Annotated in this window: 46 protein-coding genes and 2 pseudogenes; 30 read left to right on the top strand and 18 right to left on the bottom strand. The window is 52.7% G+C overall.

Annotated features, from left to right (window positions below):
- The 3 genes and pseudogenes from VH86_RS19530 to VH86_RS19520 all read right to left on the bottom strand — a co-directional run.
- Positions 1-338, bottom strand: a pseudogene (locus tag VH86_RS19530) (xanthine dehydrogenase family protein molybdopterin-binding subunit); the annotation flags it as partial.
- Positions 335-793 carry a (2Fe-2S)-binding protein gene (locus tag VH86_RS19525; RefSeq protein ID WP_045833850.1) on the bottom strand — a complete coding sequence of 153 codons (459 nt, stop codon included), beginning with the start codon at positions 791-793 and terminating at the stop codon, positions 335-337. The pseudogene VH86_RS19530 and the gene VH86_RS19525, both read right to left, overlap by 4 nt.
- Before the next feature lie 322 nt (positions 794-1115).
- On the bottom strand, positions 1116-2009 hold the full coding sequence (locus VH86_RS19520) for a LysR family transcriptional regulator (protein ID WP_045833849.1): 894 nt from the start codon (positions 2007-2009) through the stop codon (positions 1116-1118).
- Between the two features lie 387 nt (positions 2010-2396).
- On the opposite strand from VH86_RS19520, the gene VH86_RS19515 reads away from it, so the two are divergent.
- Genes VH86_RS19515 through VH86_RS19505 form a run of 3 tightly spaced genes read left to right on the top strand, consistent with a single transcriptional unit; the run spans position 2397 to position 7072 of the window.
- On the top strand, positions 2397-2747 hold the full coding sequence (locus tag VH86_RS19515) for a helix-turn-helix domain-containing protein (RefSeq protein WP_045833848.1): 351 nt from the start codon (positions 2397-2399) through the stop codon (positions 2745-2747).
- Positions 2748-2771: 24 nt separating this feature from the next.
- Positions 2772-3941, top strand: a complete 1170-nt coding sequence (locus tag VH86_RS19510) for an efflux RND transporter periplasmic adaptor subunit (protein WP_045833847.1) — start codon at positions 2772-2774, stop codon at positions 3939-3941.
- Positions 3941-7072 (top strand): efflux RND transporter permease subunit, encoded by a 3132-nt coding sequence (locus VH86_RS19505; RefSeq protein ID WP_045833846.1) that lies wholly within the window; start codon positions 3941-3943, stop codon positions 7070-7072. Before VH86_RS19510 ends, VH86_RS19505 begins: the two co-directional genes overlap by 1 nt.
- 77 nt (positions 7073-7149) lie before the next feature.
- Here VH86_RS19505 and VH86_RS19500 read toward each other — a convergent pair.
- Positions 7150-7353, bottom strand: a pseudogene (locus VH86_RS19500) (alpha/beta hydrolase); the annotation flags it as partial.
- 109 nt (positions 7354-7462) lie between these two features.
- Here VH86_RS19500 and VH86_RS19495 point away from each other — a divergent pair.
- Positions 7463-8314, top strand: coding sequence for an aldo/keto reductase (locus VH86_RS19495; protein WP_045833845.1), 852 nt, complete (start codon positions 7463-7465; stop codon positions 8312-8314).
- A 31-nt stretch (positions 8315-8345) separates the two neighbouring features.
- Positions 8346-9335 (top strand): aldo/keto reductase, encoded by a 990-nt coding sequence (locus VH86_RS19490; protein ID WP_045833844.1) that lies wholly within the window; start codon positions 8346-8348, stop codon positions 9333-9335.
- 103 nt (positions 9336-9438) lie between these two features.
- On the opposite strand, the gene VH86_RS19485 is transcribed toward VH86_RS19490, so the two are convergent.
- Positions 9439-9732, bottom strand: coding sequence for a hypothetical protein (locus tag VH86_RS19485; RefSeq protein WP_045815478.1), 294 nt, complete (start codon positions 9730-9732; stop codon positions 9439-9441).
- 217 nt (positions 9733-9949) lie between these two features.
- Here VH86_RS19485 and VH86_RS19480 point away from each other — a divergent pair, with 217 nt between their 5' ends.
- The 8 genes from VH86_RS19480 to VH86_RS19445 are packed head-to-tail and all read left to right on the top strand — an operon-like array spanning position 9950 to position 18353.
- Entirely contained in the window at positions 9950-11572 is a 1623-nt protein-coding gene (locus tag VH86_RS19480; protein ID WP_045833843.1) for a TIGR04028 family ABC transporter substrate-binding protein, read from the top strand.
- A gap of 12 nt (positions 11573-11584) precedes the next feature.
- Positions 11585-12529, top strand: a complete 945-nt coding sequence (locus VH86_RS19475; RefSeq protein WP_197080234.1) for an ABC transporter permease — start codon at positions 11585-11587, stop codon at positions 12527-12529.
- On the top strand, positions 12526-13383 hold the full coding sequence (locus tag VH86_RS19470) for an ABC transporter permease (RefSeq protein WP_045815436.1): 858 nt from the start codon (positions 12526-12528) through the stop codon (positions 13381-13383). The genes VH86_RS19475 and VH86_RS19470 overlap by 4 nt, the downstream gene beginning before the upstream one ends.
- The gene (locus VH86_RS19465; RefSeq protein WP_045833841.1) at positions 13380-14990 is read left to right on the top strand and encodes an ABC transporter ATP-binding protein; all 1611 of its coding nucleotides are present in this window, start codon (positions 13380-13382) and stop codon (positions 14988-14990) included. Before VH86_RS19470 ends, VH86_RS19465 begins: the two co-directional genes overlap by 4 nt.
- Positions 14987-15991 (top strand): putative FMN-dependent luciferase-like monooxygenase, encoded by a 1005-nt coding sequence (locus VH86_RS19460; protein ID WP_045833840.1) that lies wholly within the window; start codon positions 14987-14989, stop codon positions 15989-15991. Before VH86_RS19465 ends, VH86_RS19460 begins: the two co-directional genes overlap by 4 nt.
- 12 nt (positions 15992-16003) lie before the next feature.
- Positions 16004-17107, top strand: a complete 1104-nt coding sequence (locus tag VH86_RS19455; RefSeq protein WP_045833839.1) for an alkylhydroperoxidase domain protein — start codon at positions 16004-16006, stop codon at positions 17105-17107.
- A gap of 2 nt (positions 17108-17109) precedes the next feature.
- Complete coding sequence (locus VH86_RS19450) at positions 17110-17481, top strand: peptidase dimerization domain-containing protein (RefSeq protein ID WP_045815440.1); 372 nt, start codon at positions 17110-17112, stop codon at positions 17479-17481.
- Between the two features lie 23 nt (positions 17482-17504).
- Positions 17505-18353 carry a VOC family protein gene (locus VH86_RS19445; RefSeq protein WP_045833838.1) on the top strand — a complete coding sequence of 283 codons (849 nt, stop codon included), beginning with the start codon at positions 17505-17507 and terminating at the stop codon, positions 18351-18353.
- Between the two features lie 36 nt (positions 18354-18389).
- Here VH86_RS19445 and fetB read toward each other — a convergent pair whose 3' ends face one another.
- The 3 genes from fetB to VH86_RS19430 are packed head-to-tail and all read right to left on the bottom strand — an operon-like array spanning position 18390 to position 20752.
- Complete coding sequence (gene fetB / locus VH86_RS19440) at positions 18390-19157, bottom strand: iron export ABC transporter permease subunit FetB (RefSeq protein ID WP_045833837.1); 768 nt, start codon at positions 19155-19157, stop codon at positions 18390-18392.
- The gene (gene fetA, locus VH86_RS19435; RefSeq protein ID WP_045833836.1) at positions 19144-19812 is read right to left on the bottom strand and encodes an iron ABC transporter ATP-binding protein FetA; all 669 of its coding nucleotides are present in this window, start codon (positions 19810-19812) and stop codon (positions 19144-19146) included. Before fetA ends, fetB begins: the two co-directional genes overlap by 14 nt.
- A 28-nt stretch (positions 19813-19840) precedes the next feature.
- Positions 19841-20752: a MurR/RpiR family transcriptional regulator gene (locus VH86_RS19430; protein ID WP_045833835.1), complete on the bottom strand. Its 912-nt coding sequence runs from the start codon at positions 20750-20752 to the stop codon at positions 19841-19843.
- Positions 20753-21263: 511 nt separating this feature from the next.
- Here VH86_RS19430 and VH86_RS19425 point away from each other — a divergent pair.
- The 3 genes from VH86_RS19425 to VH86_RS25925 all read left to right on the top strand — a co-directional run bounded on the left by VH86_RS19425 (position 21264) and on the right by VH86_RS25925 (position 25100).
- Positions 21264-23387, top strand: a complete 2124-nt coding sequence (locus VH86_RS19425) for a TonB-dependent siderophore receptor (RefSeq protein WP_082082875.1) — start codon at positions 21264-21266, stop codon at positions 23385-23387.
- A gap of 47 nt (positions 23388-23434) precedes the next feature.
- Positions 23435-24526, top strand: coding sequence for an ABC transporter substrate-binding protein (locus VH86_RS19420; protein WP_045833854.1), 1092 nt, complete (start codon positions 23435-23437; stop codon positions 24524-24526).
- Between the two features lie 334 nt (positions 24527-24860).
- Complete coding sequence (locus VH86_RS25925; protein ID WP_045833834.1) at positions 24861-25100, top strand: hypothetical protein; 240 nt, start codon at positions 24861-24863, stop codon at positions 25098-25100.
- Here the strand turns inward: VH86_RS25925 and VH86_RS26385 are convergent.
- Positions 25024-25248, bottom strand: coding sequence for a hypothetical protein (locus VH86_RS26385; protein WP_082082876.1), 225 nt, complete (start codon positions 25246-25248; stop codon positions 25024-25026). The genes VH86_RS25925 and VH86_RS26385 overlap by 77 nt on opposite strands.
- A 327-nt stretch (positions 25249-25575) precedes the next feature.
- Between VH86_RS26385 and VH86_RS19410 the strand changes: the two genes are divergently transcribed.
- From VH86_RS19410 to VH86_RS19400, 3 genes are all read left to right on the top strand, one after another.
- The gene (locus VH86_RS19410; RefSeq protein ID WP_045833833.1) at positions 25576-26664 is read left to right on the top strand and encodes an ABC transporter substrate-binding protein; all 1089 of its coding nucleotides are present in this window, start codon (positions 25576-25578) and stop codon (positions 26662-26664) included.
- Positions 26665-26736: 72 nt separating this feature from the next.
- Positions 26737-28506 carry an iron ABC transporter permease gene (locus VH86_RS19405; RefSeq protein WP_045833832.1) on the top strand — a complete coding sequence of 590 codons (1770 nt, stop codon included), beginning with the start codon at positions 26737-26739 and terminating at the stop codon, positions 28504-28506.
- On the top strand, positions 28499-29569 hold the full coding sequence (locus tag VH86_RS19400) for an ABC transporter ATP-binding protein (protein ID WP_045815458.1): 1071 nt from the start codon (positions 28499-28501) through the stop codon (positions 29567-29569). The genes VH86_RS19405 and VH86_RS19400 overlap by 8 nt, the downstream gene beginning before the upstream one ends.
- A gap of 34 nt (positions 29570-29603) precedes the next feature.
- On the opposite strand, the gene VH86_RS19395 is transcribed toward VH86_RS19400, so the two are convergent.
- The 3 genes from VH86_RS19395 to VH86_RS19385 are packed head-to-tail and all read right to left on the bottom strand — an operon-like array spanning position 29604 to position 32190.
- Complete coding sequence (locus VH86_RS19395) at positions 29604-30704, bottom strand: NADH:flavin oxidoreductase/NADH oxidase (protein ID WP_045833831.1); 1101 nt, start codon at positions 30702-30704, stop codon at positions 29604-29606.
- 18 nt (positions 30705-30722) lie between these two features.
- A complete protein-coding gene (locus tag VH86_RS19390; RefSeq protein ID WP_045833830.1) occupies positions 30723-31697 on the bottom strand; it encodes a zinc-binding dehydrogenase in 975 nt (324 codons plus the stop codon).
- The gene (locus VH86_RS19385; protein ID WP_045833829.1) at positions 31690-32190 is read right to left on the bottom strand and encodes a lactoylglutathione lyase family protein; all 501 of its coding nucleotides are present in this window, start codon (positions 32188-32190) and stop codon (positions 31690-31692) included. Before VH86_RS19385 ends, VH86_RS19390 begins: the two co-directional genes overlap by 8 nt.
- A gap of 93 nt (positions 32191-32283) precedes the next feature.
- On the opposite strand from VH86_RS19385, the gene VH86_RS19380 reads away from it, so the two are divergent.
- Positions 32284-33150: a LysR family transcriptional regulator gene (locus VH86_RS19380; protein ID WP_045833828.1), complete on the top strand. Its 867-nt coding sequence runs from the start codon at positions 32284-32286 to the stop codon at positions 33148-33150.
- A 3-nt stretch (positions 33151-33153) separates the two neighbouring features.
- Here the strand turns inward: VH86_RS19380 and VH86_RS19375 are convergent, their stop codons facing one another.
- Complete coding sequence (locus tag VH86_RS19375; protein WP_045833853.1) at positions 33154-33666, bottom strand: polyketide cyclase; 513 nt, start codon at positions 33664-33666, stop codon at positions 33154-33156.
- A 271-nt stretch (positions 33667-33937) separates the two neighbouring features.
- Between VH86_RS19375 and VH86_RS19370 the strand changes: the two genes are divergently transcribed.
- Complete coding sequence (locus VH86_RS19370) at positions 33938-34633, top strand: type 1 glutamine amidotransferase domain-containing protein (RefSeq protein WP_045815463.1); 696 nt, start codon at positions 33938-33940, stop codon at positions 34631-34633.
- A gap of 54 nt (positions 34634-34687) precedes the next feature.
- Complete coding sequence (locus VH86_RS19365) at positions 34688-35587, top strand: LysR family transcriptional regulator (protein ID WP_045833827.1); 900 nt, start codon at positions 34688-34690, stop codon at positions 35585-35587.
- On the opposite strand, the gene VH86_RS19360 is transcribed toward VH86_RS19365, so the two are convergent.
- The 3 genes from VH86_RS19360 to VH86_RS19350 form a co-directional block, all read right to left on the bottom strand.
- Positions 35584-36300 (bottom strand): IclR family transcriptional regulator, encoded by a 717-nt coding sequence (locus VH86_RS19360; RefSeq protein WP_197080232.1) that lies wholly within the window; start codon positions 36298-36300, stop codon positions 35584-35586. The genes VH86_RS19365 and VH86_RS19360 overlap by 4 nt on opposite strands.
- A 55-nt stretch (positions 36301-36355) precedes the next feature.
- On the bottom strand, positions 36356-37081 hold the full coding sequence (locus VH86_RS19355) for an SDR family NAD(P)-dependent oxidoreductase (RefSeq protein WP_045833825.1): 726 nt from the start codon (positions 37079-37081) through the stop codon (positions 36356-36358).
- A 121-nt stretch (positions 37082-37202) separates the two neighbouring features.
- Positions 37203-37742, bottom strand: a complete 540-nt coding sequence (locus tag VH86_RS19350) for a 2,4'-dihydroxyacetophenone dioxygenase family protein (protein WP_045833824.1) — start codon at positions 37740-37742, stop codon at positions 37203-37205.
- Positions 37743-38107: 365 nt separating this feature from the next.
- Here VH86_RS19350 and VH86_RS19345 point away from each other — a divergent pair, with 365 nt between their 5' ends.
- Positions 38108-39448 (top strand): MFS transporter, encoded by a 1341-nt coding sequence (locus tag VH86_RS19345; RefSeq protein ID WP_045833823.1) that lies wholly within the window; start codon positions 38108-38110, stop codon positions 39446-39448.
- Between the two features lie 41 nt (positions 39449-39489).
- On the opposite strand, the gene VH86_RS19340 is transcribed toward VH86_RS19345, so the two are convergent.
- Positions 39490-40725 carry an L-dopachrome tautomerase-related protein gene (locus tag VH86_RS19340; protein ID WP_045833822.1) on the bottom strand — a complete coding sequence of 412 codons (1236 nt, stop codon included), beginning with the start codon at positions 40723-40725 and terminating at the stop codon, positions 39490-39492.
- A gap of 743 nt (positions 40726-41468) precedes the next feature.
- Between VH86_RS19340 and VH86_RS19335 the strand changes: the two genes are divergently transcribed.
- The 6 genes from VH86_RS19335 (at position 41469) to VH86_RS19315 (ending at position 46332) form a co-directional block, all read left to right on the top strand.
- Positions 41469-42410 carry an MFS transporter gene (locus VH86_RS19335; RefSeq protein ID WP_231647313.1) on the top strand — a complete coding sequence of 314 codons (942 nt, stop codon included), beginning with the start codon at positions 41469-41471 and terminating at the stop codon, positions 42408-42410.
- A gap of 30 nt (positions 42411-42440) precedes the next feature.
- Positions 42441-42809 carry a hypothetical protein gene (locus VH86_RS26170; RefSeq protein ID WP_231647311.1) on the top strand — a complete coding sequence of 123 codons (369 nt, stop codon included), beginning with the start codon at positions 42441-42443 and terminating at the stop codon, positions 42807-42809.
- Positions 42810-42926: 117 nt separating this feature from the next.
- Complete coding sequence (locus VH86_RS19330) at positions 42927-43886, top strand: C-terminal binding protein (protein ID WP_045833821.1); 960 nt, start codon at positions 42927-42929, stop codon at positions 43884-43886.
- Positions 43887-43911: 25 nt separating this feature from the next.
- The gene (locus tag VH86_RS19325; protein ID WP_045833820.1) at positions 43912-44568 is read left to right on the top strand and encodes an RraA family protein; all 657 of its coding nucleotides are present in this window, start codon (positions 43912-43914) and stop codon (positions 44566-44568) included.
- A 59-nt stretch (positions 44569-44627) separates the two neighbouring features.
- Entirely contained in the window at positions 44628-45560 is a 933-nt protein-coding gene (locus VH86_RS19320; protein WP_045833819.1) for a sugar kinase, read from the top strand.
- Positions 45561-45696: 136 nt separating this feature from the next.
- Positions 45697-46332 carry a GntR family transcriptional regulator gene (locus tag VH86_RS19315; protein ID WP_045833818.1) on the top strand — a complete coding sequence of 212 codons (636 nt, stop codon included), beginning with the start codon at positions 45697-45699 and terminating at the stop codon, positions 46330-46332.
- 36 nt (positions 46333-46368) lie between these two features.
- Here the strand turns inward: VH86_RS19315 and VH86_RS19310 are convergent, their stop codons facing one another.
- Complete coding sequence (locus VH86_RS19310; protein ID WP_052696631.1) at positions 46369-47514, bottom strand: L-dopachrome tautomerase-related protein; 1146 nt, start codon at positions 47512-47514, stop codon at positions 46369-46371.
- A gap of 211 nt (positions 47515-47725) precedes the next feature.
- On the opposite strand from VH86_RS19310, the gene VH86_RS19305 reads away from it, so the two are divergent.
- Positions 47726-48262: nickel/cobalt transporter (locus VH86_RS19305; protein WP_045833817.1), on the top strand; the 537-nt coding region annotated here is incomplete at its 3' end.

The following is a 48262-nucleotide window of genomic DNA, read 5'->3' as shown; positions in this document are numbered from 1 at the left end:
GAACCGGCGGGCGCATTCTCAACCACAAAAGTGGCGGGATCGGCATCCAGTTCCTCCCCGACGATTTGCGCCATGGCGGTAAAAATCCCCTGTCCACCTTCGACAAAAGGCGAAAGGAATTTGATTGAGCTATTGGGGCGAATTTCCAGGAAAGCTGGCACACGCGTGCCAGGAGGCAGCACAACGTCGGCAGATTGCGCCCGTCCTTCGCCAATGGGTAAACCCACACCCAGCACAAAAGCACCGGCCAGGCTGCTGCTGGCCAGCAAAAAGCGGCGGCGCGAGAGATTAGCGGGCTGTTCGCCCAATATTTCGGCAGTGTCTTCAAAGCGAATCATGCCTTCGCCTCCATGCCAGCAACTTCATGAATCGCCGCACGGATGGCGTTATAGGTTCCGCAACGGCACAGGTTGACCATTGCAGCGGCAATCTCTTGCTCGGAAGGCTGCGCATTAGATTGCAACAGTGCCCTTGCCGCCATCACCTGGCCCGACTGGCAATAGCCACATTGAGGTACCTGATATTTGATCCACGCTTCCACCAGTCGCTTGCCTAAGTCATCACTTTCGATAGCTTCGATAGTGGTGATCTGTTTACCCACGGCTTTCTCCACTGGCGTAACGCAGGAACGAACAACCTGTCCGTCGATCATCACTGAACATGCGCCGCATTGCGCCAGGCCGCAGCCATACTTGGTGCCTGTCATGGCCAAATCGTCCCGGATCACCCACAGTAATGGGGTATCCGCGTCAGCATCTGTTTGGTAGGTCTTATTGTTGATATGCAGTTCCATCGGTATGGGCTCCCATTGGTCATGCTCCGCTCACAAAAGGCGATTTGAAGGGGGAATTTTTTATCCTTACAAATAATAGTGAAAAGCAGAATACCCGCCAGCTGAATGCCTCTATGAGTTAAATTCACCAATGAGTGAGCGTCACGGGTTACGCGGAACCAGGAAGCCTGGCCCTCATGCGTGGTTGCGGATGCAGCGGACAGTAAAGGAAATAAAGCGAATCGAAAGGCGACTCTTTTTTGTCAAAAAGTCGCCTCAATAAGGAGTAGGAATGATTTGATGCCATGGTCAATATTTAAACAAAGCGTTGGCCTGTAAACACTCAACCCTGATAGCGCACCGCTTCAATCAATTTAGAGAACGCCGCCGTGTGCTGTTTGCGGCTGGGATAATATAAATAGTAACCACTAAAGGGTTCGCACCAGTCAATCAGTACACACTGCAACAACCCTTCGTCAATATATTTCCGCACGGAATCCTCAGGCGCATACACAATCCCCATTCCGCTAAGTGCTGCTTCAATACGCGAACTGAGGTTATTGAAAATAAGCTGCCCTTCAACTTTTACGCGAATCTCTTTTTTATCTTTGGTGAACTCCCAGCTATATAATCCACCCAATGTTGGCAAGCGCATATTGATACAGTTGTGATGCTGCAACTCGTAGGGTGTTTCAGGAATGCCGTGATTTTTGAAATATTCGGGGGTGGCAACCACCAGCATTCTCCAGTCCGGGCCGATACGCACCGCCACCATATCTTTTTCCACCTGTTCGCCTAATCTCACCCCTGCATCAAAACGGCCGCTAACAATGTCAGTCAGCGTGTTATCCACTGAGAGTTCAATGTTCACTTCAGGGTATTCCTGAAGATACGGCTTAATTAAAGGCCAAAGCGTAGAGTGCAGCGCATGTTCACCGGCGGTAATCCGGATATTCCCCGAGGTGCGTGTCTGATGCTCAGTCAATGCCACCAGCGCTTTTTCAATATCGGACATTAAGGGCGCGATATTTTGGATGAGTTGTTCACCGGCTTCGGTGGGTGCCACGCTGCGGGTGGTGCGCGTCAACAGACGCGTCTGAAGCCGCTCTTCCAGACCGCGCATCGCATGGCTTAGTGCGGATTGAGAGACACCCAATTTGGCTGCGGCACGGGTAAAGCTGCGTTCACGTGCGACCATGACCAGATATACCAGATCGCTGAAATTTTCTCTTAGCATCGCCTACTCACATCTCTGTCCGGGTCTATTGAAACTATCACAAACAAACTGAAACATATGTGGCTATCTCACAAATGGCTTCTCACTGAAGGCTTTCACTTTGAAGTCGATCACTCTATAGCATCCAGACAACCGACTTATTCACTCTATGAGGCATTATTCATGAACAACGATCATAAAGCCTATCTGATTCCCTATGCTAATAATCTGTATCTTGTAATGTTACTCTTCATTCAGCCGCAAAAGATGTCGTTCACCGGCGAGATAGATTCGAAAGCACAACATAACGTTTTATAGCTTATCCGCTCCATTAATCAGAGCGCCGGGCATTCTATTGCTTTCAATTTTTTCGCCATCAGTCTGCTTTAACATTGAACGGGTGAAATTATGGATCGTTATGAAAAAATTGTTTACGAACTGGCCGACTGGATTAAAGATAACATTCACGCTCCGTTAAAAATAGAACAGGTTGCGGAGCGCGCCGGTTACTCAAAATGGCATCTGCAAAGGATGTTTCATCGTATTATGCACGTCAGTCTTGGAAACTATATTCGTGATCGAAAGCTGGAATCTGCGGCCGAAGATTTGCTACGTAGCCACGAGCCAGTGATCGATATTTCAGTGAAATATGGTTATGACTCACAGCAATCATTTACCCGATCATTTGTGCGCAAGTATAACCTGCCACCCGCCAGATTTCGTCGATTAAATACGCAACACCTCACTATACCAATATAATTTCACTTACAAGGGATCTCAGTAATGCCGATTAAATGGGCGCTAAAACCCAGTGCGCTATTCTGTTCATTTATTGCATTGACGCTTTCAGGTTGTGATAACTCGACTGGCAGTGAAACGCCGGTGAAAAATGCGCCCCAGGTTAATGTGGTGACGCTACATACCCAATCCCTGCCGGTTACCACCGAACTTCCCGGTCGCACTTCAGCCTTTCGCGTGGCAGAAGTGCGTCCGCAGGTTTCAGGTTTGGTATTACAACGTACCTTTATTGAAGGGAGTGACGTTGCCGCCGGACAAAAACTTTATCAAATCGATCCCGCTCCTTTTCAGGCGGCGTATGACAATGCACATGCCGCACTAGCGGAATCCGAAGCCAATGCCCGTATGGCACAAGCCACATTGCTGCGTTATCGCCCCTTAGCCGGTACGCAATATATCAGCCGTCAGGATCTGGATAAGGCGGAAGCCACCGCCGCTCAGACGCGCGCCAATGTGGAGTCGGCAAAGGCCGCGCTCAACAGTGCACGCATCAACCTCAACTGGAGCAGCATTACGGCTCCCATTGCAGGGCGCGTTGGCCGCTCTTCCGTTACCGAAGGTGCACTGGTGCAAAATGGCCAGACAGATGCACTGGCCACCATACAGCAACTCGATCCTTTGTACGTTGATGTCACTCAATCCAGCCAGGATTATCTCCGTCTGCAACAGGAGCTGGCTTCAGGACAGTTACAGCAAAACAACGGCAAAGCGCGGGTGCAGGTGATTCTGACCGATGGCTCCGTCTATCCACAACAGGGCAGCCTGGCCTTCTCTGATGTCACCGTGGATCAAACCACGGGCTCAATCACCCTGCGCGCCATCGTACCCAATCCGCAGCACGCCTTACTGCCGGGCATGTTTGTACGCGCCCGACTCGACGAGGGCACCAATCCGCAGGCCATTCTGATCCCACAACAGGCTGTGACACGCACGCCACGAGGCGATGCCACCACCATGGTGGTAAGCACTGACAATAAAGTGGAGGTTCGCACGTTGTCTGTCTCACAAACCGAGGGCGATCAATGGCTGGTGACGGGCGGCGTTCAGTCTGGGGAACGCGTGATTGTCTCGGGTATTCAGCGCGCTCAGCCCGGCCAAAGTGTCGTACCGGTCGATATCACTGCCAACGCGACGGCTCAAGGAACGGCTAACTGATGTCCAAATTCTTTATCAATCGCCCAATTTTTGCCTGTGTGCTGGCGATTATTGTCATGCTGGCTGGGGCTAATTCCATCATGCGACTGTCAGTGGAGCAATACCCTGATGTCGCTCCGACCGCTATTCAGATTCGCGTGACTTATCCCGGTGCCGATGCCACCACACTGCAAAATACCGTCACCCAGGTGATTGAGCAGAATATGAGTGGACTGGATGGGCTGATGTATATGTCCTCAACCAGCGATTCATCCGGCACGCTGGAACTGAAACTCTCGTTTGAAAATGGCACCGATGCGGACATCGCCCAGGTACAGGTGCAGAACAAACTGCAGCTGGCGACACCGCTACTGCCGCAAGAGGTCCAGCAGCAGGGGATTACCGTCCGTAAATCCTCCAGCACCTTTTTCCTGGTGCCGGCATTTGTCGACGAAACCGGCAAAATGAGCATGGAAGACATCGCCGATTACGTCGGCTCGAATATCAAAGATCCCCTCAGCCGTATCAGCGGTGTCGGTGATTCCACGCTCTTCGGCTCGCAATACGCGATGCGCATCTGGCTCGATCCCAATAAGCTGAATAACTACCAGCTGACGCCGGTGGATGTGATGAGCATGATCGAATCACAAAACGCGCAGATTGCCGCCGGACAGTTAGGTGGCGCGCCGCCGGTAAAAGGCCAGCAGCTGAATGCCTCGATCATCGCGCAGACACGACTCACCTCACCGGAAGAGTTCGGTAACATCCTGTTGAAGGTGAATGCGGATGGATCGCAGGTGCGGCTACATGATGTGGCGCGTATTGAGCGTGGCGGCGAAAACTATAATTTTGTGGTGAAAGTGAACGGCAAACCGGCCTCTGCGCTGGGGATTCAGCTGGCCACCGGCGCCAACGCGCTGGACACCGCCAAAGCTATTCGAGCCAAAATCGCGCAGCTTCAACCCTACTTCCCTCAGGGCATGAAGGTGGTGTATCCGTACGACACCACGCCGTTTATCAACATCTCGATTCATGAAGTCGTGAAGACACTCGCCGAAGCCATCATCCTGGTGTTCCTGGTGATGTATCTGTTCCTGCAAAGTTTCCGCGCTACGCTGATCCCATCCATTGCTGTACCGGTGGTGTTACTGGGCACCTTTGGCATTCTCAGCATGTTTGGCTATTCGATTAACACGCTGACCATGTTCGGCATGGTGCTGGCAATCGGGCTCTTGGTCGATGATGCCATCGTGGTGGTGGAAAACGTTGAGCGCGTGATGGCGGAGGAAGGTCTGAAGCCTAAGGCAGCCACACGTAAATCGATGGAGCAGATTCAGGGTGCGCTGGTCGGCATTGCGCTGGTGCTCTCCGCCGTGTTTGTCCCGATGGCCTTTTTCGGCGGCAGTACTGGCGTTATCTATCGCCAGTTCTCGGTCACCATTGTTTCTGCCATGGCGCTCTCGGTGCTGGTGGCATTAATTCTCACTCCGGCGTTATGCGTCACCATCCTTAAGCCGGTTAAACCGGGTCAACACGGCCATCAGCGTGGATTTTTCGGCTGGTTCAACCGAAAGTTTGATCAAAGTGCGGAACATTACACCTCTTCCGTGGGCCGCATGGTGCATAAGTCAGGTCGCTATCTGCTGATTTACGGCGTGATTGTGGTGGGAATGGCGGTGCTGTTTATGCGCCTGCCAACTTCATTTTTACCGGCTGAAGATCAGGGCGTTTTCGCCACGCAGGCCATTCTGCCCGCGGGTGCGACGCAGGAACGCACACAAAAGGTACTCGACCAGATCAATGACTATTACCTGACACAAGAAAAAGCCAACGTTGAAAACGTGCTTACCGTGAACGGTTTCGGCTTTGCCGGACGCGGCCAGAATGTCGGCATTGCGTTTATCGGCCTGAAGGACTGGGAACAACGCGCCGGTGCGGAAAATAAAGTTGATGCCATTGTCAGCCGCGCCACGCAGGCTTTCTCCAGCATCGTCGATGGCACGGTAGTCGCGTTCAACCTGCCGCCGATTATTGCGCTGGGTAATGCCACAGGTTTTGATTTTGAACTGATTGACCAGGCTAACCTCGGCCATGACAAACTGATTGAAGCCCGCAATAAGCTGCTGGATCTGGCGCGTCAGCATCCTGATGTACTGACCGCCGTGCGCCCGAACGGCATGGAAGATAATCCCCAGTACAAAATCAATATCGATCAGGAAAAAGCCACTGCGCTTGGTGTGACGCTGGACGATATTAACACCACGCTGAGTGCCGCATGGGGTGGCAGCTACGTGAATGATTTTATCGATCACGGCAGGGTGAAAAAAGTCTACGTGATGAGCGATGCACCCTATCGCATGATGCCGAAAGACATGGGCGATTGGTATGTGCGCGCCAGCAACGGGAAAATGGTGCCCTTCTCCAGCTTCTCCACTGCGCAATGGGTTTACGGTTCACCGCGCCTGGAGCGTTACAACGGTTTATCGTCGGTAGAAATCCTCGGGCAGCCCGCGCCGGGCCGCAGCTCCGGTGAAGCCATGGCGCTGATGGAGCAACTCGCTGCTCAATTGCCAGACGGCATCGGCTATGACTGGACAGGCATGTCTTATCAGGAGCGTCTCTCTGGCGATCAGGCTCCGGCACTGTATGCGTTGTCATTGATCGTCGTTTTCCTTTGTCTGGCCGCGCTGTATGAGAGTTGGTCGATTCCTTTCTCGGTGATGCTGGTGGTGCCGCTGGGCGTAGTCGGTGCGCTGGCGGCAACGACGCTCAGAGGATTAAGCAATGATGTCTACTTTGTCGTTGGCCTGCTTACCACCATCGGTCTGGCGGCAAAGAACGCCATTCTTATCGTGGAATTCGCCAAGGACCTGACGGAGAAAGAGGGTAAAGGCATCATCGAAGCCACCCTTGAAGCCTCACGCATGCGCTTACGCCCGATTTTAATGACGTCGCTGGCCTTTATCCTCGGCGTGATGCCGCTGGCGATCAGCACCGGCGCGGGTTCGGGTGCGCAAAACGCGGTGGGCACCGGGGTCATTGGCGGCATGGTCGCCGCAACGTTGCTGGCGATCTACTTTGTGCCGGTGTTCTTTGTGGTGGTGCGCAGCCGTTTTGCGGGTAAGCGAGATGACGAGGAAGATGAAGCGTAATCCTACAGCCGAAGGTTAAATTCTACCCGGTTGATTGATTCCCGTGGCAGTCTGACCGCCACGGGAAAGCGCTCCAACTAAATATTCTTATCGAAGAACGGATCCAGTTGGCTCATCGCCTGATCGACATAACGCGGCACCCAATAGGTTTCGATATGCGTGGCGCCCTCAATCAGATAAAGCCTTTTGTTGGTGGTTCCCGTTGCTTTGCTAAAGGCACTTTGCGTCATATACAGCGAATCTGCTTTGCTCCCGGCCATCATTGACAATGGTTGATTAATCTGAGGGGTTTATTAATGAATTGAACTAATAAACCCTAGCTGATTATGGGCTCTAATCAGTTCAATCTTCTCACGTTATGCTTTCATAAATTCACAAAAGGGTAATCTCATGCAAACAGTAAAACTTAACAACGGTCTCGATATGCCTCTGCTGGGCTTTGGTGTATTTCAGATGTCGGATGCCGCCGAATGTGAACGCGCAGTGATTGATGCCATCGAAACCGGTTATCGCCTGATCGACACTGCGGCCTCTTATCAAAACGAAACGCAGGTTGAGAATGCGATAAAGCAAAGCGGTATCGCGCGCGATGCGCTGTTTGTAACCACCAAATTGTGGCTACAAGATACTCATTATGAAGGCGCAAAAGCACAGTTCGAGCGCTCATTAAACCGGCTGCAGATGGACTACGTCGATCTTTATCTGATCCACCAGCCTTACGGCGATGTACATGGCGCGTGGCGTGCGATGGAAGAACTTTACGAAGCGGGCAAGATCAAAGCCATTGGTGTCAGCAACTTCCAGCCCGATCGTTTGGCCGACCTCATCGCATTTAATAAAGTTGTGCCCGCCGTGAATCAGATTGAAGTCAATCCCTTCCATCAGCAGCTTCATGCAGTGCCATGGATGAAGAGCCGAAACATCCAGCCAGAAGCATGGGCACCTTTCGCCGAAGGTAAAAACGGTTTGTTCCAGCATCCGGTTCTGACAGCAATAGGCGAAAAACATGGCAAAAGTGTGGGTCAGGTGGTGTTGCGTTGGATCTTCCAGCGTGGCGTAGTCTCTCTCGCGAAAACAGTGCGTAAGGCGCGCATGGAAGAAAATATTAACGTGCTCGATTTCGAGTTAAGCAGCGATGAAATGAACCGTATTACCTCGCTGGATACCGCAACCAGCGCCTTCTTCTCGCATCGCGATCCGGCCATGGTGGAGTGGCTGACTGGCCGTAAGCTCGATGTTTAAACGCTTGCTTCCACACTTAAAGGAGTGACCAATGCAAACACGTTACCTTGGAAAAACTAAGCTTGAAGTCTCAGCGATTGGCCTGGGTTGTATGGGCCTGAGTCATGGCTACGGCCCTGCACTCAGTAAACAGCATGCCATTGAACTGATTCGTAGCGCCTACGAAAAGGGCGTAACCTTTTTTGATACTGCGGAAGTGTATGGACCTTATCTCAATGAAGAGGTGGTAGGTGAAGCGTTAGCGCCGTTTCGCGATAAGGTCGTGATTGCCACCAAGTTTGGCTTCACCTTTGGCGATGATAATAAGCAGCAGATTTTAAACAGCCGGCCAGACCATATTCGCCAGGCAATTGAAGGCTCGCTAAAGCGCCTGAGAACCGATGTGATTGACCTCTATTATCAGCATCGCGTTGATCCTGAGGTGCCGATTGAAGACGTCGCGGGAACGATTAAAGATCTGATTGCGGAAGGGAAAGTTAAACATTTCGGCCTTTCTGAAGCCGGTCCCGAGACCATTAAGCGTGCGCACGCCGTACAACCGGTGACCGCGCTGCAAAGTGAATATTCAATGTGGTGGCGTGAGCCTGAAGAAAAAATCATTCCTCTTCTTGAAGAATTAGGCATTGGTTTTGTGCCCTTCTCTCCACTTGGTAAAGGTTTCCTGACCGGCACCATCGATGCACAGATGACGTTCGGCGACGATGACTTCCGCAGCAAAGTGCCACGATTTGCGGCCGAGGCCAGGGAAGCCAACCAGCAATTAGTCACGCTGGTACAAAGTATCGCAACTGAAAATGGCGTAACGCCTGCGCAGATTGCGCTGGCCTGGTTACTGGCACAGAAACCCTGGATCGTTCCTATTCCTGGTACAACGAAATTGCATCGGTTGGAAGAAAATTTAGGTGCGTCGCAAATAGCGTTAAACACCCATGAAATACAAAAAATCACCACAGCTATTCAGGCTATAGATGTGGTTGGCGAGCGTTATCCAGAATCCCTGAGGGCGCGGGTCGGTAGATAAATGACGGGGGTGAACCAGGTTTCACCCCGTCATGTTTTCAACTTGAGATCAGGTTAGGCTTGGTAAACAGCATGGCTATACCAGACATCAACCTCTCCTGCCCTCAACTTTTACTCAACGTATAAGTAAACACCCTTCCGTTTTTAGTTTGCACGGTAAGGGTCTTGCCTGCGGTGGTATCCAGCGTGCGAGCTTCGCTGTACTTCCACATCATAAGACGTTGCCCCTCAGGGTAAGGGGATTCAGAGTCAGGCGGCCCAAACATATTAATCAACTCGGCTCTGGTGGTTTTACCGGTCTGTATTTTCTGAATGCTCGCCGTATCGAAATTATGCCCGACGGAACTTGAGCAGGCTGAAAGCATAAACATGATGGCCGGGATAAAATATGCTCTCATTGAATTGCCCTTAAGATGCGTACTGTAAATATAAAACCTCTGCATTATAGAGAGTTAAATCCTTTTTGGAGCGGCGAAGAATCTTAATTATTTCCCACAAGTCCATTCATTTTATTTTTTTCGCAAAAGCTTAGTGCAATTCCTTGGTTCAACTCACGCGTGCGGCATTTGATGATGAAATCCGCCCGCCGGGCTATTGAATCATAAGGAATTCACCATGAGTAAGCATTTTCACTTGCAGGCATTGAGCTTAGCCCTGCTGACAGGGATATTTAGTGCACACGCGGCGGACACTCCGGTCAAGGGTGGCACGCTGGTGTATCTTGAACAGCAACCCCATACCAATCTCTATCCACCCGCCGGTGGTTTCTATCCCAACGGCGGCATTCTCAATCAGATCACCGATAAACTGACGTGGCAAAATCCGAAAACGTTGCAGGTCGAGCCCTGGGGGGCCGAAAGCTGGAGCAGTAACGCCGATAAAACTGAATACACCTTTAAAATTCGACCGGGCGTCACGTTCTCCGATGGCACCCCGTTAGATGCCAACGCGGTAGCCAAAAACTTTGATACTTACGGCCTCGGCAATAAAGCCCTGCGCCTGCCGGTTTCGGAAGTGATTAATAATTACGACCACAGCGAAGTTATCGATCCCCTGACGGTGAAATTCTATTTCAGGAAACCTTCGCCGGGATTTTTGCAGGGCACCGCGACCATCGGTTCCGGTTTAGTTTCACTCAGTACCTTGCAACGCAGCTTCGATCAACTGGGTGACGCGCGCCATATTATTGGCTCAGGTCCGTTTGTGGTCAGTGATGAGAAGCTCGGGCGAGAAGTCGACCTTACCGCGCGTAAAGATTATCAGTGGGGCCCAAAAAATATCGCTCAGCAAGGCCCGGCCAATCTCGATGGCATCAAAATTATCGTCACGCCGGAAGACAGCGTGCGCATCGGCGCATTGCTGGCGGGGCAGGCAGACTTTATCCGCCAGGTGCAGGCCTATGATGAGAAACAAGCACAACAGCAAAACTTCCCGATTTACGCCGCACCGACGCGTGGAATCAATGACAGCATTAGCTTCCGCCCCGATAACCCGCTGGTAAGCGATGTGAACGTGCGGCAGGCTCTGCTGCATGCGACAAACGCCCAACAGGTGGTACAAACGCTGTTCTCACCCAACTATCCGCAAGCCACCTCTGTCATTGCCAATTCAGCCGCAGGTTATGTCAACCTCGCCGACAAGCTGAAATACGATCCCTTGCTGGCAAAACAACTGCTGGATAAAGCGGGCTGGAAGGTCGGCAGTGACGGTATCCGTGAGAAAGACGGCAAGAAGCTTGCCCTGACAATCTACGAATCACTGCCACAGCCGCAAAACAAAGAAGTGCTGCAGTTGGTGGCACAGCAATGGCGTCAGGTTGGTGTGGCGCTGACGGTTAAAGCCGGTGATGCGGGCAGCCGCACGCTGGACAATCTCGATCCATTAAAAACGCCATTGACCGTATCGGAAGTGGGTCGTGCCGATCCGGATGTGGTGAAAAGCCAGTTCTACCCCACTAACCGTGATGCGCTGCTGCAAAAAGGCGGCTCCAGCGACAAGGTGCAAAACTTCCGCGACGACAAGCTCAATGCGCTGCTGGTGGATATCTCTGCGGAAGTCGATCCCGCCAAGCGCCTGGCTCTGACCGGTGATGCCCAACGCTATCTGCTCGATCAGGCTTACGTGATCCCTATCTTCGAAGAGCCGCAGGTGTTCGCGGGGGCCCCCTGGTTCAAAGGCGTCAGCTTTGAAGCGGTAGGGCGTCCTTCGTTCTACGGTGCGTGGCTGGAAAAACACTAAGGCAGGCTGATGATGCAACGTTCTCTGCTGCGAAGAGTGGGTCAAAGCGTGCTGGTATTGTGGGCCGCGTTTACCCTGTCGTTCTTGCTGCTGCAGGTGCTACCGGGCGATGCGGTGCTGATTAAATTTCAGAACCCGGATCTGGGCTTAAGCCCGGATCAAATCGCTGAAATGCGACTGGCCTATGGCGCGGATAACCCCCTGTGGCAGCAATATTTTCATACGCTGCTGGCGATGCTGCACGGTGATTTTGGCTATTCGGTGCAGGCCGGCGTGTTAGTGAGCGATCTGTTGATCAGCAACCTGCCCGCCACCTTGCAGCTGGCCGTGCTGGGTTTTGCGCTCGCCACGCTGCTGGCCTTTACGCTGGCGGCGCTGTCTCGGCTACCCGCGCTGCGCATGCTGCGTTCGTTGCTGCAATCCGTTCCTGCCCTGTTTATCTCGCTGCCGACCTTCTGGCTCGGCATCGCGTTGATTCAGCTGTTCTCCTTCCAGCTGCGCTGGATACCGGTGATCAACCCGTCGCCGCTGCAGGGTTTAATCCTGCCAGTGATCACCGTGGCGATCCCGATATCCGCGCCGCTGGCACAAATTCTGTTGCGCAGCATTGATCAAATCTCGACGCAGCCGTTTGTGGCGGTGGCGCGAGCTAAAGGCGCCAGCGCCAGTCGCGTGCTGTGGCGACACGTGATGCGTAATGCGCTGCTGCCGGTGCTCAACGTGGCGGGTCTGCTGTTGGGTGAGTTGATCGCTGGCGCGCTGATCACCGAAACCGTATTTGGTCTTAGCGGTATCGGCCAGCTGACGCAGCAAGCGGTCAATAATCAGGATGTCGCCGTGCTGCAAGCGGTGGTGATGATCTCTGCGCTGGCCTTCGTACTGATCAATCTGCTTGTCGATGTCCTGATGCCACTGTTCGACCCCCGTCTGCAACCTATCGCCGGAGGAAACCGATGAGCCTCGTCGATTACGCCACCGCCCGCCAGCGCGGCGCTACCCCACGCACGCAACGCAGCTGGCAGATTCAGCCCGGACTCTGGCTGGCCTGGGCAGTCATGCTGCTGGCGTTGCTGGCTGCGTTCGCGCCAGGATTATTGACCCATTACCACCCGACGCAAGGCTTGCCCGGCGCGCAACGTTTAGCGCCGCAGGCCGCTTACTGGCTCGGGACCGATCAACTCGGCCGCGATCTGTTTACCCGTATTGTCTACGGTGCGTCACAGTCACTGGCCGCTGCCTTTGCCGCCGTGGCGATGGGTCTGATTGGCGGCACAACACTTGGCGTATTGGCAGGCGCGGTAGGCGGGCGTACGGAAAACACCCTGATGCGCCTGGTTGACGTGCTGCTGTCGATCCCTTCATTACTGCTTTCGCTCAGCGTACTTATTCTGCTGGGGTTTGGCACGGTGCATGCCGCGCTGGCCGTGGGGATTGCCTCTATCGCTAGTTTTGCTCGCCTGGCGCGTGGCGAAGTGGTACGCGTGCGGCGCAGCGAATATGTTGAAGCGGCCTACGGCAGCGGCGGCAGTTTTTGGTCGGTGCTGTGGCGACACATCTTGCCCAACTCGCTGACGGCGGTGATCGCCTTTGCCGCGCTACAGTTTGGTCAGGCGATTCTGGCGCTTTCCACGCTAAGTTTCCTCGGCTACGGCACGCCGCCTCCCACACCAGAATGGGGTTTACTGATCGCCGAGGGGCGCAACTATCTGGCTACGGCCTGGTGGCTGACCACTTTCCCCGGCATCGTGGTGGTGGCAGTGGTGCTGGCCGCGAATCGCATTAGCCAGCAGATCGCCGGAGGTGGCGCATGAGTGCATTACTCGCAATAGAAAATCTTTCCCTCAGCTATCAACAGCGCGGGCAGTGGCGTGAAGTGGTCCACAACGTGAGCTTCAGCTTGCAGGCAGGGGAAATGGTGGCCTTAGTGGGCGAGTCCGGCTCCGGTAAAACCACGACTGCACAGGCGATCATTGGCTTGCTGGCGGAAAATGGTCGCCGCGACAGCGGAAAAATCGTGTTAAACGGCACCGACATTGCCGACTGGTCGGCCAAACGCCTGGACAGCCTGCGCGGCGTCAGTATTAGTCTGGTGCCGCAGGATCCCGGCAACTCACTGAACCCGGTGAAAACCATCGGCGATCAGGTGGGTGAGATGCTGCAACTGCATCAGAAAATCAGCCAGTCTGAGCGCCAGCAGCGCGTACTGGAACTGCTGGAAAAGGTTGGCCTGAGCCATCCACAACAGCGACTGGCGCAGTATCCGCATCAGCTTTCTGGCGGCATGAAACAACGCGTGTTGATTGCCATCGCCCTCGCCTTGCGCCCGCAAATTATCATCGCGGATGAGCCCACCAGCGCACTGGATGTCACAGTGCAGAAGCGCATTCTGGATCTGCTGGATGTACTGCGGCGTGAATCCGGCACCGCTGTGCTGTTCGTCACGCACGATCTGGCGCTGGCGGCAGAACGCGCCGACCGATTGCTGGTCTTCCGTCACGGCGAGATTCAGGAACAGGGGCCAGCCGCTCAGGTGTTTAATGCGCCACACCATCCTTACACGCGTCAGCTGCTGCAAGATGCTGCGCCTGGCCACAGCGCGCTGACGATTCCTGCTGAAGCAAAATTTTCAACACCCGCGATCCAGCTTTCCGCCATCAACAAGCAATTTTCGCTCGGCAAACAGCAGCAGTTAACGGTCGCCAAACAGGTTAGCCTGACGGTGGCACGCGGCACCACGCACGCGCTGGTCGGTGAATCCGGCTCGGGTAAAACCACGCTGGCGCGCATTCTGCTGGGGTTTGAACAGGCCGACAGCGGACGTGTCGTCATCGACGGTATTGATGCCAGTGCGCTGCGCGGCGAAGCGCTTCGCCAGCTCAGACGCAAAATCCAGTTCGTTTACCAGAATCCGTTTGCATCCTTAGACCCGCGCCAGACGCTGTTTGCCATTATTGAAGAGCCGCTGCGCAATTTTGAAAAGCTCAGTGCCGACGTGCGCCGCCAGCGTGTTGAAGCCGTGGCTCAGCGAGTGGCACTGCCACTGGAATTGCTGACACGGAAACCGCGCGAACTTTCCGGTGGTCAACGCCAGCGCGTGGCAATTGCCCGAGCACTGATCCTGCAACCGGCAATACTGGTGCTGGATGAAGCCACTTCGGCACTGGATGTCACCGTACAGGCGCAGATCCTGCAGTTGTTGCAACAGCTGCAACAGGAGCTGGGCTTGACCTATCTGTTTATCACCCACGATCTCGCCACGGTGCGCCGCATCGCGCACAGCGTGACGGTGCTGCGTGCGGGGGAAGTGGTCGAGCAAGGTGACACCGTCACCCTATTTAACGCGCCCCAGCATACTTATACCCGTTCACTGATTGACGCTATCCCCGCTATCCGTCCGCTGATTAAGGAGTCTGCATGACGCGTAAACGCATTGGCTTTTTCACCCGCCTGCTGGATGAGGTCTCGGCGCAAGAGCGCTATCGCCTCGCCACAGAACAGATCCAGCACGCCGAGCGTTTGGGTTTCGATAGCGCCTGGATCGCTCAGCATCATTTTCATGAGAAGGAAGGCGGCCTGCCTGCACCGCTGGTTTTCCTCGCACACGTGGCCGCGCACACCCACTGGATTCGGCTTGGCACCGGCATTATTACGCTAGCGATGGAGAACGCGCTGCGCGTGGCGGAGGATGCCGCCGTACTGGATCTGCTCAGCAACCAGCGGCTGGAAATCGGATTAGGATCGGGCGGCACCAAAACCTCTTTCCTGCCCTTTGGCTTAACCATCGATCAGCGGGCCAGCGTGTTTGCCGACCAACTGCATACACTGCTCAGCGCCTGGCGCGGCGATACGCTGGCACATCCGGATAATCATCTTTATCCGCCCGCCCCAACGCTGGCACAGCGCGTGTGGATTGCCACTTTCTCGGTTGAAGGTGCCGCACGAGCCGGCGCCGCTGGCCATGGATTGATGTTGTCGCGCACGCAACTCCGTCCACCAGGACAGCCTGACTTGCCGCTGGAAGCGATACAAAATCCGATGATCGATGCCTATCTTGCCGCGCTACCGGCCGATATTGCCCCGCGCATTCTCGCCTCGCGCACCGCATTCGTTGCGGATTCGAATGCGTATGCGCGCCGCCTGGCGGAACCGGGATTGCAGCGCCAGGCTGAGCAATTTCAGGCTGCAGGCCACGTCATCACTGGGCATACGCTGGAAAGCCATGCGCGCCAGCTTGATGCGCACTTTGGCGATGCGCCTACCGTTTTGGCGTCTTTGCGCGCGGACTCCACCTTGCAACGTGTCACCGATATCACCTTCCAGGTGCACTCGATCGATCCGCCACACGCCGACATTCTGCGTTCCATTGAATTAATCGCTGACCATATCGCCCCGGCGCTACGCGCTCTGGAACAGGCTTAACAGGAGAAGATGATGTCTCAATCCATTGATTTACTGGCCGCCTTAGCGGATATCGACCCCGCTTCGGAACTCGCATTAGCACGTCGCGAGCGCCACGCTGCCACTCAGCACACGCAAGGGAGTTACGATGTACTGTTTGGTGAAGATGATGCGGATCTCCCGCTGCCATGGCGGTTTGCCTTAGCCGCACAGGTCGCCGACTGGCACGGTGCTACCCGCTTACAGGCGCATTATCAGCAGCAAGTGACGAATAAGGCACATGACGCGCGTTTCGCGGCCGGTCACGCCTTTGCCGAACTGCTCAGCCTGCACCCAGTGGATGCAGCACCCAAACACATTCAAAACCTGCAAAGCGCTGGCTGGTCGCCGCGTGGCATCGTCACCCTCGCACAATTAATTGCCTTTGTGAGCTTTCAGAGTCGTTTACTGACCGGCTTACGCCTGCTCAATGGCGAACAGAGTGACACGCAAGCACACGCCGTAGCAGGCAAGTGGCACGATGCGCCGTTAACGTTAAGCGGCCAAACTGCCCTCACCGCCTTTACCCAGCAAGAATTAGGCTGGGAACCCTGGCTGGCAGCCAAACCACTCAACGAATTTACCGCCGATGAACAGGCTACGCTGAAGAAAAACGGCCACAGCGACTCCGACTATTTCCGCCTGCTGGCACGTAATCTGCCGCTGCTGGAACAGCGCACGCTGACCGACAAAGGCATCTTTTACACCGCTGGCGGATTGCCGCGCGCTGAACGTGAACTGGCAGCAACGGTGGTGAGTAAAGTGAATGGCTGCATCTTTTGCGCTTCTGTCCATGCGCGTAAAGCCAGTCAATTGTCAAAAGATGATGCGGCAGTGCAAAAGCTGCTGAATGTGGCACCGGGCGCAGAACTGGCTCACGGCCAGTCACCACGCTGGGCCGCGATCATTGACCTGGTCGCCACACTATCAATCACGCCTGCTGCCGCTAGCCTCGAACAGGTTCAGACGTTACGCGGTCACGGCGTCACCACGCTGGAACTGCTTGACGTGATCCAGTCCGCTGCTTTTTTTGCCTGGGCAAACCGTTTGATGTTGACGCTGGGCGAGCCTTTTTTACCTGCACAAGCACAAGGATGACCATGACCGGGCAAACCCATTCAACGCAGCGTTTTCACATCACCCTGACCGGCAAAGGCGCCCATGCCGCGCGCCCGCATGAAGGCATTGATGTGATTGTGATCGGCAGTCATATCGTTTCAGCGCTGTATGCGCTCCCCAATCGTCATCGCCAATGGACGCTTGGCATTACACGCTTAACGGCCGGTAATAGCTGGAATGTGCTGCCTCAGACGGCAGAAATCGAAGGCATCGTTCGCAGTCATGATAAGTACACCGATACACACATCACCACCCTGATTGCCGGCATTGCCGCCGGTTTTGGTGCGGAGACGCACGTCAACTGGCAGCCACTGTCAGCATCCGAACCGGACGCGCTAGCATGGGCGCAGTGACAATGAGAGCAAGGAGGAAAGCGATGGCAATTTCAGTACCGATTCCCTGTCTTGATCATGTGGTCATCAACGTGGCCGATCGGTTAGATGAGGCGAGTGCGCTGTTTCGCCGATTAGGGTTTCAGCTCACAGAACGCGGCCATCATTCGCTCGGATCCAGTAACCATCTGGCCGTATTTGGTGATAACTATCTTGAGCTGCTTGGCTTTGAGGCCGGACGTGCCAGTTTACGCCAGGACGTGTGGCAGTCGCCGATTGGCCTGAGTGGTTTAGTGTGGAAGACCGACGATGCCGATGCGGTATGGCGTTATCTTGAGAGCCAGGACATTGATGGCAATCAACCTGCCCGCTTCTTCCGTCCGGTGCAGTTACCGGATTGCAACGAAGAACAAGCTCGTTTCCGCACGGTGCCATTACGGCCTGCGCTGGTGCCGAATGGCCGCAGTTTCTTTTGCCAGCACGAGACCCCGCACGCGGTGTGGCAGGAAGCATGGCGTCAGCATCCCAACGGCGTGACCGATATTGTCGAATTTGTGGTGGTGGCGCAGGATCCAGCGGCGGCGGCACAACCCTACAGTCGGCTGTTTGGGGCTAATGCGCTCACCGCCTGCCAGGAAGGCGCATTCGTATTGAAAGCCGGCGTGGCAACGATACGCTTCGCTGCTGCTGGCTATGTCACGCAACGCTTCGCCGGATTACCACTCGATTACAACGGCAGTGCACGCATGGCGGCGTTAAGCTTGCGCAGTACGGATCTGCGCAAGGTGAAAGCCAGCTTGTTACTGGGCGATATCCCGTTCCTGGAAGAGGAGTCAGCGCTTATCGTCAGCGCTGAGCATGCCTTTGGCGTGGCACTGCGGTTTCAGCAGTGAGCTTAACCCTCGTGCATGGCCCTGCCGCCGTGCCTGTTAAACACTGTTCTTGAGCTGTGCACGCGGGGTGTAAAAACGACGATACGATAAATACGCGGCGATAATGGTCGAGAGGCTGGCGGTGCCGATGAGCATAAAGGTCACCATAATCTGGTATTTAATCGCTTTCACCGGATCGATCCCGGCAAAAATCAATCCTGACATCATGCCAGGAAGACTCACCAGTCCCACGGTTTTTGCGGCATCGACCGTCGGGATCATTGCCGCACGGATGCTGTCGTGAATTAGCCGCCCCGAGGCGAGCTTCACTGAAGCGCCTAAACTCAGCATCTCCAGAATCTTCTGCCGATTATCGCTAAACCTTTGATTGAGGTTGGTGTAACACAAACCCACTGCCACCATCGCGTTGCCCGCGATCATGCCGGAAATCGGGATCACCTGCATCGGAATAAACTCAATGGCGCCGCTCAATAACAAAATAGTGAGGGTAAGCGAAGTGCCGGTGGTGATCGCCACAAATGAGATCGCTAGCGCATGGTCGATGTTGCGGCTACGTTTGCGTGCATTCAGCGCCGCATTCACGCAGATGAATAGCACCATTAAGATGGTCAGCCAGCGGTTGTTAAGGTCAAAAATCGACTTCAACACATAGCCCACAATCACCAACTGCACGATGGCGCGGCACACGCTCCAGAGGATGTCCTTACCCATGCCGAGCTTCTCTTTCTGACTGATCAGCAGTGCGATCACCACCAGCATCAGTGAAAGCAGCAGCGAGCTGTCGGTAATATTATGCTGGCTCATGTACGGCTCCATTCTCCGGTGTTTCCAGTCGCAATACTTTTTCGGCGTGCTGGATTTCATTGACATCATGGCTAATCCACACCACAGCCAGGCGTTGCTGATCCACCCGCTGGCGAATCATTGCCTGTATCGCGGTTTTATTTTCCTCATCCAGCGCGCTGGTCACTTCATCCAGCAGCAGCACCTGCGGCAGAAATTGCAGATTACGCAGCAGTCCAACGCGTTGTTTTTCGCCTCCGGAGAGTTGCTCCACCGGCTTATCCAACATATCTGCATTAAGGTGCACGCTCTCCAGCGAGGCGATTAGCTTTTCACGCACCGGTTTTTGCTGACGAATCAGCCAGGGCAACGCCAGGTTGTCGTAGACCGTCTCACCAAACAACTGTGGCGTCTGGAAACAGTAGGAGACCTGCTGGCGATAGTGCTCGGGTTTGCATTGACCGATATCGCGATTCTCAAAGCGAATCACGCCGGCTGTCGGGGCCAGCAACGAGGCTAAAATTTTCAACAGCGTGCTTTTACCGCTGCCTGAGGGGCCGGTCAGCAGCAGAAAATCACCCGCATGAAGTTGCAGTGAAACAGGTGCCAGCAGCGTTCGGCCTTGCATGGCATAGGTGATCCCTTGCACATCAAGCAGGGGAATTTCGTTGGTCATGATCGCTTCCAGATGTCAGTGAGGATTTTCAGGGCTTATGACTTCTCCGCGCCCCAGGACGGGTCAACGCGTTGCTGATTTCATACAACTTGCTCATGCTATTCATGGTGGCGACCGGCGTCGTGGCGGCCAGCCCTAACACCAGGATCTCCAGACAGATCATCGGCGTAGCATGCACCGGCATTTTATCCGCCTCACGGCTGCGCGGGATCTCAATCGTCACATCGGATCGCTGAGCAAAATGACTGTCGGTGGCGCCTGTCAGGACAATGATTTTCATCCCCAGTCGTTGTGCTTCGGCCATTGTCACCAATCCTTCCGGATGCGCACTGCTCTGCACCAGCATAATCAGGACATCAGCATGGCGCATCTCCGCAATCTGTTCGCTGAGTGCAATGCCGGTGCGATTAAGCACATAGCATGCGGTACCGTTACGTTTAAAGAGTCGTGCAGTGTAATCGGCAAGAATGGCTGAAGCACCGATGCCAAAGATCGCCACCCGTTCTGCATGCTGCAACAGATCGATGGCTTGCTGAATCGCCTTTCTGTTCGCCGTGGACGACAGCTTATCGCAACTGATGCGATAGCTATCCAGCACGAAATCCACACTCCCTTTGGCATCCTGCGACAAGGCATTGACTGTCGAGGCCACACGTGCCGGCGATCGTTGTGTGACGCCCAGATACTCTGCCATCACAATTTTTAGATCGCGATAGCCGGAGAAACCCAACGCCTGAATGGCACGGATCACTGTGGCATCCGAGGTCTGGGTATCAATAGCGATACCCAGCGCGGTTTTATCCAGTACCACACTGCGATGCTGATGAATGTAATTCGCCACTTTGAACAGGCGTGGCGTGAGCTGATGTTTACAGGCGTGAAAGCGTTCGCCGTAGAGATCGTAAGGGCGTTTACTGGTTTTCGGTGCGGAATCGCTCACGGGAAGAAACACCTTTTAAATGAGTAGGTTGGATGATGCTTCGCGACGTTATCGCGATAAAGTTCTGCGAGAATAATCCAGAATTTGAACGGAATCAAAGCCACGCCATCCCTTCTCACCGCTATATTTCCTTAATGGCAAAGGTATTATTAGAATGAAAATTAAGAATACCTTAATTTAAATAAATAAATCACCATCCGTTTATCGAAGGATCGTTAGGGTTAACGTCGCCGTCGCCTGGCTAAAATGTAGTGGATGATGAATATACACCATGAAACTACAACACCTACTACATATATGCAATAAATCCATATAAAACAATGGATTTAAAAACTACACTTAATCTCAACGTTGCATTGAATAGTGGTTTTGTGCCAACTCACTTTCCAGTGAAATAGAAAATAAATAGCCTGAATTGATAACGATACAACAATATTTTGTTGTAAATGGAAATCAATCTCATTACCATCCGCTCTTCTGAATATTTCCTTTTTGATGCGGATTTAACTTAATGAAGTATCTTTGCTTATTTTCACCAGCGGTAAAATATACGCTCTCTGGCTCTCAGGTATTACTGGCTTCCACCCTCTTGTGCAGTTATTCGGCCAGCGGTGCGGATCAAACTTTGACCGTTACAGCCGCCCCGGAGACCACTTCCAGCAGCTATAACCAGGACGATGCCGCGGCGACACTGCGCACCTCAACGCCGCGCAACGAAACACCGCAGTCGATCAGCGTGGTGACGCCACAAGTGATGAAGGATTATCAGGTCACTAGCCTGAATGATGCGGTGAAGTTCGTCAGTGGCGTGACTCAAGGCAATACTTTGGGCGGTACTGAAGATGGCTTTGTAAAACGCGGCTTCGGCTCCAACACCGACGGTTCAATCTTCATCGACGGCGTGCGCAGCAACCAGGGATTGACCATGGATGCCAGTATCGATCATGTCGAGGTGCTGAAAGGATCCTCATCGCTGCTGTACGGCATTCTGAATCCTGGCGGCATCATCAATCTGGTGAGTAAAAAGCCGCAATACGAGTGGAACACCCATATCAGCGGTGAATCCAGCAGTTACGGCGGTGGCACTGGCATGGTCGATATCACCGGTCCGCTCGGTAACGGCTTTGCTTTCCGCATGGTGGCTGAACGTCAGCGCGAGGATTACTGGCGTAATTTTGGTGTTAACGAACATACCCTGCTGGCGCCTTCATTAAGCTGGTACGGCGATCGCGCGTCCTTCAACATCAGCTACGTCGAGTATAAATACGATGTGCCCTACGACCGTGGTACGGCGTTTATTGGCGGGAAACCCGTCGATATTCCTTACAACCGTCGTCTCGACGACAACGCCAACCATGCCTGGGGCAAAAACAAGCGCCTGAACGTCTCATACGGTTACAACCTCAATGATGTCTGGGATACGCACCTTAACTATGGCTGGATGCAGCGCCGTTATGACAGTAACGAAGTGCGCGCCACCGCCATCAACACCACGACCGGCATCGTTTCGCGCCGCGCTGACGCTAACCGTGGCTTCAACCATCAGACGGAATATGTCTCCTGGGACATCAGCGGTTCTCCCACTATCGCGGGCATGCAGCACGACTTGTTGGTGGGTGTCGATTATGAGCAGAACGAAACCTATAAAGCGCGATCTTATCGCGGCACTGTTTCACGCACCTTTAACATGTACAACCCGGTGTACGGCAAAGAGCCGATCGTCAGCGACAGCACCTATAACGATGCGCTGAGCAATCTGCGCACCAATCTTTATAGCCGCTCAGTGTTTGCCAAAGACAGCATTCATCTGACGGACAAATGGATCGCAGTATTGGGTGGCCGTTTCCAGCGCTACACCCAAACCTCCAGCAACGGCTTTATCGATCCTGAAACCACACTCAACGATCGCGGCAACGCTTTCCTGCCGCAATTGGGGGTGGTGTACAAAGTCTTGCCGGACGTCTCACTGTACGGCAGCTACAGCAAATCATTTACGCCATCAACCCAAACCGACGATGACGGCAATGTGGCCTCCACCGAAAAAGGCACCACCTGGGAAGTGGGTTCTAAGTGGCAAGTGGCACCCAATCTGGCCGCCACGCTGGCGTTGTACCGCATTGATGAAGAGGACATGTCGATTTTCATTAACGGCGTGACGCGCAACATTCCCAAAGCACGCTCGACCGGTGCGGAGCTGGAGGTCAACGGCGAGTTTGCGCCTGACTGGAACCTGATCGCTAACTACAGCTACGACAAAACCGAGATTGTTTCCGACAACGTTAATCCTGACAACGTCGGTAACCGCCTGGTGAATGCACCGACCAATATGGGCAGCCTGTATCTGAGCCACACTCTGCGCTTCTCGTGGTTGCCAGGTGAACTGCGACTCGGCGGCGGTGGACGCTATGTTGGCACCCGTGCAGGCGATCCAGAAAACAGCTTCGTGATGCCCGCTTACACCGTGGCCGATGCGTTTATTGCCTGGGACAGCCAGTTGATCGGCAAACACACCCAGTTGAAGCTTAACGTGAAGAACCTGTTCAACCGCGAATACTACGAATCCAGCGCAGGAAACCTGCGCGTGATTGAAGGTGAACCCCGCGTGATGTATTTGCAGGCTGCCGTCGACTTCTAATCTGCTGCGCTCCGCCTTACAGGGCGGAGCCTACAGTGAGCAACGCGATGAAAAAAGTGCTACTGACATTGCTTCTGCTATTGCCGCTGGCTTCGCAGAGCAAAACCCTGACTGATAGCCTGCAGCGTCAGGTAAATGTCCCGGACAATCCGCAGCGGATTGTGATTGGCGAAAGCCGGATGATCTACACCCTCGCGCTGGTGGAGGATGGCAACCCAGCGAAACGGGTGGTCGGCTGGCCAGCGGATCTGCGCAATCTCGATAAGCAAACCTGGGATCGCTACGTCAAAGCCTTCCCGGCAATCGGCAACATTACCCAGATTGGCAACTCCAACTTCTCGCAGCTTAATGTAGAGAAAATTATCGCGCTGCAGCCGGATTTGGTGATCCTGCCGGTGTATGCCCGTACTCCGCCCAATAACTCGCTGTTTATGCAGCAGCTACAGGCCGCGAATATCCCGGTGCTGTTTCTTGATTTCCGCGTCGATCCGCTGGCCAATACCGTTGCCAGTCTGCGTACGCTGGGCGCGGCACTCAATGATGAGGCGAAAAGCGAGCGCTTCATTGCCTTCTATCAGCAGCATATGCAGCGTATTCGCGATCGTTTAGCTTACTGGCACGGCACGCGTCCGAAAGTGATGCTGCAATTACATCTGGGTAAGAAAGCCGAATGCTGTACCACGGTGGCGCATGGCAATCTGGCGGATTTGATCGCCTTCGCCGGGGGCGACAACATTGCCGCCGGGCGTTTTCCCGCCGTATTTGGTCAACTCAATCCGGAAGCGGTGATAGCCGCTAATCCCGATATCTATATCGCCACCGGCTCTTCGGGCCCGGAAGAAACCACCGCACTGCAACTCGGCCCATTGGTCAAAACGGAGCAAGCCAAAACCACCTTTCTCCGGGCGTTAGCCCAGGACAGCACGGTCTCGGCCCTGCCCGCCGTGCAGCAGCAGCGCGCCGCCGCCTTCTGGCAAAATTTCTACATGAGCCCATGGCACCTGCTGGCCGCCGAATTTTTTGCCAAAACCTTCCATCCACAGCTGTTCCACGATCTGTCACCCGATGACACGCTGCGGGAGATGAACCAGCAATTCCTGCCGATCCCGGAAACCGGCACTTACTGGACGCACAATTGATTTTTCACGGTAACTGACGCACAGGGTTTAGCCCTAAGGTTGCGTTAATCTTGGTTCGCGAAAATAGCCTCATGACCACGAGGATATTTTTATGAAATCGATGTTTGTTCGTCCCGCCAGCGAGTATCTGGCGATTGCAGTGAGCCTGTTCGCCGTCGTGAGTTTTCTGACTCTCTGGTTCACCCGCTAAAACGCCACGCTGTGGCGTTTACTTTTTGTAACCCACTGAAGAATCTGTGCATCTGAAGATGACAAATTTGTCATCTGCCTCTTTCCATTCTGTTCGGTGGCCTTCGATAAACTTGTGAAAAATGACAACGCTCGTCGAGGCACCATGGCTTTTCAATCTAAACACTCCCTTCTGCTGATGGTCGGTTTGATCGTCGGCGGGAGCGGCTGGTATTTCTGGCCGAAACAACAGGCCGATGCGGCCGTGAAACCCGCCCACACTACGGTGCTGGTGAGCACGGTCAGTGCCTCAGTGAAACCGCTGCCGATTACCCTGGCAACGCAAGGCCATGTGGTGCGCGCAGTTGAAATAGTAATACGCACAAGAAAAACAACGCAGAGATAACCGATGTATTAGTCAGGCCGAATCCTAATCCAAAGTTGATCCAGTCAGCGCCGGTTTCACCTACCGTCGTTGATATCATTTTTAGCACCCAAAATAACAAAGTGGCTTGCGGTACTTTCGCTTTTAATTCTGAGAAGGTGTCAGTCATGATCGGTGTCCCCGTCAACATATTGCGCTCATGATGACCGGGTAAACTTAATCTCCCTTAAAAGAAAAATAGTTTTCAGCTTGTCATTATCTTTTTTCTGAAAAATGAATAAATGAATCTTTCTCTTAATGTTCAATTAAGGAGTCCATGCCCGCATCACTGCAAAATGAGTTATTAATCCAATATTCAGTGTGAAATAATTTATCGAAGAAATGAATAACTTAACTAAGCTCACAAAAGCTGTAAAAACTTTACAGGGTGGATTGCATCGGGGTCGCAATGGGTTACTGTTAAATTCTTGTAACAAATGTAACCAAAAGGATCTGTATGAAAACCTCACTGCGTTTTTTAACAACCTCTGTTATGGCTGGGCTCTCCTTCTCTGCGATCGCCGCTGTGCCTGCTGGTTATCCCGCTGATTATCAGAAAGTCATTGATGCGGCGACAAAAGAGGGAAAAGTGGTGGTGTATTCAACCACTGACACTAAGGCTGCTGGCCCGTTAATTAAAGGCTTTGAGTCGCTCTATCCGGGCATCAAAGTTGAATATAACGACATGAACAGCACCGAACTCTACAACCGTTACATCAGTGAACAGGCCTCCGGCAGCGGCAGCGGGGATGTGGTGTGGAGCTCATCCATGGATACCGCGTTGAAGCTGGCCACCGACTACGCTGCGGAATATGCCTCGCCTGAGCAGAGTAAAATTCCAAAGTGGGCGGTGTGGCAAAATAAAGCCTACGGCACGACCTACGAACCGGTGGTGTTTATTTACAACAACAAACTCATCCCGAAAGACACCGCGCCTGATTCTCACACCGCGCTGGCAAAAATGATTGCAGCCGATCCGGCTAAATTTAAAAACAAAGTGACCACCTACGATATTGAAAAATCGGGATTAGGTTTCATGTTGACGGTTCAGGACAGCAAAGTAGATCCGCAATATAAAGAAAATCTGGCAGGTATGGCGAAAGGTGGCCTGACCGTACAGTCTTCTACTGGCACCATGATGGAGCGCGTATCATCGGGTGAAAACCTGATTGGTTATAACATTCTCGGTTCCTATGCCGAAGACCGGGCTAAGAACGATCCGGCGTTAGGCATCGCCTATCCAAAAGATTACATTCTGGTGTTATCACGCGTCTCGTTTATCACTGAAGACGGTGAGCATGAGAACGCGGCCAAATTGTGGCTGGACTACGTGTTGTCAGAGAAAGGGCAAAGCATCCTGGCGAATCAGGCGGACATCCCTTCACTGCGTAATGATATCGAAGGTAAAAACGATATCGATGGTATGACCAAAATGCTGGGTGATGCCCTGAAGCCGATTCCGGTAGACGAATCATTGCTGGAATATCTGGAACCGGCGAAGCGCCTGGAATTTATTAAGCAGTGGCGCACCGCTGCAGGGAAATAACGATCCCGATGCTATGCGTCAGCAATGGCGCATAGCTTTCCTCTCGCCTCTGGTGTTTGACAGGGTTGGCATATGACCAGGTTACTGAAAAAGTGGCAAAGTTTGCCACGTGCATTGATTGTTCTGATCACCGCATTGGTTATTTATGTGCCGCTGATGTTTATTGTGGTACAGAGTTTTCTTTCGGCGCCCTTCTTTGCCAAAAAGAAAGCGCTGACGTTCGGTTCATTTGAGTTTATTTTCTCGGATCCTGATTTTTATAAGGCGCTGGAGTCTGGCTTTATTCTGGCGTTTGGTCTGGTGATCATTGCCATTCCGCTCGGCGGTATTCTGGCTTTCCTGATGGTCAGAACCAACCTGCCAGGGCGCCGCCTGATTGAGCCATTGATTCTGGTCCCGATATTTGTTTCACCGATGGTGCTGGCCTTTGGCTATGTGGTTGCCGCCGGGCCAGTGGGTTTCTTGTCTCAGTGGGCGAATCAGCTGTTTGGCGTGGTGCCGTGGAACATCTATTCGATGACCAGCATTGTGGTGATCGCGGGACTGACACATGTGCCGCATGCCTATCTCTATATTTCATCGGCACTGCGCAGCGTGAGCTCAGATGTGGAAGAAGCGGCGCGAACCGTGGGTGCCTCACCCTTGCAGGTGATGACTTCGGTCAGCCTGCCGATGGTGCGCCCTTCGATTCTGTATGCCTGCGTGCTGCTGTTCTTTCTGGGACTGGAAGTATTCGGCCTGATGCTGGTGTTGGGCGATCCGGAAGGCAACATGGTGCTCGCCACCTACCTGTATAAGCTGACCAACAAGCTCGGCACCCCGTCTTACCACCTGATGGCCGCTGTCGCCGTGGTGCTGATCTGCTTCACCGTGCCGCTGGTGATGCTACAGCGCTGGCTGATGCGCACCGCCAACCGTTTTGTCACCATGAAAGGCAAAGCCTCACAAGCCCGCGCCCTCCCGTTGGGTAAATGGCGCTGGATTGCCGGTGCGGTGGTGTTGACATGGCTCACCGTCACCATCGGCGTGCCGCTTCTGGGTGTGGTGATGCGCGCATTCATCTCTCACTGGGGTGTCGGCGTCTCACTGTGGGATGAAATATCCATCGCGACCTTCCGCAGTATCTGGGATCAACCCAATCTGTTGCGTGCCATCGTCAACTCGATGCTGATTGGCGTCATTGGTGGCGCGATTGCGGTGATCTGTTATCTGTTTGTAGGTATCGCGATGCACCGTAAACAGGATCAGGTTACGCGCTTCCTGGATTACAGCGTGCTGGTACCACGCGCCGTACCGGGGCTGTTAGCCGGTCTGGCTTTTCTCTGGGTATTCCTGTTCATCCCGATGTGGCTGGATCAATCACTGAAAAATGGTTGGCTCTCCAGCCTGCCGGTTGCCGACTGGCTGCGCGAGAACTTTATCGTTTGGCTCCGTTCGTTGCGTCAAACCATCTTTAGCGTCTGGCTGGCCTACACCGTGGTGTGGATGGCTTACGGCTTACGTCTGATTTCATCAACGCTGTTGCAGGTCGGCCCGGAACTGGAAGAGGCCGCGCGCAGTGTGGGCGCCACCCCGGGACAGACCACGCGCCATGTGACCGTGCCGCTATCACGTCATGGCCTGATAGGCTCGTGGCTGCTGATGTTCCTGATATTTGAGCGCGAATATTCAACGGGCGTTTATCTGCTGTCACCCGGCACCGAAACCATCGGTTCAATGCTGGTTTCACTGTGGTCTGCGGGTGCCATTGATATCGTGGCTGCGCTCTCCCTGATTAATATCGTGCTGGTGGTGGTCGGCCTCGGCATCGCTTTACGCTTTGGAGTGAAATTACATGATTGAATTATCGGTAGATAACTTGCATCTGATGTACGGCGATAATCCGGTGTTGAAAGGCGTATCAATGCAGTTGAAAAAAGGCGAGGTGGTTTCACTGTTGGGACCGTCAGGCAGCGGCAAAACCACTTTATTGCGCGCCGTGGCGGGTCTGGAAAAACCGTCACAGGGGCGTATCACTATCGGCAAAAATGTGGTGTTTGACGGCACGCCGAAAAGTGAAATCCCAGCTGAAGAGCGTAATCTCGGCCTGGTTTTTCAGTCCTACGCGCTGTGGCCGCACAAAACCGTGTTTGAGAACGTGGCCTACCCGCTCAAGTTGCGCAAAGTAGCCACAGCAGAGATTAATCAACGCGTTCAGGCGGTGTTGGATCAACTGGGTCTCGGGCATCTTGGCAAACGCCATCCGCATCAGCTTTCCGGCGGTCAGCAGCAGCGCGTGGCGATTGGTCGTGCGCTGGTCTATAACCCGCCCGTGATTTTGCTGGATGAGCCGCTCTCCAACCTGGATGCCAAATTGCGTGAAGAGGCACGCGTATTCTTACGCGAGTTGATTATCCGACTCGGATTATCTGCCTTGATGGTGACGCACGACCAAAATGAAGCCATGGCGATCTCTGACCGCATTCTGCTGCTCAATAATGGCGTGATTGAACAGCAAGGCACACCGCAGGAGATGTACAGCCAGCCTTCTACACTGTTTGCCGCAGAGTTTATGGGTAGCAACAATCGTCTGCACGGCAAAATCACCCATGTTGAAGGCGGGCGGGCACGTATTGCCGGAGCGAAATGGGCGCTATGGGGTAAACCGAGCGGCGAGGTGCGTGTTGGGCAGGAAGGCACAGCGGTGATACGTGTCGAGCGAATGAATGTGGCTGACACCACGGATGACAACGCGCTCGAACTGCCCCTGCTCACCAGCATGTATTTAGGTGACCGCTGGGAATACCTGTTCCGTACCGAAGGGGATGATTTTGCGCTGCGCGCGTATGGCAAGGAGTTCCGCGGCAATCAGCGCTTCCGCGTCTCATTGCCCAAAGAGGATCTGTGGATTTTCGCAAAAAGCTAAGAATAGACCTGCCGCAACTGGCAGGTCTGGTCACTCAATCCCCACTGACCCGATAGCGTTCCAGCCAATGTGCGTAAGGCGCAGGCAGCACCCAGGAAGGTTCGGTCTTGTCCAGTACCAGCGCGGCCTGATAACTCCAGTGCGGGTTTTTCAGGTGCGCGCGTCCCACCATTACCAGATCCAATTGGCCTTTTTCAATGGTCTCATTCGCGATGGCAGGCGCATCAATACCCCAAGCTGACGTCACCGGAATGTTCGCTTCGCGGCGCACACGTTCGGCAATGGGTGCCAGGAATGCCGTGCCCCACGGGATGTTGGCATCCGGGGTTGAGAAGCCCATGCTCACGCTCAGCAAATCGAGGCCATTATCACGCCACTGCCTGGTGAGCGTAATCGCTTCCTGCAACGTCTCTTCATCCCGCCCATCAAACTCCAGCACGCCAAAACGTGCGGTCAACGGCAGATTTTCTGGCCACACTTCACGCACCGCATCAAAGGTTTCGCGCAGGAAACGGCTGCGCCCAGCGGCGTCACCGCCGTATTCATCAGTACGCTGGTTGGCGTGGACCGAGAAGAAACTCTGCGCCAGATAACCGTGAGCAAAATGCAATTCCAGCCACTCGAATCCGGCATCGCGGGCGCGCTGCGCAGCACGCACAAAATCTTCGCGTACACGTTTGATATCATCAAGCGTCATGGCCTTCGGCAAACGCGGCAAATTGGCACCAAAAGCCACGGCAGAAGGAGAGAGAGTTTCCCAGGCTGCCGTATCACCCGCAGGAATATGGTCATCACCTTCCCAAGGTTTATTTGCGCTGGCTTTGCGCCCAGCGTGTCCAATTTGAATGCCCGGCACTGCACCACTGGCTTTGATTTCGCGCGCAATCTGTCCGAGTTTTTCCGCCTGAGCGTCATTCCAGATGCCGAGACAAGCCGGTGTAATGCGCCCTTCTGGTGACACCGCTGTTGCTTCGACAATCACCAGCCCCGCACCGCCGCGAGCCAGACTGTTGTAATGCACACGGTGCCATTCGTTACTGACACCGTCCACGGCACTGTACTGGCACATCGGCGGAACCGCGATGCGATTGCGCAGCGTGATGTCTTTCAGGCTAAAAGGTGAAAACAGTCCCATGACAACCCCTTAATGTAATTAAAGCAAAATGACCTGCTTGCCACTGAAATTACGATGCTGTAATGCTCGTAACTGTGCAGGCAGTTGATCGTAAGGAAAATGCAGCAGTAGCTCGCTTTGCAAACTCCCGGAGGCAATCTGCGCCAGCATGCGCTCTCCTTGTTGCGTGAGTGCGCGCCACTGCTGAGCATTACCCGTTTGATGCAGAGCACCCAGCGCCACTTCGTGCAGTGAGAGCGCGCGACCAAATGCGGCACATGGCCACTCCGCGACACGCCCCTGAATGCAGACTAAGTGCCCATTAGCCAGCAGAGTATCTGCCAGCTGTGTGGCATGTTCTGGCCCCACCGCATCAATCACGGCGAAATAACGACGAGGTGCCGCTTCTGTCGTGAGTTGGCTATCGTTCAGGCATCGTTTTGCACCCAGTGCATGCAAGCGCGACCAGTGGCGTTCACTACTCAAGGTTGTGATATCAAAACCCCGCGCCTGTGCCAGTTGCACCAGATAATGACCAACAGAACCCCCCGCACCAGCAATCAACAGCGGCGCGCCGGGCTGGACCGGAATTTTTTCAATGGCTTGCCACGCCGTTAATGCTGGGCACGGGAAGGCAGCAGCGGTCGCAAAATCAATATCGTCGGGGATCCGCATGACAACCTGTGCAGCCAGCACGGTGTACTCAGCAAAGCTGCCGTTACGCTGTAAGTTTTGGTGATAAGCCACACGTCTGCCGAGCAGGCTTTTCTCCACCTCTGGCCCTATCGCCACCACCGTCCCCGCACCATCAACACCCGGCACTTGTTCGAGTTGCGTGCTGAGCACTTTCCAGTCGACCGGATTAAGTCCAATCGCCGCGTTCTGCACCAGAATTTCTCCCGCCTGCGGTGGCGTGGCGCTGAGATAACGTTCCTGTAGATCCAGCGGCGAATGACCTCCGTGCCAGACCCAACCACGCCAGTCAGCAGGAATGGAGAACGCCGGATCAGACATAGGCACCTGCCGAATACGTCAATTCATAACTGTGGCTGTAAATCTCAATGATGTTGCCAAACGGATCTTCCATATACACCATGCGATACGGCTTTTCGCCAGGGAAGTATTCACGTACAGGCATACGCTGCTTTCCGCCAGCGGCCACGATTTTCTCGGCTAACCCTTCAACATCGGGATCCTGCACGCAGAAGTGGAAGACACCGGTTTTCCAGTATTCAAAGTTATTTTCTGGCTTCTCAGCGGCTTTAAACTCAAAAATTTCGACACCTACACGATCGCCCGTTGAGAGGTGGGCTATGCGGAATTTTTCCCAGCCGCCGCCAAATACATCACTGCACATCACACCGATGGCGGATTCATCTTCCTGAATTTCAGTCGGTGGCATAATCAGGTACCAACCCATGACTTCAGTATAAAATTTTACAGCGGCATCAAGATCGGTCACTGACAGACCAATATGGGAAAACGTACGTGGATAGGGAGTACTCATCGCTCATCTCCTCTGATGAAAAGATCCACAGGCTACGATGCTATAGGTATAATGAAAACAATGATTCGGTTATGGAAATTATAAAATTTCATTATGCTAAATCCACAATGGCTAAAATCTTTTGCCACACTGGCGGAAGTGAGCAGCTTCACGGCCACCGCTGAACGGCTGGGCATCACACAAGCGGCCGTCAGCCAACATATTCGCCATCTTGAGCATCAACTCGGCCCGCTGATCCTGCGCAGTAAGCGTCCGTTAGAACTGACACCCGCCGGTCGGGCCCTGCTGGATTATTGCCAGCAGGTAGATCGTGCCCAGCGTCACCTGGCACTGCGACTCAGTGAAGGCGACGTGACCTGTGGGGAAGTCAGTCTTATCTCCCCCGGCAGTATCGGGTTGCGTCTTTATCCCCTGCTCCTTGCTTTGCAGCAACACCATCCTGATTTAACCATCCGTCACCGTTTTGCACCGGATAGCGAAGTGATGGATGCCGTGCTGCATAACCGGTTTGAGATGGGCTTAATGACGCAAAAGCCCGATGACAAACGTCTGGTGGCACAGAAATTTACAGAAGAACCACTTGAGCTGATTGTGCCAGTAGGCGCAGCCGCGACAACATGGGAAGATCTTGAAGCCCTGGGCTTTATCGATCATCCAGATGGTCAGGCAATGGCGACGCGTCTGCTGAGCCGACGCTTTCCCGGTAATCCAGGCTTGCGCAACCTGCCACAGCGCGGCTTCAGTAATCAGATCAGCTTGATTCTCGAACCTGTCGCGCGAGGATTGGGATTTACCGTATTGCCGCGTTTTGCCCGTCTGGCGTTTCACCTTCAGGATAGTATTCAGGTGATCGAGGCAGGTAACGCCTTAGTGGATTCCATCTGGCTGATTCACCGCGCGGAATGGCCTCTTTCTGCGCGGGCACAACAGGCACTACGTTGGTTGGAAGCCCAGATGTAACCTTTACTGACGGGCTTTAGCCGCAGCGACTAGCCCATCCAGCCAATCCTGGTGACCGTTAATCATTGGATTAGGTTTGGCATTCGCCAACTCCACAGCAGGCTTACCGTTTTGCGTCTCTTGAGTCAGGATGCGCACGCGGTTATCAGGAAGATCTTCAATAAGCCAGGCATGTAATACGTCCAGGCGTTCATCGCTGCCGATTTCGCCCGCCCATCCGTGCCAGGAAACACGGGCCGCTTCACCTGCAACAGGCGCGACATATTCTGTGACCTGAGCTTCAACGGGGAAGCCAAACGTTTCAAAGTAGAAACGCACGCCCTGTTCCAGTTCTGGGCCTTTATTGTCATAGAAACGGGCGTTAGCCGAGTTCTGATAATAAGTCGGCCACAGTGAGGGAGTATTCAGCAACGGCCAGATATCTTGGGTGCTTAAGCCTGCAACAATGACTTCGTTGGAACAGTAGTTATCGGCAAATCCCGGCACAAAGCCTTCCGGCCAGTTAATCGCGTTCATTTTCATTGGTTATTTCTCAAAAGTGATAAGGGACAGATGAAGTATCTGTCTGCTGGAGAAATAACACCAATCGCCTTTCATTATTTTTGATATTAAAATTATTGATATCTGAAATATGATAGCTCACGCTGGCTATAACGATAATTTATCACCTTCATAAGTGAACGCATGTTTTCATTATAGGTACATCCGCTAATCTGATGGGGCGCGGAACCCGTCAAAAATTGAGCAATGGCGCATAACTTCATTTTTTAAATCTTAAGGATATGAAATGGCAAATAGCCAGACCCCATTGATTAAACCGGTGCTAATGGTACTTACCAGCTATCGCGGCATTGTGAACGGACATGAAATTTCAGGTTTTTACTTGCCGGAATTAACGCATCCCCTCCATGTGCTGACTCAGGCAGGCGTGCCGGTCGCCTTTGCTTCCATTAAAGGCGGAAAACCACCTGTCTATGGCATCGGGGATGATGAAATTAATCAACGATACTGGCAGGATGGCAATTTCCAGCAGCAACTCAATCACACCTTATCGCTGGCCGCAGCCAAAAGTGATGATTACAGTGCTGTACTGTTTGTCGGTGGGCATGGAACTATGTGGGACTTCCCGGATGATGCTGCGGTTAAAACACTGATCCGTGACATGTTTGCGTGCAATAAGCCCATCGCTGCCGTTTGTCATGGTCCCGCCGCACTGGTCAACGTGAAACTCAGCAATGGGCAGTATCTGGTGAAAGGTAAACGTGTTGCGGCTTTTACCGACACAGAAGAAATGGAAGTAGGTTTGGCGGAAGCTGTCCCTTTTATGTTGGAAACTACGCTAAAAGCACGCGGGGCACGACATCAAGCGGCTGAAAACTGGCAATGCAACGTGGTAACCGATGGCGTACTGATTACTGGTCAGAACCCGCAGTCAGCTTCCGAGGTTGGTAAAGCGCTTTGCCAGTTGCTGCTGGAGGGATAACACGCAACGCCGTTTTCAGCATAAATTCACTTTTGCCTGTCACTACCGGGGCTTATGAAAACCGATATACGTAATCTGGATCTTAATTTGCTGAAGGCACTCGACGCCCTGCTGGATGAACGCAGTGTGACGCGCGCGGCTGAGCGACTGTCACTCACGCAACCAGCCGTCAGCGGGATGCTGACGCGCCTGCGCGAGTGTTTCGATGATCCTCTTTTTACACGCACTCAGCGCGGCATCATTCCAACATTGCGGGCGTTAGAACTGGCGCAGCCAGTGAAATCCATTCTGGCTGAAGTCAGTGAATTATTGCAGCCCAAGGCATTTGAACCCGCTGTCGCTGAGATGACGGTGAAGATTGCCGCCACGGATTATGCCTTGCGTGCCGTCATAGTGCCGTTTATGGCCGCTTTGCGATTACAGGCACCCGGTATTCGCGTGGCAGTGTTACCGGTGAATAACGAACAGCTTAGCGCGCAGTTTGAGCGTGGCGATGTTGATTTTGCGCTGATAACGCCAGAGACCGCCCCGCCAGACCTGCATGCCAGAGCGCTTTATGATGAAGAGTATGTGTGTTTACTGCGGGCAGACCACCCACTCACTCAGCCGGAGGGGTTAACGCTGGATACCTTCTGTGAGCACGACCACGCGCTGGTGTCTTATGTGGGAGGCAACTTTAGCGGTGTCACCGATGAGGCACTGGCTTCACTCGGTCGAACACGACGCGTCACGCTCTCTGTTTGCAGCTTCCTGGTGCTGCCAGAGATTTTGCGGGTGAGTGATTTGATCAGTGTGGTGCCAAAAAGGTTGACCCATGACCTGCCCGGTCTCAGTGTGTTACCGCCCCCCCTGGATATTAAGGGCTTTAGCAAAATTGTGGTCTGGCATGAGCGTACGCACCGCGATGCTGGACACCGCTGGTTACGTGATCTGCTCTTTTCAACCGCCTTTTAAATCAGACGCTGCTGTATCTGACTGACACAATTTTGAATCAGAGCCAGCGTGGCGACTTGATCTTTCTCCACAAAACGATAGGTCGGCATACTGACGCTGATGCACCCTGCCACGGCACCACGTGGATCGAGGATTGCGCTGCCGTAACAGCAGATATCTAACTCGTTCTCCTGATCGTCTATTGCGTAACCGCGCTGGCGAGTGACGTCGATCTCCGTATGGATAGCATCTCGGGTGATGCGTGTGTGCTGAGTAAAAGGTTTCAATTCCAGTTGCTCAAGCCAGCCATCCAAGGCGTCTGCAGGTTGTGCGGCAAGCCAGGCTTTCCCTACAGAACTGGAATACAGACTTACCCTCGTACCCACGCGGGAAGCCATACGAACCGTGCGATGCGCTTCCAGTTTGTCGATGTAGACCATTTCCAGTCCATTGCGTACCGCCAGATGCACCGTCTCATCTAGAGCGTCACGCAATTGGGTTAACCAGGGTTGCGCCACCGCACGGATATCACTGGTTTCCAGCGACCGCCACGCCAGTGCCACAAAGCGCGACCCCAATCCGAGGCGATCCAAATGATCACTCACCAGCATACCCTCTGCCAATAGCGCCTCGACAATGCGGTGTGTCGTCGGACGTGGCAGCGCCAGCGTTTTCGCCAGCGTGCCGATAGTCAGTTGATGAGGCTGGTCGGAAACGACCTGAAGCGCTCGCATAAATTTCTGAAAAGCGGCGGTCCCCGGAACTGCAGCGTTTTTTTCCATTAATCCGTTATGCCGTTAAGTAACCTCCGTCAACCGGCAAAATTGTGCCGGTAATGAACGAGGCTGCAGGGCTGCACAGAAAGACCACGGCCTTCGCTACATCTGCTGGCGTTCCCCAGCGTTTGAGCGGTGTGCGGGACAAAATAGGTTCCGCACGCAATGGATCGTCTTGCAGCGCCTGCGTTAATGTAGTCGCAATCCAGCCAGGGGCTACCGCATTCACACGGATACCCTCTGCGGCATAAGCAATCGCGAGGGACTTTGTGAGCTGCATAATGCCACCTTTACTGGCGCTGTATCCCGGCACCAGGCCTCCGCCAAAAAAGCTTAACATTGAAGCCGTATTGACGATGCATCCCTTACTTTGCGCCAGTTTTTTGCGTGCAGCTGAGCAGCAACGTAGCGTGCCGGTGAGGTTAATATCAATGACGTTTTCAAACACGTCAACCTGATGCTCTTTTTCCCGGCTAATAATACCTGCACAGTTAATCAGTAGATCCAACTGTGGCAGCGCATTGATAACGTTAAGGATCGCGGTATTATCTCGCACATCTAACTCCTGAACAGCGATGTGATGCGCCGCAGGCAGTTGGTGGGTTTCACTCTGCACGCCTGCTGCAATGACGTTAGCCCCCAACTCTGCGAGGGTGCTGGCAATGCCAGCACCGATGCCCGTCGTCCCACCCGTTACCAGGGCCGTTTTTCCGGCAAATAAATCAGCGCGAAACGTCATAGTGCGTTCTCTCTTTATCAGTTTGAAGGGAATAATCGGCGTCTTCAGGGAGCGGTTTTTTCACTAACAGGAAGTAGACCAATGCCGCAATCACCGCGATAAGGGCTCACATTGCCGGGGTTCAGCGGATAAACTGATCGACGAAATCCGCCCCGAGGCCAACGGATTCGTAGTGTTTGCGACACATATCGATTTTGGTAAAGACGTCCTCAAACCCGATATGATTCCCCCAGGGATCGACGTAGTACATGCAGCCATGTACCTGGAACATCGTGATCATCTCTTCAACATCATCATCAACCACCAGGGTGTGTGTCTCACCAGGGGGTTCAAAGACGTACCCTCCTTCCACGGCCTCCCAGTCATGCTCTAAATAACGCCAGCGCCCTTTGATGACATAGGCGTGGACTGGTGCCGGATGACGATGGCGGCTAAGCACACCGGATTTCCTGACCCGTAAAAGATTCATCCAATATCCGGCAGATCGATTCAGACAGAGAGGACGAAACCAGACGTTCTCAGCTTGCGGCACCCAAATGCGTTCATCAATGGGAACGGCATTTGGCACCACTAAATCTGGCACCATGTCTCCAGGCTGATCAAATTGATAGGGCATGCGACGCAGAGTCTCTGCATCCAAATGTGTTTTTGACTCGCTCATATTGACCTCGTTAGATTATCCATAATGTGGACATACGATCCATAATATGAATGCATTAACGCCAGGATTTAACAACCTGGCAATAAGTTATGCAGTGATTTGATAGGGGGATCACTAAATAGACTGTGTAATCGTAAGGAGATTGCGTTCAGAGGTGTTGAAAAACACGCCCAATCTGACATGTCATATAAATATGAAAATCGTTGCCTAAACTTTCTTCCCCATCCAAAAATAAAGCTAAATCTGCTTTGAAATCGATGTTTGTGATCAAAATCTAAACCACTGAAGAAATCCCTTTAGCGTAAGCCTTAACTGGTGATAGTAATTCTGACATGTCAGATGACATACTTAAACAGGATACTATAATGAAACCTCTTAATACCTCCCCACCCTCACATCGCGGCAACAAACGCTGGGGTGTCGCTTTCATTTTGCTCGTCGGTGGCTTTATTAACTACCTTGACCGAGCCAGCCTCGGTGTAGCCGCCCCTTCGATGATGAGCGATCTTCATCTTACCAATACCGATATTGGTTTAATGGGCTCGGTGTTTTCACTTTGCTTCGCCTTCAGCCAACTGCCCGCGGGTTGGTTGGCCGATCGTTTTGGTCCTCGTAAGGTGTATGCCTCTGCGGCGACGCTATGGGGGTTATCCACCATGCTGACAGGCCTGTGCAGCACGCTGCCCGCGCTGCTGGCCGCCCGTGGTTTGCTGGGCATGACTGAAGCCCCTGGTTGGCCAACCTCGGCCAAGATCACCTCTATCTGGTTCCCACGGAAGGAGCGCGCGCTGGCCAGTTCGATATGGGATGCATCATCACGTTGGGGTTTAGCTTTCGCGCCACCGTTGTTGGTGTTTATGAGCATTCACTTTGGTTGGGGAGCTCTGTTTTATCTTGCAGGCAGCCTGGGGGTTATTTTTGGTGTGGTGTTCTTTTTCATCTATCGTCACCCAGAAAATCATCCGAGCATGACGCAGGCCGAACGCGACTATATCCTCGCGGATGGCGGAGGCAGTTTGCCGCAACAGCCCGCCGGGACTCGGGTGAAATGGGCTGAACTTTTCCGCTACAAATCGATGTGGGGCATGATGTTGGGCTGGTTTTGCTACATCTGGCTATTCAATATTTTTGTCACCTTCCTGCCGCTTTACCTGATGAAAACACAGAATATGACGCTAAGCAGTATGGGCGTTTACGCCAGCATCCCCTATCTGGCAGGTATTGTTGGCGCTGCGCTGGGAGGATTCGCGGTCAAATGGCTGATTGATGGCCGACGCGTCGCTGAACCGCTTAAGGCCAAGAAAATCGTCATTATGGTAGCGGCCTTGATCAGTGGTGCCACCACGGTCGCGGTTCCCTTCTGCGATTCACTGGTGGCAGCGCTGGCGATGATGACCATAGCAATGTTCTTTTTGTCCGCAGTTTCCTGTACCTGCTGGGCCATTCCCGGTGATGTAGCATCGAATGATATCGTAGGGACCGTTTGCGGTATTCAGAACTTTGGCGGCTTTTTTGCAGGTGCGTTATCACCTTTGGTGACCGGTTACATCGCCGACGCCACCGGCTCATATGCAATGGCGTTTATCAGCGGCGGCGTGATCGCAGCACTGAGCGGCTTGTGTTACTGGTTACTGGTGAAGAAACCCATTGTACGTGAAGGTGAATGCTTAGCTGGAGCGGGTCAGCCCCTGCAGAGTCAACTGTAACAAGCGTAAAAAAGGCAGGTTATCCTGCCTTTTGTTGTTAATTACTTTGCCGTATACGCTTGTCCACCGACATGTACTTTATAGATACGGAAGTTTGGCACTGCCGGGTTATCAAAATTCATGTCACCCCCCACCCATGAGTTCAGATGGTTGCTGACGAAAAAGAGATCGCCTTTACCGCCCCAGCCAATGGTATCCGGCCACGCAATGGCTTCATCTGTCACGTAAGGTGTAACCTTGCCGGTTTTCGCATCACGTTTCATCAGTCCATTCAGCGTGAGTGCCGTCATGTAAAGGTTACCCGCACGATCTGCCGTCATACCATCCGTGTTTGAAGGCAGGGTATTGACGACTTTAATACCCTTTTCAATCTGCGCTTCGCTGTTGGAGAAATCGCGTAGCAGTGAGGTTGGCACGCTCATCAGGCGGTTGCCGGTCAGATTGGTCCAGTAAAGGGTTTTCTTATCACCCGATAACGCAATGCCATCGGCGCCCGTCAGCATTGGATTAGCTTTACCCTCTTTATCTTTCAGGACTTTCTCGCCATGAATGCTGAAGGTGAAGCCAGGCTGATCGTTGACCCACTCCGGGTTCGTCAGCACTTTTTTGGCCTGTCCGCTTTTCATGTTATAGACCAGCAGCGAGCCTTTCAGTGGATGGCACATGATGCCGGAATCGGTGATGTATACCACGCCACGATCGTTATCGACCGCCACATCATTCAGGAATGAGCAGGTGAAATCGACCTGGTCATTGGTGAAGGCATAACGAGCAACCTCCTTGTTACTGTTTAAATCCCAGGCGATGAGTTTCTCATCACCCGATTTGTTTGGTGCCCCTGCAATGTGTCCCTGGTCCAGAATCCACATCACATTGTTGCGATCGATTTCAAAGCCAAGTACGGCCTTCAATCCCAATGGATTCTTGACGTCATTCATCTCAACGCTGGGGAAAGGCTGTAACAGCCACTTGCCCTCTTTCTTCACTAAGCGCGATAAAGTAGCCGGTACTTCTGGGCCACCCCAGCGCGCGGTGCTGACATAGATATTACCTTTAGCATCCACCTTGACGCCGAGCAGCATCGCTTTGGTGTCGTTCTTTTGCCACGCGGCTTCTGCATCCGCATTGCCCAAGTCATAAGGCAGACGATTCCATTCTGCGACCACTTCAAGTTTGGGTTGCGTGGCACTCATTGCCATCGACGGCATGGCGGAGACCACACCCGCCACCAACATGGGTAAAAGTGCAAAGCGCGCTGAAAAGTTCTTATTAACCATTGTATGTTCCCCCTGTCTTAAGTCAGACCGTTCTGACATGTCAGAATTTAGCATCGCGGACTTTATTCTTTCGATAGACAATTTTAGAAAACGCTCAGCGCTTCACAGAAAATATCCTTAATGAAATCAACTCCCCTTCTACATGAGCGTTAATATCCGGAATGAAAGAGGCCCACAATCTGGAAATTTAATTTATCGATATGATTTTTAATGATTTAAATATTAATGACATGATGATTTTTAGTGGTGAAACTTAATATCACAAAAATTTATTGTGGATATAATGATAATTTATATCACGTGAAATTTTTATATCAGGTAATTTTTCTTCAGTTTAACCCGCCAAAGGATACTTTTCACAGCCCATATCCCCTCTCCACCATGACTCTCAATCATGGCCAAAGTCTTATTAATCAATTGATAAATATCATTTAAACCCTCAGAGCAGCTAACATGTCACGTGGAAATAATGATTTCGCTTTTAGGCGTTAGCAATTTGTACGCCAGATATCCACCTAATTGAGATATTGATCACATAAACACTCAAATTCAATGTGTTGTTGTGATCATTATTACAATAAAACAACAATCACCATGCGTAACCTTATCGCGATGATAGATTATCTAACATGTCAGATTGATTTATGGCTTTTTAAAAGACATCCAGAAGCACCTCTGGAGCGGCGGCTCAGTACATCCCTTCCTCTGAGCTCTCAAACAACATAAGAAACAGGGTTTACGCCATGAGTTCACTTACACACCCATCAGCGCCTGACAGCGTTGATGAAATCGAAAAATCGACGATACGTAAAACCATCATGATGCTGGTTCCACTGATGCTGGCAATGTACGTGGTGGCCTACATCGATCGACAAAATATCAGCTTTGCGAAATTGCAAATGGTGAGCAGTCTGGGCTGGAGCGAATCCGCATTTGGCTTGGGTGCTTCACTGTTTTTCATTGGCTACCTGCTTTTTAGCGTGCCAGGGAATTTAATTCTTTCCAGGGTGGGAGCAAAACGCTGGTTCGCCCTCAGTCTCTGCGCCTGGGGCATCATTACTATTGCATTAGCCTTTACGCAAAGCCTGACCATGTTCTATTCACTGCGTTTCATACTGGGCCTTGCAGAAGCCAGTTTCTATCCCGGACTGATTTTCTACTCTACTCAGTGGTTCCCGACCAAGTATCGTCCACGCATTGTCGGCTTCCTGGTCACCGCCAGCATGTTTGCCAACATGATTGGCGCGCCACTTAACGGTTCGCTGCTCAGCATGCACGGCATCATGGGTTATGAAGGCTGGCAGTGGTTGTTCCTGGTCACTGGCCTGCTGGCGCTGATTTTAGTAGTCCCGGTTCTCGCCTTTTTCCCGGGTACACCTGAGCAATCAAATTTCCTGTCTGCAGAACAGAAAAAATGGTTAATCAGCCGTCTAGAATCAGAACGCCGTGAGCAGGCGGATAAGTCCGTCGATACGCTGTTTAAGTCGCTGACGGATAAACGCGTGTTAGCACTGGCACTGGTTTACGGCTTCATCTGCTTTGGTGCTTACGGCATCAGCTACTGGATGCCCACTATCGTCAAATCCTTTGGGGTATCCGATATGGCCAACGGCTTCCTTAATATGATCCCGTGGGCATTGGTAATGATGCTGCTGCGTTGGCTAACGAAAAACCCGGACCGTTAGAATAATCCATTTATTAACGTTGCAATGCCGATGTTTACCTCCGCGTTGTGTCTGGTCGGATCGGTCTATTTCTTTTCACAACCCGCTATCAGTTTTGCCTTTATCTGTGGCGTGGTGCTGTCAGTGTTTGCGATTCAACCCTGTTTCTGGAACATGGCGAAATTTCTCTCTGGTGCCTCTGCTGCCGCTGGTCTCGCCGCGATTAACTCACTGGCAAACCTGGGCGGATTCTTCGCGCAAAACACCATCCCACTGGTGCGCGATCAAATGCAAAGTGCATCCGCACCGATGATCTATCTGGCCATTGTGATGCTGGTTGGCGGCCTTTGCACTGTCATGATCATTAAGTGGTTGCAACGCAAAGACGCGCCATCCACGATCACAACAGCAACAAACTAACATTTCAGATAAAGCAAAATAACGTGACGCAAATCACCATTCAAGGTAATTAAACTTGTTACCTCAACATAAATTCGTCACTCTAAATTAAAACTAACATGTCAGATTGAGATAATCATGAAAAAGATTGTGGTACTCGAACCGGGTTATGAGCATTACCAGGAAGAGATTAAGGTACTCGCTGCATTCAATCCTGAATTCATCGTGGTGCCCAATAGTGCTTCTCAGGAAGAGCGTGCAAAAGCCCTGTTACAGGCTGATGCCTTGATGATTCGTGAGGCTCCGCTGCCGCTGGAATACATCGCCTTACTGGATAAATGCCAGGCGATTGTGCGCTATGGCGTAGGTGTCGATAACGTGGATTTAGCCGCGGCGAAAGAGAAAGGTATTTATGTTGCCAATGTGCCGGACTACGGCTCGGAAGACGTGGCAGAACACGCGCTGGCTCTGCTGTTAGCGACCACCCGACGTCTTACCTCGCGCAATACGCAGGTCCATGCAGGCCAGTGGAACATTGGCCAGGCAGAGCCGATGTATCGTCTGAGTGGCAAAGTTTTGGGAATTGTCGGTTTTGGCCGCATTGCACGTTGCCTGGCTGCCAAAGCCAGCGGCATCGGGTTTAGCCGCATGTTGGTTAGCGATCCCCTGTTAAATGATGCCGATGCCATGGCTGCAGGTGTTGAGAAAGTCACGCTTGAGCAGTTGTGTCAGCAAGCTGATCTCATTTCGCTGCATGTCCCACTGTCAGAGAAAACCCGACACCTAATTGGCACAGAACAACTGGCCCTAATGAAACCGACAACCATCGTGGTGAATACTTCGCGCGGGGGATTGATTGATGAGACCGCCCTTTATCAGGCGCTGATTGAAAATCGCTTATTCGCCGCGGGTCTGGACGTGTTCGAACAGGAACCCGTGCGCCAGGACCACCCTCTACTCACATTACCGAACGTTATTTGCACCGACCACACTGCCTGGTTCACGGAAGAATCCGTTACCGAACTACAGCGGAAAGCCGCTCAGGAAGTTCTGCGTATTTTCGAAGGTAATAAACCTCTGAACTGGGTTAACCCGTAAATTTCCGATCTCTAAGGAGTAAACAATGTACAGCAAAGAAATCATTGACGGTTATCGCGCCATTTATTCAACCGCATCCATTGCCGATGCTTGCGACCAAATCGTGGGCAAAACCATGTTTCTGCCGTTCGAAGTAAAGAACCGCATCAACGATAAGAAAATCGTTGGTCCAGCCGTCACTATTCTTGAAGACGTCACTGAAGAGAAAGTTCCGCCACAGCATGCGCTTGATGCGATTGATGAATCTGAAGCGGGTTCAGTCATTGTAATTGGCGGTGCAACTGCGCTGGAAACCGTTGCGGTCTGGGGCGGGTTAATGACAGCGGGTGCGGTAGCGAATAAACATGAAGGTGCAGTGCTGATGGGTGGCGTGCGCGATCTGATTGAAATCCGCCGTGATTACGACTTCCCGGTATTTGCCAAAACGGTGACACCAGGCACGACACTGGGTCGGTTCAAAACGCTGGCCTCCAACAAGCCTGTGCAGATGGGTGATGTCACCGTGCATCCTGGCGACTTAATCATTGGCGACGTGGACGGTGTAGTCTGTGTACCGCAAGAACATGTTGAAGCCGTACTGGCGCTTTCTGTTTCCATTGATAGCCGTGAACTGGAACAGGCCAAATTGATCATTGCGTCTGGCTCACTGCGTGAAGGCCTGGCGAAGTACGGTCGTATTTAATACCCCCTGCCTTTATACGCCCTGAAAATCTTCAGGGCGTACTCCACAGGATCTCTGTTATGAAAACCATTGATATTCTCTCCTTCGGCGAGCCGCTCTATGAATTCAGCGAGCTGCCTCAGGGTGAAATCCCCACCAAGTATCTCAGCGGTTTTGGTGGTGACGCCTCGAATTTTGCGGTCAGTGCTGCCAGACAAGGCGCGAAAGTCGCCATGCTGACGCAACTGGGAAAAGATGTTTTTGGCGATAAGTTTGTCGCCTTGTGGCAGCAGGAAGGCGTTAATACTGACTTCGTGCTCCGCCACAACGATGCGCCAACCGGGATTTATTTTATTACTCATGACGAAGAGGGGCATCATTTTACGTTTTATCGTAAAGGGTCCGCCGCTTCGCTCATTCGCCCCAGTGAGTTGCCGCAGACCGCCATTCAGCAGGCGCGCTTGTTGCATACTTCAGCGATTACGCTCGCTATCAGTGATACTGCCTGTGACAGTGTGTTTGCTGCTATCGACCTGGCGCGTCAGTCTGACACACAGATCTCATTTGACACCAATCTGCGCCTGAAACTGTGGCCAATCGCGCGCGCGCGCGCCGTGATTCATGAAGTGGCGCGTCTGGTCGATATCTGCCTGCCGAGCCTTGATGAAGCCAGGCTTCTCACCGGGCTTGAAGATGCGGATGCCATTGCTGATTTCTATCTTGGTCTGGGTATTAAACATCTGGTACTGAAGATGGGAAGTGAAAGGGCGATGTATGCCAGCCCGCAGCAGCGATTGCGCGTGGCGGGTCATCGTGTGGCGACCGTTGATGCCACCGGCGCGGGAGACTGCTTCTCAGGCGCCTTCCTCACTCAGTTCCTGGCTGGAAACGCACCTGCTGAGGCGCTGCGTTATGCGAATGCGGCGGCGGCGCTCACCACCACGGGCTTCGGCGCGGTGGCACCTATCCCTATCCGTGCCAGTGTTGAGGCATTTGTAGATTATCTCAACTGAGATTCGTTTTGTTGATCACGCGCATCCCGATGGGTGCGCAATACCCTTTCAGTGCATGTCCGACCATGCGGTTATCTGGTATAAAGACAGCTTCTGCCATTTTGGCAATCCGCAGGTAATGGAGAAGTAACAGAGCATGGCGCAGGACCTTCTGAAAGATGTGGTGTATAGGCGAATCAAGGACATGATTATTAATGGTTCGCTGCCAATGGGCGGCAAACTATCAGAATCTGCGTTGGCGACCCGGCTCGCAGCCAGTAAAGCGCCAGTGCGCGATGCGTTGCGTCGTCTGCAAAGTGAAGGCCTGGTACAGATCAAACCCAAAAGTGGCACTTTTGTGTTCAGCCTGAATGATGTCGAATTCAAGGATCTGCTGGAGTTTCGTTTCTATGTCGAAGCAAAAGCTATGTCGCTATCGCTGAAAAAGAATCCCAAGCAGCTGGTCCAGGAGATCTCTGCCATTCTCGATAACATGGATTACTGCATCAGTAACGGATCAACAGTCGAATATATTCGGCTCGATAATCTGTTCCATGAGGCGCTGTTTAACTGGTGCCAAAACCCCTACCTGACCCAGGCTTACATACTGATCTCTTCACGGATGGCCACCATTCGCCACTATATGGGCAGCAATGATGAGCACATGAATCGCTCTTACCAGCAGCATGTCACCATCGTCAAAGCATTGCGTGAAAATGATTACGACACCGCATTAGATGCCTTACAAGGCCATATTTTGCCTGAGTATGGTGCTTATTGGGGTCTGTTGTAGTCGATCGATTCCACCTCCTTATTAAGCAGCGGCGGTTTAAACACCAGTGACAGCCTGACCTAACGGTATGCCATCAATGCTCTTTGGAAGGTCTACGAGATAAATGTGGAACACCTGCTCAGTTTTAGCAGTCGACCCTTTACTTTTAACCGGCTGTTTCACCGGTATATAAAGCTTCCGCTGTTGTGAAATAAACGAGCCGTCTGGTCGCACCAAACGCGGATCACTCACTAGCACTGCTATTTGACCCGTCGGCGACCATACAGTGATGTTATGGGTGACCGTTTCGGAGAAATAAACATTCCCCTCGGAATCCATTGAACACCCACCTGAAAAATTATTGTCGTAGACAGCTTCAACATGAGTAGCCACTTCGGCATCTGAACGCGTTGTATCGAGTAAATATTGGGTTTCAACTCGATACAGCGGCCCTGTTGGCGCGGCCCAGTAAAGCCATTTTCCATCGGCAGTTATCTCAATCATGTCGCTGTTAGGCGGATGGAAGGTTTTTCCGCCTTTGACATGTGCCAGCATCGTCGGGGGGGTTTTATTACTGGCTTTTACCACCGCGAGTCCCGACAAGCGCCTTACTGTTTTTCCGCTCTGTAGATCATGAATAATAATGCCTCCCAGCCCGGAATCGGAGATGTACATCAGCGATCCATGGAAACGCAGATCGTTCATTTGGGCTCCCGTCGGCAAAATGTGATCATCAAACCGCAGAATCCGCAGAATCTCACCGCTGTTTGCATCAAGTTGCACAATTTTCTGCACGCCTGGCGCAGGTATACTGTACTGCTCGCCAAACACACCAGCACTTAATGAGCCTTGGTCAACACACCAAACAGTCTCATCATCAAATACATGCACGGAGTTAAGGTAGACAAATGCTTCTCTTCCATCATCACCTGGCTTCCACGTATTCCAGCTATTACCTGGAAAAGGTTCTACGCTGCCATCTTCCGCCTGACGAGCCAAGGAAGGGGTAGCATATTCGGCAGAATAACGAGGTAAGCCCAAAAAAAGTCGGTTATGGCGGGTGATAGCGACCTGATTCGCCATCCAAGGCGATGTCAGCGCGAGCTTGAGTGCAGTTTGTGCGCCTGCGGCGCGCACCATCGCTACTTTAGCCATAGTCATGGCGGTAAAGGCTTTAAGAAAAATACGGCGTGAGATAGCCAATCCTGGATTCCCCTTATTTCAAAAATAACATCCAGGCATATTACGAATTTTATCACATGCACGTTTAACGTCGTGGTGACATGTTCTAAGCGAAATTATCACGCCCAGGCAGCTTATTGGATTTATTTCGCTTCACTTATATATACATCCTACAAAATCACCAAAAAATCCCGCATGCTAATGGCTTTCAGGGCCACGATAATTCAGTGCTATGACTGCCACCAAAACCGGATTTACCCTTGCAGCGCTGGCGATCGTCGCTGCGCTGGCCGTGCTGTTTTCCCACTGGACGGCGTTTCTCGCCTGGTCACTACAAACACAAATCCAACTCCATCGCTTACTGGTCACGCATCTGCTACAAATTAATAGCGGGCAATACAGCGCAGGGTTGTGGTTGATCGGCGTGACCTTCATCTATGGCATCTTGCACGCGGTTGGCCCCGGACATGGCAAATTTATCGTCACCACCTGGCTTACTACCCATCAACCACCGCGCGGTGTCGCGCTGAGCGTGCCGTTTCTCGGTAGCCTGGTGCAGGGTCTCAGCGCCATCGCGTTTGTCTTCATTCTGGCAATTGGCTTTAACCTGACCACGGGCGATCTCAGCACCAGCCGCTGGTATCTTGAGAAAGCCAGCGCGCTGTTTATCGCCGCGTTGGGCGTGATGATGATGGTGCAAGCCTGGCGAGGTCGCAGTCAGCATCGGCATCAGCATCAGCATGAACCTAAGCATGAGCATGAGCATGAG

It is taken from the genome of Pantoea sp. BL1 (genome assembly GCF_000963985.1).
Taxonomy (GTDB): Bacteria; Pseudomonadota; Gammaproteobacteria; order Enterobacterales; family Enterobacteriaceae; genus Pantoea; species Pantoea rwandensis_B.
This window is presented reverse-complemented; position numbering and strand designations above follow the sequence as displayed.

Excerpts from the sequence above, each read along its gene's own strand:
- VH86_RS19525 (WP_045833850.1), bottom strand. The coding sequence starts at position 793 with ATGGAACTGCATATCAACAATAAGACCTACCAAACAGATGCTGACGCG.
- VH86_RS19520 (WP_045833849.1), bottom strand. The coding sequence starts at position 2,009 with ATGCTAAGAGAAAATTTCAGCGATCTGGTATATCTGGTCATGGTCGCA.
- VH86_RS19515 (WP_045833848.1), top strand. The coding sequence starts at position 2,397 with ATGGATCGTTATGAAAAAATTGTTTACGAACTGGCCGACTGGATTAAA.
- VH86_RS19510 (WP_045833847.1), top strand. The coding sequence starts at position 2,772 with ATGCCGATTAAATGGGCGCTAAAACCCAGTGCGCTATTCTGTTCATTT.
- VH86_RS19505 (WP_045833846.1), top strand. The coding sequence starts at position 3,941 with ATGTCCAAATTCTTTATCAATCGCCCAATTTTTGCCTGTGTGCTGGCG.
- VH86_RS19495 (WP_045833845.1), top strand. The coding sequence starts at position 7,463 with ATGCAAACAGTAAAACTTAACAACGGTCTCGATATGCCTCTGCTGGGC.
- VH86_RS19490 (WP_045833844.1), top strand. The coding sequence starts at position 8,346 with ATGCAAACACGTTACCTTGGAAAAACTAAGCTTGAAGTCTCAGCGATT.
- VH86_RS19485 (WP_045815478.1), bottom strand. The coding sequence starts at position 9,732 with ATGAGAGCATATTTTATCCCGGCCATCATGTTTATGCTTTCAGCCTGC.
- VH86_RS19480 (WP_045833843.1), top strand. The coding sequence starts at position 9,950 with ATGAGTAAGCATTTTCACTTGCAGGCATTGAGCTTAGCCCTGCTGACA.
- VH86_RS19475 (WP_197080234.1), top strand. The coding sequence starts at position 11,585 with ATGCAACGTTCTCTGCTGCGAAGAGTGGGTCAAAGCGTGCTGGTATTG.
- VH86_RS19470 (WP_045815436.1), top strand. The coding sequence starts at position 12,526 with ATGAGCCTCGTCGATTACGCCACCGCCCGCCAGCGCGGCGCTACCCCA.
- VH86_RS19465 (WP_045833841.1), top strand. The coding sequence starts at position 13,380 with ATGAGTGCATTACTCGCAATAGAAAATCTTTCCCTCAGCTATCAACAG.
- VH86_RS19460 (WP_045833840.1), top strand. The coding sequence starts at position 14,987 with ATGACGCGTAAACGCATTGGCTTTTTCACCCGCCTGCTGGATGAGGTC.
- VH86_RS19455 (WP_045833839.1), top strand. The coding sequence starts at position 16,004 with ATGTCTCAATCCATTGATTTACTGGCCGCCTTAGCGGATATCGACCCC.
- VH86_RS19450 (WP_045815440.1), top strand. The coding sequence starts at position 17,110 with ATGACCGGGCAAACCCATTCAACGCAGCGTTTTCACATCACCCTGACC.
- VH86_RS19445 (WP_045833838.1), top strand. The coding sequence starts at position 17,505 with ATGGCAATTTCAGTACCGATTCCCTGTCTTGATCATGTGGTCATCAAC.
- fetB (WP_045833837.1), bottom strand. The coding sequence starts at position 19,157 with ATGAGCCAGCATAATATTACCGACAGCTCGCTGCTGCTTTCACTGATG.
- fetA (WP_045833836.1), bottom strand. The coding sequence starts at position 19,812 with ATGACCAACGAAATTCCCCTGCTTGATGTGCAAGGGATCACCTATGCC.
- VH86_RS19425 (WP_082082875.1), top strand. The coding sequence starts at position 21,264 with ATGAAGTATCTTTGCTTATTTTCACCAGCGGTAAAATATACGCTCTCT.
- VH86_RS19420 (WP_045833854.1), top strand. The coding sequence starts at position 23,435 with ATGAAAAAAGTGCTACTGACATTGCTTCTGCTATTGCCGCTGGCTTCG.
- VH86_RS25925 (WP_045833834.1), top strand. The coding sequence starts at position 24,861 with ATGGCTTTTCAATCTAAACACTCCCTTCTGCTGATGGTCGGTTTGATC.
- VH86_RS26385 (WP_082082876.1), bottom strand. The coding sequence starts at position 25,248 with ATGACTGACACCTTCTCAGAATTAAAAGCGAAAGTACCGCAAGCCACT.
- VH86_RS19410 (WP_045833833.1), top strand. The coding sequence starts at position 25,576 with ATGAAAACCTCACTGCGTTTTTTAACAACCTCTGTTATGGCTGGGCTC.
- VH86_RS19405 (WP_045833832.1), top strand. The coding sequence starts at position 26,737 with ATGACCAGGTTACTGAAAAAGTGGCAAAGTTTGCCACGTGCATTGATT.
- VH86_RS19400 (WP_045815458.1), top strand. The coding sequence starts at position 28,499 with ATGATTGAATTATCGGTAGATAACTTGCATCTGATGTACGGCGATAAT.
- VH86_RS19395 (WP_045833831.1), bottom strand. The coding sequence starts at position 30,704 with ATGGGACTGTTTTCACCTTTTAGCCTGAAAGACATCACGCTGCGCAAT.
- VH86_RS19390 (WP_045833830.1), bottom strand. The coding sequence starts at position 31,697 with ATGTCTGATCCGGCGTTCTCCATTCCTGCTGACTGGCGTGGTTGGGTC.
- VH86_RS19385 (WP_045833829.1), bottom strand. The coding sequence starts at position 32,190 with ATGAGTACTCCCTATCCACGTACGTTTTCCCATATTGGTCTGTCAGTG.
- VH86_RS19380 (WP_045833828.1), top strand. The coding sequence starts at position 32,284 with ATGCTAAATCCACAATGGCTAAAATCTTTTGCCACACTGGCGGAAGTG.
- VH86_RS19375 (WP_045833853.1), bottom strand. The coding sequence starts at position 33,666 with ATGAACGCGATTAACTGGCCGGAAGGCTTTGTGCCGGGATTTGCCGAT.
- VH86_RS19370 (WP_045815463.1), top strand. The coding sequence starts at position 33,938 with ATGGCAAATAGCCAGACCCCATTGATTAAACCGGTGCTAATGGTACTT.
- VH86_RS19365 (WP_045833827.1), top strand. The coding sequence starts at position 34,688 with ATGAAAACCGATATACGTAATCTGGATCTTAATTTGCTGAAGGCACTC.
- VH86_RS19360 (WP_197080232.1), bottom strand. The coding sequence starts at position 36,300 with ATGCGAGCGCTTCAGGTCGTTTCCGACCAGCCTCATCAACTGACTATC.
- VH86_RS19355 (WP_045833825.1), bottom strand. The coding sequence starts at position 37,081 with ATGACGTTTCGCGCTGATTTATTTGCCGGAAAAACGGCCCTGGTAACG.
- VH86_RS19350 (WP_045833824.1), bottom strand. The coding sequence starts at position 37,742 with ATGAGCGAGTCAAAAACACATTTGGATGCAGAGACTCTGCGTCGCATG.
- VH86_RS19345 (WP_045833823.1), top strand. The coding sequence starts at position 38,108 with ATGAAACCTCTTAATACCTCCCCACCCTCACATCGCGGCAACAAACGC.
- VH86_RS19340 (WP_045833822.1), bottom strand. The coding sequence starts at position 40,725 with ATGGTTAATAAGAACTTTTCAGCGCGCTTTGCACTTTTACCCATGTTG.
- VH86_RS19335 (WP_231647313.1), top strand. The coding sequence starts at position 41,469 with ATGAGTTCACTTACACACCCATCAGCGCCTGACAGCGTTGATGAAATC.
- VH86_RS26170 (WP_231647311.1), top strand. The coding sequence starts at position 42,441 with ATGTTTACCTCCGCGTTGTGTCTGGTCGGATCGGTCTATTTCTTTTCA.
- VH86_RS19330 (WP_045833821.1), top strand. The coding sequence starts at position 42,927 with ATGAAAAAGATTGTGGTACTCGAACCGGGTTATGAGCATTACCAGGAA.
- VH86_RS19325 (WP_045833820.1), top strand. The coding sequence starts at position 43,912 with ATGTACAGCAAAGAAATCATTGACGGTTATCGCGCCATTTATTCAACC.
- VH86_RS19320 (WP_045833819.1), top strand. The coding sequence starts at position 44,628 with ATGAAAACCATTGATATTCTCTCCTTCGGCGAGCCGCTCTATGAATTC.
- VH86_RS19315 (WP_045833818.1), top strand. The coding sequence starts at position 45,697 with ATGGCGCAGGACCTTCTGAAAGATGTGGTGTATAGGCGAATCAAGGAC.